Source organism: Paenibacillus sp. FSL H8-0283, from assembly GCF_045040675.1.
Classification (GTDB): domain Bacteria; phylum Bacillota; class Bacilli; order Paenibacillales; family Paenibacillaceae; genus Paenibacillus; species Paenibacillus amylolyticus.
In genome coordinates this window covers 4,898,685-4,956,355 of sequence record NZ_CP150295.1, presented here as the reverse complement: position 1 = coordinate 4,956,355, position 57,671 = coordinate 4,898,685, and the positions used below count along the sequence as shown (strand labels likewise).

At 46.9% G+C, this 57,671-nt stretch carries 53 protein-coding genes and 1 other annotated feature (2 of these 54 cut by a window edge); of the genes, 48 read left to right on the top strand and 5 right to left on the bottom strand.

The features are described from left to right. The 15 genes from spoVAE to leuS all read left to right on the top strand — a co-directional run. A protein-coding gene (spoVAE, locus tag MHI52_RS22025) for a stage V sporulation protein AE (RefSeq protein WP_036615159.1) crosses the window boundary here: on the top strand, positions 1-294 show its 3' portion. Its footprint begins 57 nt before the window's first position; 294 of the gene's 351 nt are visible here — the last part of the coding sequence; the start codon falls outside the window, past its left edge; the stop codon is at positions 292-294. Between the two features lie 208 nt (positions 295-502). After that, positions 503-1,459, top strand: coding sequence for a MoxR family ATPase (locus MHI52_RS22020; RefSeq protein ID WP_036615157.1), 957 nt, complete (start codon positions 503-505; stop codon positions 1,457-1,459). Positions 1,460-1,462: 3 nt separating this feature from the next. Beyond that, positions 1,463-2,710, top strand: coding sequence for a DUF58 domain-containing protein (locus tag MHI52_RS22015; protein WP_405157626.1), 1,248 nt, complete (start codon positions 1,463-1,465; stop codon positions 2,708-2,710). Then, positions 2,707-4,920 carry a DUF4129 domain-containing transglutaminase family protein gene (locus MHI52_RS22010; RefSeq protein ID WP_405157625.1) on the top strand — a complete coding sequence of 738 codons (2,214 nt, stop codon included), beginning with the start codon at positions 2,707-2,709 and terminating at the stop codon, positions 4,918-4,920. Before MHI52_RS22015 ends, MHI52_RS22010 begins: the two co-directional genes overlap by 4 nt. Positions 4,921-5,030: 110 nt before the next feature. Then, positions 5,031-5,558 (top strand): YqeG family HAD IIIA-type phosphatase, encoded by a 528-nt coding sequence (locus tag MHI52_RS22005; protein ID WP_036615148.1) that lies wholly within the window; start codon positions 5,031-5,033, stop codon positions 5,556-5,558. Continuing rightward, positions 5,555-6,682 (top strand): ribosome biogenesis GTPase YqeH, encoded by a 1,128-nt coding sequence (gene yqeH / locus MHI52_RS22000; protein WP_036615146.1) that lies wholly within the window; start codon positions 5,555-5,557, stop codon positions 6,680-6,682. The genes MHI52_RS22005 and yqeH overlap by 4 nt, the downstream gene beginning before the upstream one ends. A gap of 42 nt (positions 6,683-6,724) precedes the next feature. Continuing rightward, positions 6,725-7,594: a shikimate dehydrogenase gene (gene aroE, locus MHI52_RS21995; RefSeq protein WP_282320680.1), complete on the top strand. Its 870-nt coding sequence runs from the start codon at positions 6,725-6,727 to the stop codon at positions 7,592-7,594. A gap of 82 nt (positions 7,595-7,676) precedes the next feature. Beyond that, positions 7,677-7,970, top strand: a complete 294-nt coding sequence (gene yhbY / locus MHI52_RS21990; RefSeq protein ID WP_017687186.1) for a ribosome assembly RNA-binding protein YhbY — start codon at positions 7,677-7,679, stop codon at positions 7,968-7,970. A 15-nt stretch (positions 7,971-7,985) separates the two neighbouring features. Then, on the top strand, positions 7,986-8,576 hold the full coding sequence (locus MHI52_RS21985; protein ID WP_074095918.1) for a nicotinate-nucleotide adenylyltransferase: 591 nt from the start codon (positions 7,986-7,988) through the stop codon (positions 8,574-8,576). Further along, positions 8,560-9,126, top strand: a complete 567-nt coding sequence (gene yqeK, locus MHI52_RS21980; RefSeq protein ID WP_282320681.1) for a bis(5'-nucleosyl)-tetraphosphatase (symmetrical) YqeK — start codon at positions 8,560-8,562, stop codon at positions 9,124-9,126. Before MHI52_RS21985 ends, yqeK begins: the two co-directional genes overlap by 17 nt. Positions 9,127-9,143: 17 nt before the next feature. After that, positions 9,144-9,491 carry a ribosome silencing factor gene (rsfS, locus tag MHI52_RS21975; RefSeq protein WP_036615136.1) on the top strand — a complete coding sequence of 116 codons (348 nt, stop codon included), beginning with the start codon at positions 9,144-9,146 and terminating at the stop codon, positions 9,489-9,491. Continuing rightward, complete coding sequence (locus MHI52_RS21970) at positions 9,488-10,393, top strand: S1 RNA-binding domain-containing protein (RefSeq protein ID WP_036668546.1); 906 nt, start codon at positions 9,488-9,490, stop codon at positions 10,391-10,393. The genes rsfS and MHI52_RS21970 overlap by 4 nt, the downstream gene beginning before the upstream one ends. A gap of 129 nt (positions 10,394-10,522) precedes the next feature. After that, a complete protein-coding gene (locus MHI52_RS21965) occupies positions 10,523-11,293 on the top strand; it encodes a class I SAM-dependent methyltransferase (RefSeq protein ID WP_036615129.1) in 771 nt (256 codons plus the stop codon). Positions 11,294-11,514: 221 nt separating this feature from the next. Beyond that, on the top strand, positions 11,515-12,471 hold the full coding sequence (locus tag MHI52_RS21960; protein WP_282320682.1) for a phosphotransferase family protein: 957 nt from the start codon (positions 11,515-11,517) through the stop codon (positions 12,469-12,471). A gap of 112 nt (positions 12,472-12,583) precedes the next feature. Then, positions 12,584-12,853: a binding site (T-box leader), on the top strand. A 78-nt stretch (positions 12,854-12,931) separates the two neighbouring features. Next, positions 12,932-15,376 carry a leucine--tRNA ligase gene (gene leuS / locus MHI52_RS21955; RefSeq protein WP_282320683.1) on the top strand — a complete coding sequence of 815 codons (2,445 nt, stop codon included), beginning with the start codon at positions 12,932-12,934 and terminating at the stop codon, positions 15,374-15,376. Here the strand turns inward: leuS and comER are convergent. Continuing rightward, positions 15,357-16,202 carry a late competence protein ComER gene (gene comER, locus MHI52_RS21950; RefSeq protein WP_036615122.1) on the bottom strand — a complete coding sequence of 282 codons (846 nt, stop codon included), beginning with the start codon at positions 16,200-16,202 and terminating at the stop codon, positions 15,357-15,359. The two genes, leuS and comER, sit on opposite strands and share 20 nt — an antisense overlap. Before the next feature lie 185 nt (positions 16,203-16,387). Here comER and MHI52_RS21945 point away from each other — a divergent pair, with 185 nt between their 5' ends. The 3 genes from MHI52_RS21945 to MHI52_RS21935 all read left to right on the top strand — a co-directional run bounded on the left by MHI52_RS21945 (position 16,388) and on the right by MHI52_RS21935 (position 20,554). Further along, complete coding sequence (locus MHI52_RS21945) at positions 16,388-17,023, top strand: helix-hairpin-helix domain-containing protein (protein WP_051447378.1); 636 nt, start codon at positions 16,388-16,390, stop codon at positions 17,021-17,023. Between the two features lie 39 nt (positions 17,024-17,062). After that, positions 17,063-17,581: a cytidine/deoxycytidylate deaminase family protein gene (locus MHI52_RS21940; RefSeq protein ID WP_017687196.1), complete on the top strand. Its 519-nt coding sequence runs from the start codon at positions 17,063-17,065 to the stop codon at positions 17,579-17,581. A 102-nt stretch (positions 17,582-17,683) separates the two neighbouring features. After that, positions 17,684-20,554, top strand: coding sequence for a ComEC/Rec2 family competence protein (locus tag MHI52_RS21935; protein WP_405157624.1), 2,871 nt, complete (start codon positions 17,684-17,686; stop codon positions 20,552-20,554). A gap of 15 nt (positions 20,555-20,569) precedes the next feature. On the opposite strand, the gene MHI52_RS21930 is transcribed toward MHI52_RS21935, so the two are convergent. Then, positions 20,570-21,022, bottom strand: a complete 453-nt coding sequence (locus tag MHI52_RS21930; RefSeq protein WP_405157623.1) for a hypothetical protein — start codon at positions 21,020-21,022, stop codon at positions 20,570-20,572. Positions 21,023-21,813: 791 nt separating this feature from the next. Here MHI52_RS21930 and MHI52_RS21925 point away from each other — a divergent pair. From MHI52_RS21925 to MHI52_RS21900, 6 genes are all read left to right on the top strand, one after another. Beyond that, positions 21,814-22,326, top strand: coding sequence for an RNA polymerase sigma factor (locus MHI52_RS21925; protein ID WP_036668553.1), 513 nt, complete (start codon positions 21,814-21,816; stop codon positions 22,324-22,326). Then, a complete protein-coding gene (locus tag MHI52_RS21920) occupies positions 22,323-23,213 on the top strand; it encodes a DUF3298 and DUF4163 domain-containing protein (RefSeq protein ID WP_036668554.1) in 891 nt (296 codons plus the stop codon). The genes MHI52_RS21925 and MHI52_RS21920 overlap by 4 nt, the downstream gene beginning before the upstream one ends. 171 nt (positions 23,214-23,384) lie before the next feature. After that, a complete protein-coding gene (locus MHI52_RS21915) occupies positions 23,385-24,161 on the top strand; it encodes a DUF3298 and DUF4163 domain-containing protein (protein WP_051447377.1) in 777 nt (258 codons plus the stop codon). A 216-nt stretch (positions 24,162-24,377) separates the two neighbouring features. Further along, the gene (locus tag MHI52_RS21910; RefSeq protein WP_307720249.1) at positions 24,378-24,560 is read left to right on the top strand and encodes a hypothetical protein; all 183 of its coding nucleotides are present in this window, start codon (positions 24,378-24,380) and stop codon (positions 24,558-24,560) included. 124 nt (positions 24,561-24,684) lie between these two features. Next, complete coding sequence (locus MHI52_RS21905; protein WP_405157622.1) at positions 24,685-25,545, top strand: RsiV family protein; 861 nt, start codon at positions 24,685-24,687, stop codon at positions 25,543-25,545. Then, positions 25,526-26,221, top strand: a complete 696-nt coding sequence (locus tag MHI52_RS21900) for a polysaccharide deacetylase family protein (RefSeq protein WP_405157621.1) — start codon at positions 25,526-25,528, stop codon at positions 26,219-26,221. Before MHI52_RS21905 ends, MHI52_RS21900 begins: the two co-directional genes overlap by 20 nt. 240 nt (positions 26,222-26,461) lie before the next feature. Here MHI52_RS21900 and MHI52_RS21895 read toward each other — a convergent pair whose 3' ends face one another. Then, positions 26,462-26,764, bottom strand: coding sequence for a hypothetical protein (locus tag MHI52_RS21895; RefSeq protein ID WP_017687204.1), 303 nt, complete (start codon positions 26,762-26,764; stop codon positions 26,462-26,464). 351 nt (positions 26,765-27,115) lie between these two features. Between MHI52_RS21895 and MHI52_RS21890 the strand changes: the two genes are divergently transcribed. The 3 genes from MHI52_RS21890 to holA all read left to right on the top strand — a co-directional run bounded on the left by MHI52_RS21890 (position 27,116) and on the right by holA (position 30,229). Continuing rightward, positions 27,116-27,664 carry an RNA polymerase sigma factor gene (locus tag MHI52_RS21890; protein ID WP_017687205.1) on the top strand — a complete coding sequence of 183 codons (549 nt, stop codon included), beginning with the start codon at positions 27,116-27,118 and terminating at the stop codon, positions 27,662-27,664. After that, on the top strand, positions 27,661-28,956 hold the full coding sequence (locus tag MHI52_RS21885) for a zf-HC2 domain-containing protein (RefSeq protein WP_405157620.1): 1,296 nt from the start codon (positions 27,661-27,663) through the stop codon (positions 28,954-28,956). Before MHI52_RS21890 ends, MHI52_RS21885 begins: the two co-directional genes overlap by 4 nt. Before the next feature lie 256 nt (positions 28,957-29,212). Beyond that, positions 29,213-30,229 (top strand): DNA polymerase III subunit delta, encoded by a 1,017-nt coding sequence (gene holA, locus MHI52_RS21880; RefSeq protein ID WP_036668560.1) that lies wholly within the window; start codon positions 29,213-29,215, stop codon positions 30,227-30,229. Between the two features lie 188 nt (positions 30,230-30,417). On the opposite strand, the gene rpsT is transcribed toward holA, so the two are convergent. Next, positions 30,418-30,690, bottom strand: coding sequence for a 30S ribosomal protein S20 (rpsT, locus tag MHI52_RS21875; RefSeq protein WP_024628504.1), 273 nt, complete (start codon positions 30,688-30,690; stop codon positions 30,418-30,420). Between the two features lie 175 nt (positions 30,691-30,865). Between rpsT and gpr the strand changes: the two genes are divergently transcribed. The 18 genes from gpr (at position 30,866) to MHI52_RS21785 (ending at position 48,836) form a co-directional block, all read left to right on the top strand. After that, the gene (gpr, locus tag MHI52_RS21870; protein ID WP_036615103.1) at positions 30,866-31,867 is read left to right on the top strand and encodes a GPR endopeptidase; all 1,002 of its coding nucleotides are present in this window, start codon (positions 30,866-30,868) and stop codon (positions 31,865-31,867) included. A 145-nt stretch (positions 31,868-32,012) separates the two neighbouring features. Next, the gene (locus tag MHI52_RS21865; protein ID WP_405157619.1) at positions 32,013-33,308 is read left to right on the top strand and encodes a stage II sporulation protein P; all 1,296 of its coding nucleotides are present in this window, start codon (positions 32,013-32,015) and stop codon (positions 33,306-33,308) included. A gap of 54 nt (positions 33,309-33,362) precedes the next feature. Then, the gene (locus tag MHI52_RS21860) at positions 33,363-33,722 is read left to right on the top strand and encodes a hypothetical protein (protein WP_036615099.1); all 360 of its coding nucleotides are present in this window, start codon (positions 33,363-33,365) and stop codon (positions 33,720-33,722) included. Positions 33,723-33,867: 145 nt separating this feature from the next. Beyond that, positions 33,868-35,682 carry a translation elongation factor 4 gene (lepA, locus tag MHI52_RS21855; protein ID WP_036615097.1) on the top strand — a complete coding sequence of 605 codons (1,815 nt, stop codon included), beginning with the start codon at positions 33,868-33,870 and terminating at the stop codon, positions 35,680-35,682. 153 nt (positions 35,683-35,835) lie between these two features. Further along, positions 35,836-37,020, top strand: a complete 1,185-nt coding sequence (hemW, locus tag MHI52_RS21850; protein WP_036668565.1) for a radical SAM family heme chaperone HemW — start codon at positions 35,836-35,838, stop codon at positions 37,018-37,020. A 118-nt stretch (positions 37,021-37,138) separates the two neighbouring features. Then, positions 37,139-37,609 (top strand): N-acetyltransferase, encoded by a 471-nt coding sequence (locus MHI52_RS21845; protein ID WP_017687214.1) that lies wholly within the window; start codon positions 37,139-37,141, stop codon positions 37,607-37,609. A 254-nt stretch (positions 37,610-37,863) separates the two neighbouring features. Next, positions 37,864-38,895: a heat-inducible transcriptional repressor HrcA gene (hrcA, locus tag MHI52_RS21840; protein ID WP_036615092.1), complete on the top strand. Its 1,032-nt coding sequence runs from the start codon at positions 37,864-37,866 to the stop codon at positions 38,893-38,895. Positions 38,896-38,939: 44 nt separating this feature from the next. Then, the gene (gene grpE, locus MHI52_RS21835) at positions 38,940-39,503 is read left to right on the top strand and encodes a nucleotide exchange factor GrpE (RefSeq protein WP_036668567.1); all 564 of its coding nucleotides are present in this window, start codon (positions 38,940-38,942) and stop codon (positions 39,501-39,503) included. A 161-nt stretch (positions 39,504-39,664) separates the two neighbouring features. Continuing rightward, the gene (gene dnaK / locus MHI52_RS21830; RefSeq protein ID WP_047843796.1) at positions 39,665-41,509 is read left to right on the top strand and encodes a molecular chaperone DnaK; all 1,845 of its coding nucleotides are present in this window, start codon (positions 39,665-39,667) and stop codon (positions 41,507-41,509) included. Positions 41,510-41,638: 129 nt separating this feature from the next. Continuing rightward, positions 41,639-42,763 (top strand): molecular chaperone DnaJ, encoded by a 1,125-nt coding sequence (gene dnaJ / locus MHI52_RS21825; RefSeq protein ID WP_036615086.1) that lies wholly within the window; start codon positions 41,639-41,641, stop codon positions 42,761-42,763. A 240-nt stretch (positions 42,764-43,003) separates the two neighbouring features. Continuing rightward, complete coding sequence (locus MHI52_RS21820) at positions 43,004-43,372, top strand: hypothetical protein (RefSeq protein WP_017687219.1); 369 nt, start codon at positions 43,004-43,006, stop codon at positions 43,370-43,372. Between the two features lie 258 nt (positions 43,373-43,630). Next, positions 43,631-43,810, top strand: a complete 180-nt coding sequence (locus MHI52_RS21815) for a YfhD family protein (protein WP_017687220.1) — start codon at positions 43,631-43,633, stop codon at positions 43,808-43,810. Beyond that, on the top strand, positions 43,803-44,195 hold the full coding sequence (locus tag MHI52_RS21810) for a hypothetical protein (protein ID WP_405157618.1): 393 nt from the start codon (positions 43,803-43,805) through the stop codon (positions 44,193-44,195). The genes MHI52_RS21815 and MHI52_RS21810 overlap by 8 nt, the downstream gene beginning before the upstream one ends. 191 nt (positions 44,196-44,386) lie before the next feature. Continuing rightward, positions 44,387-45,352 (top strand): 50S ribosomal protein L11 methyltransferase, encoded by a 966-nt coding sequence (gene prmA / locus MHI52_RS21805; protein ID WP_338706606.1) that lies wholly within the window; start codon positions 44,387-44,389, stop codon positions 45,350-45,352. A gap of 3 nt (positions 45,353-45,355) precedes the next feature. After that, positions 45,356-46,036: a site-2 protease family protein gene (locus MHI52_RS21800; RefSeq protein WP_253439422.1), complete on the top strand. Its 681-nt coding sequence runs from the start codon at positions 45,356-45,358 to the stop codon at positions 46,034-46,036. 138 nt (positions 46,037-46,174) lie between these two features. Beyond that, the gene (locus MHI52_RS21795; protein WP_036615075.1) at positions 46,175-46,939 is read left to right on the top strand and encodes a 16S rRNA (uracil(1498)-N(3))-methyltransferase; all 765 of its coding nucleotides are present in this window, start codon (positions 46,175-46,177) and stop codon (positions 46,937-46,939) included. Positions 46,940-46,941: 2 nt separating this feature from the next. Continuing rightward, entirely contained in the window at positions 46,942-48,288 is a 1,347-nt protein-coding gene (gene mtaB / locus MHI52_RS21790; protein ID WP_405157617.1) for a tRNA (N(6)-L-threonylcarbamoyladenosine(37)-C(2))-methylthiotransferase MtaB, read from the top strand. 113 nt (positions 48,289-48,401) lie between these two features. Next, positions 48,402-48,836, top strand: coding sequence for an NUDIX hydrolase (locus tag MHI52_RS21785; protein ID WP_405157616.1), 435 nt, complete (start codon positions 48,402-48,404; stop codon positions 48,834-48,836). 57 nt (positions 48,837-48,893) lie between these two features. Here MHI52_RS21785 and MHI52_RS21780 read toward each other — a convergent pair whose 3' ends face one another. Next, a complete protein-coding gene (locus MHI52_RS21780; RefSeq protein WP_076250688.1) occupies positions 48,894-49,895 on the bottom strand; it encodes a Na/Pi cotransporter family protein in 1,002 nt (333 codons plus the stop codon). Positions 49,896-50,465: 570 nt separating this feature from the next. Between MHI52_RS21780 and MHI52_RS21775 the strand changes: the two genes are divergently transcribed. The 3 genes from MHI52_RS21775 to addA all read left to right on the top strand — a co-directional run. Further along, positions 50,466-51,842 carry a class I SAM-dependent rRNA methyltransferase gene (locus tag MHI52_RS21775; protein ID WP_405157615.1) on the top strand — a complete coding sequence of 459 codons (1,377 nt, stop codon included), beginning with the start codon at positions 50,466-50,468 and terminating at the stop codon, positions 51,840-51,842. A 199-nt stretch (positions 51,843-52,041) separates the two neighbouring features. Beyond that, positions 52,042-55,545 carry a helicase-exonuclease AddAB subunit AddB gene (gene addB / locus MHI52_RS21770; RefSeq protein ID WP_405157614.1) on the top strand — a complete coding sequence of 1,168 codons (3,504 nt, stop codon included), beginning with the start codon at positions 52,042-52,044 and terminating at the stop codon, positions 55,543-55,545. Next, positions 55,542-57,671, top strand: the beginning of a protein-coding gene (gene addA, locus MHI52_RS21765; RefSeq protein WP_405157613.1) for a helicase-exonuclease AddAB subunit AddA. Its footprint extends 2,298 nt past the window's final position; the window shows 2,130 of its 4,428 coding nt (coding positions 1-2,130); it begins with the start codon at positions 55,542-55,544; its stop codon lies beyond the right edge, outside the window. Before addB ends, addA begins: the two co-directional genes overlap by 4 nt.

Here is a 57,671-nt window from a genome sequence, read left to right as displayed (position 1 = left end):
TTAATGGATGGGGTTAAACTGACCCCAGCTCATACCATGAGTACACTTGTTGTGACAGGTGCGCTTGCGGATGCATTTGGCGTGTATGACCCCTTGGTTAAATTTGCAGGTGCGGGTGCTACCATCCCCATCACAAGTTTCGGTAATTCCTTGGTGCACGGGGCATTGACGGAGTTGGAAAAAGAGGGATGGCTGGGTGTGATTACAGGGATTTTCGATCTGACTGCTGCGGGAATATCGTCAGCGATCATCTTTTCTTTTCTCGCGGCATTGGTCGTTAGACCAAAAGGCTAACATAGAATGAGGAATCTCCTTGAACATATTGCGATTCAGCAGAGGCTCCGGATAACTTTTATCCGGGGCTTTTTTGTCGTATTCATGCGAGAACTGCGGTGAATCTGACGGGCTGGAAACAAATTGTGAGTTCCTTCGAGTGTACTCGTGACTCTGGATCATGTACAATAAAAGGAAATCCGTATGCTTTTTTAGGAGGTTAGACCACATGCCTGTGCGCAAAGAGTCGATCCAAATCATATCCGCAGTTCGTTCAAATCTGGAATCCTGCATTATGGGGAAATCCTTTGAAATTCAACTTTTACTTACAGCTTTGCTTGCAGGCGGGCACGTTCTGATTGAAGACGTACCGGGAACTGGCAAAACGCAGTTAATCAAGGCATTATCGAAATCCATGCGTGGTGAGTACCGGCGTATTCAATGTAATCCTGATATTTTACCTAGTGATATTACGGGCGTATCTGTGTTCCATCCGAAGGATGAGCGTTTTTATTTCCGGCCAGGTCCTGTGATGACCAACATTTTGCTAGCTGATGAGATTAACCGGGCCACAACAAAAACCCAATCGGCTCTGCTCGAAGTGATGGAGGAGCGTAGCGTAACCGTTGATGGTGATACGTACGATCTGCCACATCCATTCATGCTCTGTGCAACTCAGAATCCAATTGATTTTGAAGGTACGTATACTTTGCCGGAAGCACAACTCGACCGGTTTATGTTGAAAATAAGTCTGGGTTATCCCGATAAGGAAATTGAGAAAATTCTATTGAAACAGCATCAGCTCGGTCAGCCTGTTGATCGTCTTGAATCCGTGACTCATATGGACCAGATCTCGGCAATCCAACAGGAGATTAAAGAAGTCTTTATCGGTGATCCGGTCATGGACTATTTGCTGGATGTTGTTCGTCAAACCCGCTCCCACCCATCTGTATTGCTGGGTGCCAGCCCACGGGCAGCCATATCGTTCATGATGGCCGTAAAAGCCTTTGCTTTCTTGCAGGAACGTGATTATGTGCTTCCGGATGATGTGAAAACGATGGCCCCTTATGTGATCTCTCATCGTATTGTGCTTCGTCCCGAATCGAGACTGGACAGTATGAGTTCCGAGGCCGTTTTGAATGCCGTACTCCAGCAAGTACGCGTGCCCGTCTCCATGGGGCAATAGTTCATGAAGCCGCTTTTGAGAACAGTCAATAGAGGGTTACGCCACCCACGCGTATGGAGCATCGCAATGGTGTGGATGTGCTGTCTGGCTTATGTTTTGTTTCAGGGCGGGAAGACATCCCTTATGCTGCTGTCGATGGTGACCCTGCTCTGTGTGTACCTTGCCATTGCTGGATTTAGCGGGGTAAGACGTGCTCAAGGAGTTCGTAGGTTATCTTCTGGTCCAGACCACGAAGAATTGCTGCATGCGGGTGACCAGGTTCAAGTACAGCTGAGTCTGACGATTCCGGGATTCCTCCCGCTTCCCTATGTTGTTGTGCGTGAAATGCTGCATCGGCATAACGGAGAATCGTGGTCGTTCAAGGAAAGTTTGATTCCCAATATGCGAGGTAATGGCCAGCTGTCATTCCAGACACCGCCACTTGAGCGGGGAAAGTATGTCTTTTCAGAAACGGAATGTGCCAGCGAGGACATATTTGGACTGATTGAACATCGAGGAAAGTTTAAGGCCAAAGGTGAGTTTCGCGTACTGCCAAGAACGGTATTTATTCCATATTGGCAACTTTACGACCGCAAATCACGGTTATCCGGCCCTCAGACGGCGTTAACCCGCTCACGGAGAGAGACCACTCAGATCAATGGTGTACGTGACTACGTATACGGAGATCGACTTTCCCGCATTCACTGGAATGCAACGGCAAAGACAGGGAACTGGAAGTCCAAGGAGTTTGAACATGAGTCTGTGCCCAAAACCATTCTGGTTCTGGATGCGCTGGCATCAAGTTATGAACATGGGGATGCATTTGAAATTGCCGTTTCCACGGCTGCCTCTCTGCTGGAGTATGGTGTCAGGGAACGAATGGGGATGGGATTGTTGACATTGTCAGACCAGACATCCTTCATGGCCCCCAGTGAAAGTCTGATGGAACGACAGAAGATGATGCATCATCTGGTGGATATTCAATATAACGGTCAGGATACCCATCTGTTACCCGGCGTGGAAAGAATCGCACGTCAACTGCCTCAGGGAGCTTACTTTGTCGTGATTTCTCCCCAGAAGGATGAAAAAATAATGGAACTGTTGCGCTGGGCCGATACGCGGGGCATGACGCCATGTCATATTCTGATCGATACCAGTGAATCTCGCCGGAGTGCCGAGTGGAATGCCATGTTGCGTGGAAGAGGCACGAGGTCATTCACTGTTTCTCACTTGCAGGAGCTTCCAACGGTGATGGGGGGAGGTTCTGTATGAGTACAAAAGGAAATGAAAGTGTTACAGGCAAACGATCCTGGTATCATGCAGCGTCATTGCTCTGGATTTTCCTGATTGGAATGCAGTGGATTTCATTTACGCAGGAATCGTGGTACACGGAGACAACTTCTCTGGTGTTATGGACACTTGCAGCGGTCAGTGTACTGGAGGTCATTCTGCCCTTCAAAACGATCTATCGGGCGATCATCAAGGCGGTCGTTGTTGGTTACATTTTGCATAAAACGCTAATTGATTATACGGTATACATCCCTTATGGCTCTTTAACGGACCGAGCGGAGCAATTCATATTACACATGACGCCGTACATCTGGTTCTCCCTGTGTGCATGGGTGATGCTTGAAGCTGCGCTTCGACTCGTGACCACCACACGTCGTATTCTTGTTTTTTTGGGTGTTAACATCATTTCGATGGGGATTCTCGATTCTTTCACTCAGATTCCACTCTGGATTGAAATCGCGTGGGTGATGTTTGCGGGGATGGGATGGCTCGTATGTCAGCATTTCCGTAACTATCAGCTACAGTATCCACAAGGTTGGAAACGAATCATCCGGTATCCTTATAAAGTCCTGGCCAATATTGCCATTATCTTTTCTTTGATTATTGTAGCCAGCGTTAATATGCCTGAGATTCCACCCACCTTGACGGACCCATATACGGCATGGCGTAACTATACCGGAACTTCCACAAGTCAGGCTGGTAACGGAAACCTTGATATTCCCGCGGCTACCGAATCGGGATACAGCAGGGAAGACAATCAGCTTGGTGGAGGATTCAACTTCGACTATACCCCTGTCATGTCTGTCACGACCAATGAGCGTAGTTACTGGCGCGGTGAGACACGTGCAGAGTATACAGGCACAGGTTGGGATGACCGTGGACGGGGTACGACAGAGAATGTTCAAGCCGGACAGCCTCTGGAGAACCAGGAATCGGGTAATGTGAATACCAAACAAGTGACTCAGAATGTAACGATGCTGAATGATAATGTCTATCCGATTCTCTTTGGTGCTTATTCGATCTCGGAAGTGAGCTCAATTAATGGTGAGGACAGAACGGAACGGATGTTGTGGAATGCTGAACAGGCTGAACTGCATGTGGTGACAGACCGTCAGCAACCACAGTATCCCAAGACGTATACTATCGTATCGGAAGCACCTGTGATTGTGGAAGATGAGCTTCGTACGAAGTCATTTGAAGATCTGTATAACAGTAATCCGGCAAATGATATGTACTTGCAGTTACCATCCCGTTTCCCTGACCGGGTTTCGAATCTGGCAGCCGAGATAACGGCATCTGCGAATACTCCGTATGAAAAAGTGGCATTACTGCAAAACTATTTACAAACTAATTTTGAATACACAAACAATCCGGATTTATCTCGAAAAGTAAGCAACGACTTTGTGGAAGGTTTCCTGTTCGATATTATGGAAGGCTACTGTGACTACTTCTCCACTGCGCTGGTGATGATGGCGCGCTCGGAGGGCATTCCTGCAAGGTGGGTTAAAGGTTATGCGCCTGGACAATTGTCCCTGAATTCGGACATGCAGGCCCCGCGTCAACCTGGTGCGGAGATTGAGACGACCTACACCGTTACCAATGCAGATGCACACTCCTGGGCAGAGGTTTATTTTGGTGAGTATGGCTGGATTCCTGTTGAAGCAACGCCGGGCTTTGATATGCCGCTGCTGACGGAACAGCCTGATGTACAACCTGTAGATGAGCCTGAAGAAGAGCCAGAAGAGGAGCCGGTACAAGAGGAAGAGCAGACTCCTGCACCTGAGCAGACATCGTCTGCCATCCCGACTTTTGTTATCTGGGCTGCAGGAGCCATTATTGTATTGTGGGTAGCCTATATGTTCTGGCGTAATCGTTTCTCTATGCGATTCTTCCTGCTTCGTTTACGGACAGGTGGACCGCTCACCCCTGAACAGAAGGTAGTGGCAGAGACCGAGCGTTGGATTCAGTATGTGAAACGCAAAGGGTTGACCCGGAGCGGAGACGAGACACTTCGTGAATCGGTAGCCCGCTGGATCCAGGCAAAACCTGCTGCAGAAGCAACATTGTATGAGCTTCTCACGAAGTTTGAACAGACTCGTTACAGTCCGGCGTCCGTAACTGCCGACGACTGGAAGGGCGTCTATCAGACCGCCTTGAAGCTGCGGAAGGAACTGAAAGCGGAACGGGCATAGTTGTTGCCCGTCCCGTTTTTCCTTTTTTCCTATGCCATCAGGCGCTGTATGCATTTTCAGGAAAGACGGATTTGTGATATAGTGTGTCGTATGAAACTGAGGTGACTTCTTTGTTTAAAATGTTAATGCCCAAGCTGCGTGTAGACACGGTTTTTGACATTAATCTGGAAGAGCTGTACGCTCAAGGCTACCGTGGAATTATAACTGATCTGGATAACACACTCGTTGGAGCCAAAGCCCCTGACGCTACGCCCGAACTGATTGAATGGTTTGCACGTGTGAAAGAGGCAGGTTTCAAGCTGATGATTGTGTCCAATAACAATTTGAATCGTGTATCCCTGTTTGCGACCCCGCTGGATATCCAGTTTGTGCATAGTGCACGCAAACCATCGAATGTACCGTTTCGTAGAGCAATGAAAATGATGGAGTTATCTCCTGAAAACACGATTGTAGTAGGCGATCAGATGCTTACGGACGTTTATGGAGGGAACCGAATGGGGTTATATACCGTTCTGGTACTGCCAATCTCCATTGGGGACGAAGGTTTTATGACCCGCTTCAATCGACGCGTGGAACGGATTGCTCTAACGAGTTTACGCAGGAAAGGCTTATGGCTTGAGGAGGAAAAGAAGAAATGACAGAACCGCATAACGGCAATCTTGCCGTAAGGTGCAGCGGATGCGGCGTGCATCTGCAAACAGAAAATTCGGAATTACCAGGGTTTATCCCCGAGAAGGCATTGGATCGTGAACCGGTTATATGCCAGCGCTGTTTCCGCATCAAAAACTACAATGAGTCATCATCCGTTACGGTGGATCAGGACGAATTCCTGGCGCTACTTAGCAAAATCGGGGATAAGGATGCACTTGTCATCCATATCGTTGATTTGTTTGACTTTGATGGCAGTATTATCTCCGGTCTGCAACGTTTTGTAGGCAACAATCCGGTATTGCTTGCTGTGAACAAAACGGACTTGCTTCCGAAAGTAACTAACTGGAACAAGATTCGCAACTGGGTACAAAAGCAAGCCAAAGAACAGGGTTTGCGTACAGTGGACGTAGTCTTGTGCAGTGCAAAGCAAAATCAGGGCTTCGACCGTCTGCTTGAGCTTGTAGGAACATATCGCGAAGATCGTGACGTGTACGTGGTAGGCGGTACCAATGTGGGTAAATCCACACTGATTAACCGTCTAATCCGTGATTACAGCGATCTGGAGCAGGAACTGACCACATCCCGTTATCCGGGAACAACGCTGGATATGGTGAACATTCCGTTGGATGATGGAAAATATATCATTGATACGCCTGGAATCGTGTATCCATGGCGTTTCAGCGAGATTGTTTCACGTAAGGACCTCGCTGCCATCATGCCGGAAAAACCGCTTAAACCCGCTGTGTATCAGTTGAATTCCGGTCAGACGCTGTTCTTTGGCGGCATGGCTCGATTTGACTTTGTGGAAGGTGATCGCCAGTCGTTCACTTGTTTTATCAGCACTGCGCTTGATATTCACCGGACGAAGCTGGAGCGTGCAGATGATCTGTACCGCGACCATCTGGGAGAATTGTTGTCTCCGCCAACCCGTGAGGATGCAGCAGAGATGGCTGAATGGACCAGACATGAATTCCGCATCAAACGCGGCAGTCAATCGGATGTATTCATCTCGGGTCTGGGCTGGATTAAGGTTAATGGCGATATTGGAGCGCTTGTTGCTGTTCATGCTCCAAAAGGCATTCGTGTACAGATCCGCCCATCCTTGATCTAATAATCTCAGAAGCTGTACATCAGATGGATCGGAGGCGGACCTATGTCTGAGCAGAACAAATTCAACTCTTCAATTCCCGTGTTGCTTGGTGTTATGGGTGATCCTATTGCTCACTCCAAGTCTCCGGCAATGCACAATGCGGCTCTGCAGGCTGCAGGAGTGAATGGAATGTATATGCCATTGCATGTTCATCCGGATCAACTGGAAGCGGCCGTTCGCGGAATTGTGGCACTGGGCTATCGTGGTGTTAATGTGACCATCCCGCACAAAGAGCAGGTGATGCAGTATCTGGATGTGATCGATGAAAGTGCTCGCCTGATTGGTGCGGTGAATACCATCGTTAATGAAGGTGGAACACTGACAGGGTACAATACGGATGGTATTGGTTATGTCCGATCGTTGAAGGAAGAGGCTGTGCCTGAGCTTGCGGGCAAACGTATCGCTGTCCTGGGAGCAGGTGGAGCAGCGAGAGGTGTCATATATGCACTTGCACTGGAGAAGCCTGAACGGATCCACATTCTGAACCGTACAGCGGACAGGGCTATTACACTTGCTTCGGATTTACGAGGCCATGGCTTGGGAGAAATCTCGGGCAGTGGCATGGAAGACGCTACAACGGTACTGGCTACGGCTGATATCGTGATTAACACAACGGCTGCCGGAATGCATCCTCATGTTGATGACGTACCAGTTGATCCTGCACTGATCCGTGAAGGCGCAGCGGTGAGTGATCTGATCTACAATCCGCAGGAGACCCGTCTGCTTCGAGAGTCGCGGATACGAGGATGCACGGTGCACGGTGGTCTGGGTATGTTTGTATATCAGGGCGCAGTGGCCTTTGAACATTGGCTCGGCATTCCCGCTCCTGTGGAAACGATGAGACGTGCCGTACTAAACAGTTTTGAAGTGTGAAAATAATAATTGAATGGTCAGGTCCGGACAGTTTTTGCGCTGTCGATCAGGGCCTGCTCAACATAAGGAGTATGGAGTATTCATGTTAAACGGTAAACAAAAGCGCTTTTTGCGGTCACAGGCACATCACCTGACCCCTGTATTTCAGATTGGTAAAGGTGGAACCAACGAGCACCTGTTCCGTCACATCGAAGATGCGATTGAGAAGCGCGAATTGATGAAAGTGCAAGTGTTGAACAACAATGACGAGGACAGAAAAGAGATGGCAGAAGAAGTTGCCCGTGAAACGGGAAGTGAGCTTGTACAACTCATCGGTAACACAATCATCCTGTACAAAGAATCTCGCGATAACAAACAAATCGAACTACCTAGATAAGGGAGCGTGACGCAGGTGAAGATCGGCATCATGGGTGGTACGTTTGATCCGATCCACATGGGACACCTCCTGGCAGCTGAAGCGGCAAGGGATTCACATGCACTGGATGAGATCTGGTTCATGCCTTCCCATGTTCCACCTCACAAACGCGGAGCCGGAGCTTCGGGACAGCAACGTCTCGATATGACGGAAGCGGCTGTGAAGGGTGTGCAGCAATATGAGGTGCTGGGTATCGAGATGGAATTGGGCGGAGTGTCTTATACCATCGATACGATGAAGGAACTGTGGCGTCGCCATCCTGAACATGAATTTTATTTCATTATCGGGGCGGATATGGTGAACTATCTCCCCAAATGGGAGCAGATTGAAGAGCTTGCAGAACGCTTAACCTTTATCGGAGTTGGTCGGCCGGGCTTCCAGTTACATCTGGATGATTTACCAGACGAGTTACAGGATCGGGTCCTGCTGGCCGAGATGCCCTTGGTCGATATTTCATCGACAGCCGTACGCAGACGTCTGGCCAAAGGTCATTCGGTACGCTTCATGATTCCTGATGAAGTGCACCAATACATTGTAAGGAGCGGTTTATATGGCACTAAGCCGTGATGAACTGATTCAAGCCGTATCCGGACAAATGCCGGAAAAACGCTGGAAGCATACACTGGGTGTAATGGAATCGTCAGTGATGTTGGCTGAAAAATACGGTGCTGATCCTGTGAAAGCAGATCTGGCAGCGATATTGCATGATGTGGCGAAGTACTGGCCCGTAGCGGAGATGGAAGCGGTCATCCGTGATAACGGGTTAAACCAGGAACTTCTGCAGCATGACAAGCAACTCTGGCATTCCGAAGTCGGTGCTTTTGTAGCCAAGCGTGATTACGGTGTGGAAGATTCCGAAGTTATTAATGCCATCCGGTGGCATACCTCGGGTCGGGTAGGCATGAGCTTGCTGGACAAAGTGGTATGTCTTGCCGATTACATTGAACCGGGACGAGATTTCCCGGGAGTGGATCACATTCGCGAACAGGCTGAACGTAGTCTGGAGGAAGGTTTAATTGCCGGATTCGATTCGACGATCAGCTTGCTGATCTCGCAACGACGTGTCATTTATCCTTTGACCATGTTGTCGCGGAATGACTTAATTGCACAATTATAGATTATGGAGGTTGGTTCATGACAGTATCATCGAAAGAACTTATGAATATGGCGGTTGCTGCCGCTGACGACAAAAAGGCATCCAATATTGTAGCGTTGGATCTAATTAATGTTTCTCTGGTGGCAGATTATTTTGTTATTTGTCACGGGAATTCCGATACACAGGTACAAGCCATTGCCACTGAAATTCGCAAACAGGCTCATGCAGCTGGAGCGACGATCAAAGGTATCGAAGGTATGGATTCCGCACGTTGGGTATTGATGGACATGGGCGATGTTGTTGTTCATATCTTCCACCGCGACGAGCGTGAATACTACAACATTGAACGACTATGGTCTGATGCCAAAGTGGTGGAAACTGTATGAGTTTGATTGCTGGAACAGTCGTCTCTTTGCCGGTTTCACGTGAAGTGTCTCCGTTTGGCTTCTTTTTGACGACAGGATCGGAAGATGTACTGCTTCACTACACCGAGTTAACACGGGATATTAAAATTGGAGAGACGCTTGAGGTATTTGTATTCTTTGATACAGAAGATCGTCTGGCCGTAACGATGAAAAAGCCTTATCTCATGCTTGGCGAAATGGCACGACTGGTTGTGGCAGATGTTCACCCACGACTAGGCTGTTTCCTGGAAATGGGCCTTGGACGGCAATTGCTGCTTCCTATTCGTGAATTGCCTGAACTGGAAGAACTGCGTCCTCAAGTGGGGGATGAAGTCTTTGTAATCATGGAACATGACAAGCAGGGACGTCTGCGTGCCAAATTGGCCGGGGAACGTGAGCTTTCACCATTGTCTTTCCATGCTCCAACTTCATGGTTAAACGAGTGGGTTGAAGCGACGGTATACAAGCCACTGCAGATGGGTACTTTTGTACTTGTAGAGGGCGGTGTACTGGGCTTTGGCGCGATTGGTATGATTCATTCATCTGAACGCAGTCATATGCTGCGTCTTGGTGAGAAAGTGAAATGTCGGGTGACACTGGTACGTGAAGACGGACGTGTGAATCTGGCCATGACTCAACTCAAACAAGTTGGACGTAACGAAGATGCAGACAAGCTGCTCGCCTTTATGAAAGAGCGTCCTATGGGCGGCATGCCTTACTCGGATGCAACTCCGCCGGATATCATCAAGCAGCGCTTTGGCATCAGTAAATCTGCTTTCAAGCGTGCCTTGGGCAAATTGATGAAGGACGGACTGGTGGTTCAAAAGGAAAGCTGGACGTATCTGTCCGAATCTGCTCCTGCGGATCAAAGTGAAAACAAGTAATCTTCCTGATTAAATAGTTGTAATATGGAACTTGGATAAGGCAGGGATAGGCTGGGTAAACACCGGATGCCCCTGTCTTTTCTTTTGTTAGCAGGATTGGAAAATGAAATTGAAAGTGCGGTGCCTGACATGTCTTACCGGAAATTTGCGTATGTGTATGATGAATTAATGGAAGATATGCCTTATCCGGACTGGATAAGGTTTGCAAGAACAGCATGGGAAAAGCATGGAATGCCCAAAAGTGTCGCTGAACTTGGCTGTGGAACGGGCTCCATTACGATCCCGCTCGTGAACTCCGGTTTCGAAGTTACAGGCATTGATCTCTCATCAGATATGCTGTCGGTTGCACGCAGCAAGATGGAGGCTACGCCTCAGGGTCATCGCTTGTATCGCGAGGGCAGTGTCCGTTGGGTGCAGCAGGATATGCGGGAATGGCGAGTTCCGGAACCTGTGGATTCGGTGATATCTTTCTGTGATTGCGTCAATTATTTGCTTGAACAAGAAGATGTCGTTCGAACATTCCAGCGGACATACGAAATGCTGAAGCCTGGTGGAACGTTCCTGTTTGATGTGCATCATCCCAATACCCTTATTCGTTATGATGAGGAGCAGCCTTTTGTACTGGATGAGCGCTCCGTATCTTATATTTGGACTTGTGATCTGGACCAGGATCGCTGTGAGATTGAGCATCATCTCAGTATTTTTTCGCGTGTGGATGATGGTAGCAAGGATATGTACCAGCGGTTTGAAGAAGTTCATGTCCAGCGTGCATATAACCCGGACTGGATGAAGCTTGAGTTGTCCAAGGCAGGTTTTAGAGACGTGAAGGTATATGCGGATTTTGAATGGAAAGAGGCCGGAGACAGCGCACAGCGCTTGTTCTACGTGGCTGTGAAGTAAGAGCGAATAATGAGAACTGTCCTTATGGTGCATAAGGGCAGTTTTTTGTTTGATTTTTTATGGAGAATGAATAGCAATAGTCTTAAATAGGATAAAGGAATGCAAGAAAAGACATAATCACGTGACAAAAAGTATTGCCAGTTAAAGTAAAGGAGGCGATAATAGTCGGATAGAAAGCGTTTTCTGAGAAGATAAATCAATTGTCAATGTGAGGTGTAAAAATGGAAAGTACATATAAAACAAGACTTTCGTCAGAACAGTTGAATGCCATAATAGAGCAGCATTTCTCTGCAAGTATACAGGACTACAAGGAAATGGTGGATGGCTGGGCCAATCATGCATATCTCATTAAACTGAGTGACGCACAGCGAGTGGTACTCAAAATTGCACCGTCAGCTTCGACAAATCTGATGCGCTGTGAACAGGATCTCATGATTGCCGAAGTTGAGGCACTACGCCTCATTACGGAGCTACAGGATGTTCCCGTACCCCAAGTGTTGGCTTATGATGATTCGTTAACTATGGCTTCAGCGCGTTATTTTATCATGGAGTACATGTCTGGAGCGCCCTATAATCAGGTCAAGGATCAATATTCTGCGGAAGAGCAGGGAGTCATTGAACACCAGCTGGGTCGGTACAATCGTCGAATTAATGAAATCAAGGGTGAGAAGTTTGGATATTTCTCGGAGCAAAAACAGCGATATTCCACATGGAAAGAAGCATTTATGAATCTGATGGATGACATTCTTACCGACGGAGAAGAAGCCGGGATTACATTTTCGATCGATTACCCTGAATTGAGACGCCTGATTGAAGAGAAATCGGATGTGCTGGACGATGTCAAAGAACCTGTGCTTATCAGTTGGGATCTGTGGGATGGCAATGTACTAGTGGACGCGGGTCGAATCACAGCGATTATTGATTTTGAACGTTCACTGTGGGCAGATCCTCTGATGGAGCATTATTTCAGTCATTTTAACTATACGCCTGGTTTTGTGAAAGGGTATGGGCATGAGATTACGACTGAAAGTGAGCTGAAAAGAAGAAGTCTCTATGACTTGTACTTTGATCTGGTGCTGCGCATTGAGTGCGCTTATCGTCAATATGATAATCAGGAACATGTGAATTGGACCATTCATAATCTGGAGGAAGGCATTGAGCGTTTTCGGTTATCCTGAACAGCAACGAGTATTATTGAACGGTACGAACCGTGTGACTTAAAAGGGTGATTATAACGTGTAATATTGACTTTGTGCTTGCTTTTTTATATAATGGTCCCGATATTGTATACATATTTCGATGATAAGGATCAGTAGTAATTCCTGTACATAACAGAGAGCCGGCGGTTGGTGCAAGCCGGTTGACAGTGATTTGCGAACTCGCCTTGGAGAAATGCGGTGATTACACCATTCTGTTTAACCTGCTTGTATAAAGCTTGGGTTCAGGAATGGAAATCCGCATCGGTTAACCGCCGTTACAGGTCCAAAGGGAGTGGATGACGAAGCACGTTCGTCCGCTAACTAGGGTGGTACCACGGGAATTCAACCTCTCGTCCCTAGCGCTGCAAACGCTACGGGATGCTGAGGTTTTTTTGTTGCAATTAAAGCTAAAGTGAATAACCTGAAGGAGGAACAATAGATGAGTGAGAATAACCAGCCGAAACACGGCTATCAGCCACAAGTCATGGAAAAAAGTTGGCAGCAATATTGGGATGCAAATAAAACGTTTAAAACGGGTGAGGACCCTGCTAAACCGAAATTTTATGCACTGGATATGTTCCCTTATCCATCCGGTTCAGGTCTGCACGTAGGTCACCCGGAAGGATATACGGCAACGGATATCGTTTCCCGTTACAAACGTATGCGCGGTTACAACGTATTGCACCCCATGGGTTGGGATGCTTTCGGTCTGCCTGCTGAGCAGCATGCACTGGATACAGGTGAACATCCACGGGATATTACATTCCGTAATATTGACAATTTCCGTCGCCAGATCAAATCGCTTGGTTTCTCCTATGACTGGGATCGTGAGATCAGCACAACGGACCCTGAATACTATAAATGGACGCAATGGATCTTTATTCAGCTGTACAACAAAGGTCTGGCTTATGTGGATGAAGTTGCAGTTAACTGGTGTGAAGCCCTTGGAACGGTACTTGCTAATGAAGAGGTTATTGATGGCAAGAGTGAACGCGGAGGACATCCGGTTGTACGCAAACCGATGCGTCAATGGGTTCTGAGAATTACCGAGTATGCAGAGCGTCTGTTGGAAGACCTGGAAGAGTTGGATTGGTCTGAAAGCATCAAGGATATGCAGCGCAACTGGATCGGTAAATCGACAGGGGCGGAAGTTGTATTTGCCATTGAGGGTCGCGAGGAAGTTATCAAGGTGTTCACTACCCGTGCGGACACATTGTTCGGTGCGAGCTTTGCAGTACTGGCTCCGGAACATGAGTTGGTAGAAGCAATTACAACCGATGACCAACGTGAAGCTATTCAGGCTTATCAGGAGCAGGCTTCTCGTAAGAGTGATCTGGAACGTACAGATTTGGCCAAAGACAAAACAGGTGTATTCACTGGCGCTTATGCAATCAACCCTGTTAATGGTGCAAAACTGCCGATCTGGATTGCTGATTACGTTCTTGCAGGTTACGGTACAGGTGCGGTTATGGCAGTTCCGGGTCATGATGCACGCGACTGGGAATTTGCTAAGCAGTTCGGTCTGGATATCATCGAGGTTATTCAAGGTGGAGACGTTACACAAGAGGCATTTTCAGGTGATGGCGCGCATGTGAATTCCGATTTCTTGAACGGACTGAACAATGAAGAAGCGGTTGCCAAGATGATTGATTGGTTGGAAGAGAACGGTAAAGGACAAGGAAAAGTAACCTATCGTCTGCGCGATTGGCTGTTCAGCCGTCAGCGTTACTGGGGTGAGCCAATCCCGATTCTGCATCTGGAAGACGGAACGATGAAGACCGTACCGGAGGATCAACTTCCACTGCTGCTGCCTGATATCGACCAGATCAAACCTTCGGGTACAGGAGAATCACCACTGGCGAATGTTACGGAGTGGGTGAATACGATAGATCCGGAAACGGGAATGAAGGCACGTCGCGAGACCAATACCATGCCACAATGGGCGGGTAGTTGCTGGTATTACCTGCGCTTTATCGATCCGCACAATGACATGGAACTGATCTCCAAGGAGAAACAGCAGCAGTGGCTGCCAGTTGATCTGTACATTGGCGGAGCAGAGCACGCAGTACTTCACTTGCTGTACGCTCGTTTCTGGCACAAAGTGCTGTATGATCTGGGTGTTGTGGAGACTAAAGAGCCTTTCCACAAACTGGTGAACCAAGGTATGATCCTGGGTACCAATAATGAGAAAATGAGTAAATCACGTGGTAATGTCATTAATCCGGATGAAATCGTCAATGAATTCGGTGCAGATACATTGCGTCTGTACGAGATGTTCATGGGACCATTGGAAGCGACAAAACCGTGGAATGCAAACGGGGTTGAAGGCATGCACCGCTTCCTGTCACGTGTATGGCGTCTCTTCATTAACGAAGACACAGGAGCCATCAATGACAAGATTACGGTGGACGGTGGAACGGATGAGTTCAAACGGACTGCTCACAAAACGATCAAAAAGGTTACGGATGATCTGGAACATCTGCGCTTCAACACATCCATCAGCCAGCTGATGATTTTCATCAACGATGCATACAAAGCAGACACACTGCCTCGTGAAGCGATGGAGAAATTTGTGCAGCTGTTGTCACCACTGGCACCGCATATGGCAGAGGAACTGTGGAGCCGTTTAGGTCACGAAGGTGGGATCTCTTACGTGGCTTGGCCTGAATATGATGAGTCCATGACAGTGGATGCGGAAGTAGAAATCGTTGTTCAGGTAAATGGTAAAATTGTAACTCGTGCTACGATCGCGAAGGATCTGGATGCACAGGGTATGCAGGACTTTACGATGGAGCTGGCACCTGTTAAGCAGGCGCTGGAAGGCAAGACCATTCGCAAGGTCATTGCCGTTCCAGGCAAACTCGTTAATATTGTTGCCGGTTAATCTCACCGGCTCGGAATAGTTCATCCAGCTTTAACAAATCTTCATCATATTTGTCATGTGTCGTGTGGATCAGGCTGTCGAAAACGCCGTCAAGACTAACCTTCAGCAGTGCAAGTGCCTGAGCGGTAATACCGCCAGGTACAGCGACACGAGCCTGAAGCTCTTGCGGGGTGTATCCTCCTTCGGTGAGAAGCTTGCCTGTTCCCAGGAGCATTTCGCCAGCCAGAGCGCAGGCATCTGCCCTTTTAATGCCTGTCAGCTTCACTGCACTTTCGATCCACTGTTCCAAAAAGAACGATATGAATGCAGGTCCGCAGCTGGAGAAGTCGGATGTGATTCGTGTACAGGCTTCATCCACTTGGTACGGCCTGCCTATATGACTGAGCAGACTTTCCAACACAGCGCGGTCTTCACTGGTCATTCGTTCGCCATGTATGCAGAGGGATGCTCCACTCCCGACTTGGTGTGTGACACTGGGAATTACTTTGGAGACTTTGCAAGGAAGTGAAGATTCCAGATGTCGCAGCTGCACGGGACTGGTGATCGAGACAATTATATGATTGGGATTCACGACAGGCAGGATGTCGTCAATAACATGTTTGAATTCAAGCGGCTTCACGCACAGGAAGATGATGTTGCTTCGGATTACCGTTTCCCGATTGCTCTGGGATTCATGCAGACCGGGGTAACGGAGGGATAACTGACGTACTTTGGACGGGGTTCGATTGCTGGCCGCGATCTGCCGGGGCTCAAGTGCACCCGATTGGATCAGGGCATAGATTAGCAGGCTGCCCATGCTGCCGGTTCCGATAAATCCAACCTTCATTGTTTCAGGCCTCCTTTCATGCTTTACGGTACTGGCGCAGTTCATTCCCTCTATTCTATGCGTGAGGACCTGTTTCACATGACATGAAAAATGCACAACTTGTTTCATCAGGAAAGTTCAACGGTTCGGAAGCACCGCCCGTGTTCGAAATGAATGATTTTGAATTCAGGGAGAGGTGTGGAAGAATGAGATGGAACAAAGGGATGACCATTGCTGCTGCGGTGGTTGGAAGTATACTTATATTATGGTCGGGCAAAAGTGAACAACCACCTAGTGGCTGGGAACCCTTGCAGCTCGGCACCGAGAAGCCGACGATAGAGCAGGAACTCCCTGTTGTACAGTCGGCTACTTCGGTTCAGGGCAATACAGGAGCATCTTCGGGAGCGGATGCAAGTGGGATGCAGACTGGGAATGAGACAAAGGCAGAAGAGTCTAAAGGGCTTGCGAGCATTGGGGTTGAAGGTGAATCAGTTGTTCAAACTACAAGTCAGACGAATGATAATCCACCGGACACCTCAAATTCGATTGAACCAGTTACGCAAAGTACGAAATCGAATCCTTCGGTTACCTCCGAGACGGGCTCGAACAGTAATCCACCTGTAGTTCGTGAGGAAGCTAGCGACAATGGCAAGATTGATGTGAATACCGCTCCTGTCTCCAAGCTTATAGAGCTTCCCGGAATCGGAGAGAAGAAAGCTCAAGCTATTGTGGACTATCGGAATGCACACGGTCCTTTTGCGAAAGTTAGTGATCTGACAAAGGTCAAAGGAATTGGGATGAAGATGCTGGAGAAGATGGCGCCGTATGTGCAGATCCGGTAATATTAGAATGAAAAATGTGTTGAGCGGGAGGAATGCAACATGAGTACTGAGGTACGCAAGGACTGGGATACGTATTTTATGGACATCGCGTATATGGTTTCCACCCGTTCCCGCTGTTCGCGTCGTCATGTGGGTGCCGTTCTTGTTCAGGGAAAGAAACTGCTGGGAACAGCCTATAATGGTGCACCCACCGGCGTCCCGGATTGTTCTGAAGCAGGTTGCATGATATCGGAAGAGTATGAGTTGGTCGTGACCGATGGGCAAGAAGAAATGGTGAAAAAGCAAAGATGCATTCGCACAATTCATGCGGAGCAAAATTTGCTTTTATTCACAGATCGAATCGACCGCGAAGGCTCGTCCGTGTATGTGACCGACGAACCGTGCTGGACATGTGCCAATATGCTGGCGAATAGCGGGATTACAGAAATCGTGTTTCATCGTTCTTATCCTAAAGATACCGGCAAGGTTACCAATATGATGGAACAGAAGGGCATAACGTTCCGTAGGCTGGAGAATTACCAGCCCCCGCGGGAAACGATGATGACTGTGAGCAATTAATGTGAATATGGTCGAATATGTGAGGGAGAACCTCCGGAAAGCCTGAATTGGCTTTCCGGGGGTTTTTCTGCGTTCAACGGGTGAAATGAAGGAGGGGGAGAAATGAAAGGCAGACCGTTATTAAGTTTTACGATTTGTTGGTTGTGCGGGAGCGGGATAGCATGTGCGTTAACAGGCTGGGCGTTAATCTGGGGGTTAATTGGAGCTCTGGCATGTTTACCACTTTTACTTCGTTTTATGGATGTGCGTGGATGGTCTGTTTTATTTTTACTTGCTGCCTTTATTGGAGGTGTTGCACATTGGGAGTGGAATGACGCACGCAATCATAGTAGTCTGCCGGAGACCATGCATATCGCTACTCATGAGTTGGACGGATGGTCAGCTGAAATTCAGGGTGAGCTGGTGTCAGATGTACGTATTGATGGAGATCGGGCTGACTTTAAGATACAGATGTCTTCAATATTGCCAACATTGGATTCGTTAGCAGATACAGATCTGGCAACAGTATTATCTGCATTCAACATAGATGAACAATTGATGGTACAAGTCAGACTGTTGGAGGAAGAAGAACAACAGATAGCAGCGGGCTGGAAGAGGGGCGATTTGATTACGCTTAATGGTTCTTTTGTCCTTCCTGGTGAAGCTAGGAACTTTGGCGGATTTGATTATCGCAGTTACTTGCGTACCCTGCATATCCACTGGTTGTTCAAAGTGAAAGGAGCCAGTTCGGTAACAGCAGTTGCTCCTGAGGGACTTGGACAATATAACATACTAAGGTGGACGGATTGGACTAGGCATAAGTTGGGCTCGGCGGTTGAGCAGTTATTTCCAGAGCCTCATGCTGGATATATGAAGGGTCTTATTATCGGGATGGCTACTGATATCGATCCAGGTACCTATGGTCAGTTTTCACAACTCGGTCTAACGCATATCCTGGCAATCTCCGGAACCCATGTCGCTGTATATGTTGCTTCGTTGCTTCTCATTCTATCTTGGCTAAGGCTTACCAGAGAGACGGCACTCACGATTGTTCTGATCCTGGTGCCAGCTTATGTACTGTTATCCGGAGGTTCACCTTCAGTGATTCGGGCAGGAATGATGTCCATGATTGGGTTGTATATGGCACGTCGTGGTCTCGCCAGAGACGGTCTTCAGATGATCAGTGCAGCAGCGTTGCTGATGATGTGGTGGGACCCGTACTTTTTGCTAAGCGTGAGCTTCCAGTTATCCTTTCTAGTGACCGCAGGTTTGATGATCTATATGCCATTGATTAACCGGCTGTTCAGCGGCTGGCCGAAATCTCTGGCTGCAACGGCATCCGTGACCGTGACCGCTCAGTTGATTTCGTTCCCAGTAACCATTCTGTATTTCAATCAGTTCTCATTACTCTCATTTGTGGCCAACTTTCTGCTGGTTTCTTTGATTAGTGCCATTGTATTACCTCTGGGGACGGTCGCCATGTTACTGTCATTCATATGGGTTCCCTTGGCGAAACCTCTCGCATGGATTGCGATGCAACTGAATCAACTGACATTTATAAGCGTGGAGTGGATGAACAGCCTGCCAGGTTTTGTGTTGATCTGGGCAACACCGCCCTTGTTATGGATTGCCGCATATTATGCTGTGTTGTATGCCTTACTCTATCTGTTGCATCGTGGCAATGGTGAGCAGCAAGAAACAGCGTTTGTTGAGGAAGAGACGGCTCCTCTTGTGAGGGGACAACCTTCAGTTTCAATGGCGAATATGGGCATTCGCTCTTCGATGTCTACCGTGTTACAGGATCAAGGTAAGAACCGTGTAGATGGAAAAGAAACTTCATTAACGACATTAGGAGCCAGTATTGCCTGGCCGGAATATACAAGTGCATTTACTACACGAGGTGCAGGTTATTATTCAAATGAACGAATGAGTAAAGCTCAGCAATGGTTGTGCGGGTTGCTCGCAATCAGCTTTATTGCTGGATTATGGTGGGCATATCAGACTCCCAAGCCTGCTGGAACCGGCATCGTGCAGTTTTTGGATATTGGTCAGGGAGACAGTACATTGATTACAACCCCGGAAGGCAAACACATTCTGGTGGATGGCGGGGGAACGGTTAGTTTTGGGAACAACGAACAATCTTGGAAAACAAGACGTGATCCGTATGAGGTGGGAGCCAAGGTCGTTGTTCCTCTATTGAAAAAAAGAGGTATCCATCAACTGGATGCTGTAATTGTCACGCATGCTGACCAGGATCATGCCGGAGGACTACAGGCTGTGCTGGAACAGATTCCAGTTAAACGTTTCATGTTTAATGGAACGACCAGCGGTAAGGATAACTTTGATAAGTTGCTGAATACAGCCATGGAACGGAAAATCCCTCTATACGCCATTCGGCAGGGTATGTCCTATAAGGCTGATAAAGAGACAATTTTACATTTTATAGCTCCGGATCTGGCACATATGGATGTAAATGCATCAGGCAATTTACCAGTGTCTGAACACCAGAATCATGATTCCGTTGTCTTTTTGCTGGAAATGGCCGGGGCTTCCATGTTGTTCACCGGAGATATGGATGCGGCAGCCGAGCAGGACCTGCTCTATATGATTCAGGATGGCTCATTGGCTGCCCAGTTTGAACAGAAAGGTGCAGATATTGGAGTTACAGAGGGAGTTGTACAAAGGATACTTACCCGCCCGCTGCAGGTTGATTCAAAAGATGCTTCAGCATCTGTCTCCATTGATGTTCTAAAGGTCGCTCATCATGGGAGTAAAACGTCGTCAACCGAAGCCTGGCTCCAATACTGGAATGCCAAAACCGCGGTCATATCTGCCGGTGTTAACAATACATATGGGCACCCCAATCCGGGAGTGATGGAACGTCTGGAGGCTAACGGGTCAGATATTTATCGGACAGATCAGATGGGTGAGGTCCAGATGAGAGTGAAAGATGGGAAGATTGATGTTCGTTATAAGTTGGTTGGGATTGAGTGACGGCACGCAATCTATTTATCGGTGTGAAGATAAGTGAAGAAAACTCCGATTTAATACCAACTGAAAGGTTAAAAAGACAATAGAACATACAACAATGTGGATAGTCTGAGCGGAAAAAGTAGTGAAGTTAAGTGTAAATATCGAGTAGATGATCCCACCTGTGAAGCCTAATAGAACATATGCGGCAATAGCAACAAGCAATATCATATACGTATTATCTTTTTTTCTGTATAAAAGTAGTCCATCCACCAATATAGAAAGTGGCGTAAGTAAGAAAAGTAATATAGCGAGGTTAATCAATAATCCAACCGCAAATGTATACCCGAATGAATAATAGTAAGTATTCTCTAATCTTTCATCTATAGGGACATAGTGATATATCCCCATTGCAAGTGAAATGAACACTGCAGTTAATACAGCTGCAACTATTTTTCCGCGCGGCCTATTGATTCTATGGTTTTTTGTCATTCGAAAATTGACCTCCCTAAATAACTATATTCAATAAGAGATAGGCTAAGGCGTTACTATATTTTAACATACAGAGGTTGAGGAAAAGTGGGAATTAGAGAAAGAAAGTACTTAGTTGACCTATAAAAGAAAGAAGTCGTTTCGCTGCGAACGACTTTTTTCTTAATCTCATGGTGGTGACATATATTTTTTGGTAGTGGCAGGGTAGGAAATGAGGAAGGGGATGCCCATTTATTATTGCATTTGGACGGTTCAAGTTACTGAGTATCATTTGATAACTAACAAAATTCAAGAACTTATTGAAGCGGTCATAATTGAACACGTCGCAACTTTTGAAATGGATATTCCTTCTATTGAAATTCGCGGCCAGCGCGAAGCAAATTAATTCAATGCGCGTGGTTCCACCGGCACAGATCAGAAGGAGACGGATTAAAAATATGAAATATCGTTAATATAGAAAGCCTACAACGACAAAGGCGCTACAGACTACCAAATGACTTTCGGTTCCGAGTGATACATTGTTTTTTCGGAAAGAAACCTTCAAAAGTTTCAAATGAATTCGGTCATCGGTAGTAGACTGGTATTTGGCAAGCAAAGGAAGGGAAGATTATTTTTAAAAGGACGAGGTGCATTTAATAGAGGCGCCGAGGTTTACGTTGACCTGCTTGTGAGGGCCTTGAACGGTTTGCAGAAGTAAAAAAAATTTTCGGATGCGAAAACTTTTTGGGAACCCGTAAACGTCTTACTTCTTGTTACGACAAAAGATTTATATAGAAAAGGAATAATCGACCATGTTCAATAGAAAAACTGAAAAAATTCTTACACACTGTATTACCGAGCATAAAGAGAACGTATACCGACTTGCTTATAGCTATGTCAAAAATAAGGATGATGCCCTGGATATCGTACAAGACTCCATATACAAAGCGATGACGAATCTCGAACGTTTGAAAAACCCAGACGCGGTTAAAAGCTGGTTTTACCGGATTGTGGTGAATACCGCCCTGGATTTTCTGCGCAGAAACAAAAAGGTTCACTCGATGGATCATGAAATGATCGAAACCTACAGCCTCGGGGCAGAAGATACGTATACGGACATTGATTTGAAGCTAACGCTCGAATCCTTGCCGGATAAGTACAAGAGCGTCATTATACTGAGATATTTTGAAGACATGAAGATCGAAGAAGTTGCTGCTGTACTGGATGAGAATGTGAATACGATTAAAACAAGGCTGTATCAGGCGCATCAGCTATTGCGAATCACAATGAATGATGAAACAACCAAAGGAGAACGAGTAAGATGAACAATAACATGGAACAGCTGCGAAAAGAATATCAAGAAATACCCATTCCAGATGAATTGGATAGCATTGTAAACCAATCGATTCATAAATTCTCTAAGGAGGGAAGGAGGGGCCGCGGCTCAAAGTACAGATGGTTAGCCGTTTCCAGTGCGGCTGCGTTCATGTTCCTTGTTGCGATCAATGTGAGCCCTCCCGTAGCGAAAGCCTTGTCATCCATACCGGGTGTGGACCGGGTTATCCAGGTGCTCACGTTCAAGGAATACGTGGTTGACGAGTCTAATTACAATGCGAATATCAAAGTGCCTTCCATTACCGATATGGAGAATGAGCAGTTGCAAAGCGGGTTGAACGAGAAATATATGAAGGAGAACAAAGCGCTTTACGAAAAGTTCCAGGCGGAAATCAGCGAATTGAAGAAGCAAGGCGGAGGCCATCTGGGACTTGATGTCGGATATGAAGTAAAGACGGACAACGACGAGATTTTATCTATACAAAGATACGTGGTCGAGACCGCCGGTTCATCCTCGGAGGAGCTTCAGTTTGATACGATCGATAAGAAAAACCAAATCCTCATAACTCTGCCGATGCTGTTCAAGGACGATCGTTATGTACGGCTCATCAGCGACAACGTTAAAGAGCAGATGCAGGGGCAAATGAAAGCGGACCCTAATAAGATTTACTGGGCTCCGGGAGCTACCGACGTGCCGGTCACCAGTGAGTTCCAGAGCATCGCGAAGGATCAAGGCTTCTATATCAACAACGACGGCAAGCTGGTGATTGCTTTCAACGAATATGACGTTGCGCCAGGCTATATGGGTTCTGTGGAATTCGTCATTCCCACGGATGTGTTGAAAGACGTTCTGATTAATAACAAATACATTAAGTAATGGAAGAGACCGGTGATGGGGTACCCCGCGCCGGTTTTTTTTTGTTAGTACTTTGGTCGAAGAGACATTGTTCTGTTTTTGATTTTCCAAAACTTTCTGAACCATCTCATGCGTCTAGCCAATGAGTGTGCGTGATTAGACACTCATACAAAGAGATGGAGGATGAAAGCTATGAAAAAGAAAACGATAAAATACATGAAGATGGGGGCCATGGGCTGTGTAGCCATGCTCGGCGTCGGCGCAGCGAGCTTATCTGCATATGCGCTGGCCTCGGCACCTGTTTCAGCGAACGTAACTGTCAGCTCTAAGGTACAAGCAACCGTCCCTTCGGCTACAGGTGTAAAAATCGTGGAGAAGGTACTGAGCACAACAAGCAAGAACCTTATTGTGAACATCAAGGTACCGCAGCTGGACGGCATGCTGGACACCAGATACCAGAATGAACTGAATGGCATCCTTTTATCCCGTGCGCAAAAGGATCTTGCTCAGTGGGAGAAGGATGCCGCAAAAACGGCCAAAAAGGCAAAAGTAAATCACCAGAAGTTCCACCCCTATGAATTTTACGTCAGCTATAAGCTAAAGTCGGACGGAACTGGAAACCCGGCAGGAGTAGTTTCGCTTGAAGTAATCACGGAAGGTTACAGGGGCGGAACAAGCATGCCCCGGATCGATACCTACAACTTGAAAAATGCCTCTGCGGCTCAGCGCGTGACACTGGAGGATCTCCTCGGTTCTAACTATAAAGAAAAGCTTGATGCAGATATTCTTGCGCAAATGAGAAAGGATCCCGATCAATACTTCCTGGAAGAATTCAAAGGGACGTTCACGGAACAGTCGTTTTATATTGAAAAAGGCGAACTGGTTATCGTCTTCCCAAAATACAGTATCGCGCCGGGATATGTGGGTTCACCGGAGTTCCGTTTCAATTTGAAGAATGCCAGCCTCTGAGGCAAAGCCGAATGACGATTATTCTGAATGTGGCATCCCGAAGACTCTCTTCTTACGGGATGCTTTTTTTTAGTTCTAAAGGTAGAAGTTCCATGAAAATGTTTTGTTCTCTTCATTGATTACATTAATTGGAGAAAACTTTTTTCACAAGCTCGGCGTCCTGCCTATGAGCGACAAATCAAAAAGGATAGGGACGAAAGCAAAATGCACGACAACATGAATCATTTCGGAAGTTTAATCCGGAACTTTGCACCGGTACGAGGCGATGGTAAACGTTATATACCAGGATTTGATGGCTTAAGGGCATTATCCGTCATGGCTGTCATGGCCTACCATCTTAATATCAAATGGGCTCAGGGGGATTTGCGTGGCTCCTCATTATCGATCTGTCGAGAGTGATGGCACTCAGTGGTGCTTTTCTGTCATCGATGTTTTATGTGAATAACTGGTGGTTGATTTTTCATCAGGTATCGTACAATGACTTGCAGTTTTATGACTAGAATAAAGATAAGGATGATTTGAAATGAACAAAAGGAAGAAAACACGGTGGCCCGTTTGGCTGGTTGGATTTATTGTATTAGCTGGCGGGATTCTAGGAATCAATCTAATGGTGCAAAATGTTCTAGCTGGGAACCACAGCGTTACAGAGAACGTTGAAGTGTCGCCCAGTGCATACCCAGGCCTAAATATCGAAACAAGGACGAAGAATACGAAGCATTATATACTGTCGATTAGCAACGTTCTCTCAAACAGCAAGGAGATTAATACTCCTATTCAGACGTGGGTCAATGATCAGGAAAAGAAATTCTTAGCCCAGGTTGGGACCGGTGCAAAAACGCTTCAAGGCGATCATCGTGCTGAATTGAATATTACAGTAGATACGAATAAAATTAATGACCATTTATATAGTTTAGTGTTCACTTCCTATCAAATCACCACAGGCGGTGCTAATGGACAATCGATAATAAAATCTTTTAATATCGACACAGCTGAAAATAAAATATTGAATTTATCTGATATCATGACTTATGACAAAGCAGCTGTTAACCATATTATGTCCATCGTGAAGGAAGAATTGAAGAAACAGAAAAACGTTCACTCTTATGTATTCGAAGCAGAACTTCAAAAATCTATAAAAAATCCATCTGGATGGAAATGGTCCATAGGTAACGGGGTCTTTACTTTATACTTTAATAAATACGAGATCGCTGCTGGTGCAGCCGGAACGGTCCAAGTGAACATTCCACTGAAATCCTTGCATTCCTACTTGAAGAAGGACCTTACTAAAAAATGGAATATTACTTATGGAAATAACGATGAACCAAAAGGGAAGAGGCCAACTCAGGAAATCCTTGCATTCCTACTTGAAGAAGGACCTTACTAAAAAATGGAATATTACTTATGGAAATAACGATGAACCAAAAGGGAAGAGGCCAACTCAGCCTCCGCTTGATCCTAAAGGGAAATATGTGGCTCTTACCTTTGATGATGGGCCTCACCCAAAGGTGACACCTAGAGTTCTAAAGACTTTGAAGGAGTACAACGCGAAGGCTACTTTCTTCATGCTGGGCGTACAAGTAGAGTATTATCCTGATATGGCTAAAAAGGTTGCTAAGGCCGGCCACGAGATCGGCAATCACTCCAAGAGTCATCCAAATCTTGCGAATATGAGCCTGAGTGAGGTGCGCAAACAAATCATAGAATCATCGGACCGAATCGAGGATGCGACTGGGGAAAAACCAACCCTATTCCGTCCGCCTTATGGTGCTATGAATGAATCAGTCAAAAAAGTCACCAAAGAACAGAAAACACCCATTATTTTATGGTCTGTGGATTCGCTGGATTGGAAAAGCCGGAACGCTCAAGCCGTAAATAAAGAGGTTGCTAAAAACATCAGATCAGGTTCGATTGTACTTATGCATGATATTCACGCTTCTACAGCTGATGCGCTGCCCCACATGCTTAAATCACTAAAAAAGCAAGGCTACCAATTCGTAACGGTGTCTCAGTTGTTGTCCTTGAATAAATCCACAGGAAATGGCCCTTATTATAATCAATAAGTTCATCACACAAAAGAGGTACAAACCTTCGTTTTTCTAAGGTTTGTACCTTTTCTATAAGAATGGATTTGTACTATCCTATATAAACCGACCTTCATTTATTTGGATTTAAAAATCATTCCTTGCTGTTTCATTTGATTGCAAGTCACAGTACAAAAAAAGCCCGCTTTCCGTTACACTCCAGGAGGGAGAATATCGGAAAACGGGCCATTTTTTCAAATTGTAGAAGAAATATAAGAACTACTCTACGCCATCCTTAAAGTGTTTGCTCCAGTGTTTGTCGCCCTTGTGCAACAGATCTTCTACCGTTTTCTCAAGAGTCATCAATAGCTGTGCTCTGACATCCAGTACGGTTTCTCTGTACAAGCGTTCTTCCGATCCAACGATTTTATCGCCGTATAATGCCTGTGCAGCTACATACTTCCGATGTTCCTCGACCAGAGTATCAATGGACTCCAATGCATGTTCAACAAAGTGGGAAATACTTTGATATTCTTTGGGCATTTGTTCTTTTAAAGCTTGAATTTTCGCAAGAGCTGGCATGCTCATCACCTCGTGTTTATGAATGTAAATTTACAATACACTATTTTCATGAAAATTGCATTAAAATCAGCTTAAATTTGGACAAATTTCGACTTTTTTTATTTTAGGAACCAAAAAAGTGCTTATCTATAATGTATGCCATTGCATTTGAATTGAGTCGTGTAAGTAATGGGATCCCTTTTGGATACGTTTGGTGACTCGTTATGCAATTTCTGTTATTCTAAGAGAAGATTTCAGCGGCCCTAATACATACGCCGTTATTTTGTTATGGCAAATTAAAAAAATACTTAACTTTGCAACAATTTTATTGATGATCACGTCTGTAAGGTTGCAGGGAGAGGGGGATCCTTTGTGGTAGAGCCGGAACTCATCAGAGCCGCTCAATCGGGCGATCGCGACGCTCTAATTACCCTATTGCGGGAGATTGAACAACATGTCTATCGGACCGCATATTACATTCTAAATAATGAACAGGACGCTTTGGATGCTGCGCAGGAAGCGTTGATCCGAATTTACACCAAAATCAATTCATACGAAGAAAAGGCCCAATTCAAAACATGGGTACAACGCATCGTCACGAACATCTGTATTGATAAATTCAGAAGAACCAAGCCGTCTGTCTCCATTGACGAACATGACATGGTTTTTCAGGATAATCAGGATGTGGAGTACGAGGTCATGTCTACATATGTGGCCCAGGACATTCAGGATGCGATCAACAAGCTTCCCGAGCATCATCGTACCGTTATTGTTCTAAGATATTTGCAGGACTTATCCTACAATGAAATTGCGGATTGTCTCGATCTTCCGTTGAATACGGTGAAATCTTATTTATTTAGAGCCAGGCAGCAATTACAGAATCTACTACAGGAATATCAGAAAGGTGGTGTGACAGGATGAAATGCGAAGAGGTGGTGGAATGGATGCACCGCTATCTGGATCATGATCTGGGCGAGGCGGAAACCGCGCAGATGCTACAGCATGTGGCAAAGTGTCCGGAGTGCGCCGAGAATTTTAGTTTACTCAGAGCTCTTTCCAGAGAACTGGAAGAATTGCCGCAAGTAAGCCCGAAATTTAGTCTGGTTGATGCGATTATGCCACAGCTTGATGCCATTGACGAAGCGCGGAAGGAACAAAGTAGCACCATACAGGAAATGAATCCTGTCCCCGCTGCATTTGAGAATTTACAACGTTCAAGTGAGCGGAAAACGAAGCAAAAATGGCTTAACTCGATGGCAGGACGTATGTCCATGGGTGCAGCGGCTGCGGCAGTTATATTGGGATTCGCCATCTGGGGAAATCCGCCTGAACAGATTGAGAATGCCGATTCCATGCTGATGAGCTCTGGAGCTTCTCAAGAGAGCGGCAATTTGGATGAGAACTCATTAAGCAAGAATATTGAAAATTATGATCCTGCCACTTCGTCCCAACCAAGCAGCAACGATGTGTTTGTGGGTCAATCGAATGATTCACCAACTAAACCAGATAACCAAGACGTAGAAACAATGCCTGAAGAGAACGGTGGAGATGAGGTACAGGAGCCTGAAGTTCAGTCAGATCCGACACCTAAACAACCGGCTACTGAATCAACGCCTGCTCCGAATAAAGGACCGCAGGATAATTCGTCCAGAACTCCTTCGACCGATAATCAGAAGAATCCGGCTCAGAACCAAGATTCTGAGCAGAGAATTCAGGAATCAGGAGATTCTCCTAAATCTTCTGCAGATGGGGAAGAGAATGGAGTAACAGAAACAGAAACAGAAACAGAAAATGGAGATGCCCAATCCTTCACTTCTCAGGATACAACACCTAATATGACTGAAGATGTTCCGGTTGAAGGTAACACTGTACCTGATTCCAGTGCAGGTGCAGACGCTTCTGGAGGGAACAAAGGATTCGCAGCAGGACCGGATCAGGGAATGACTACAACAGCAGCACCAAAAGAATGGAAGTCACCTGACGGTTCCTATGTAGTTATGCTTATTGGTGATCAAATCAGCATATACTCCAAACCTGTGAGCGAACCGGATGTTCTAAATTTGGTTGAACAACGCAGCATAGAGGGGACACTGAAGTCAGCGAGTTGGTCAAAGGATGGTACCCTTTTTAATTACGAAACGGACAAGGACGGAACAACGGCGAAGAACTCGTTTAATGTACCTGTTGTTTCAGGTGGAGCTCCTGCGAAATAATTAAAAATGGGGAGTGCGCTCCTCTAAACGAAAGAACATTTTCAGTATGACAAGCATATAGTGGAAGTAACAAAACGTCCTATCTCAGTTCAAACAACTGACGTCGTATGACCGCGCACCGGCTTTTTCTAGAACTGCTGGTGTCTGCGTTTATATAGATGTAGGACAGGGGACCTTCATCCGCAACTGGATGTAAGGTCCCTTTGTTGTCTTGCGCTTTTTCTGGTAGGATAAGAGGGATAAGGAGGCGCCGTGAATGGATGTAAAAAGTGCAACAAAGGCAATACGTAATGGAGAAACGGCACCGATCTATGTGCTGTACGGAACGGAGAAGTACCAGATACAGCAATTTACGGATATGTTAAAAGAACAGGTTATTGAAGAAGAACATCGTGATTTTGCGATTATTCCATATGATTTGTCTGAAACGGCTGTGGAGGTCGTTATTGAAGAAGCAGAGACCGTACCTTTTCTGGTTCCACGCAAATTAATTATTGTAAGGGATGCGAGCCTGTTCACCGCAGGTAAAGAATCCAAGATTGAACATCAGGTTGATCGTCTGCTTACATATATGGAAAATCCGGCAGATTACAGTACGATTGTTTTCCTGGCCCAAGGGGATAAGCTGGATGAGCGTAAGAAACTGGTGAAAGCTGTCAAGAAACAGGCAGTAGTTCTTGCTTTTGCTCCACTCAGTGGAGAAGAGCTGTTGAATTGGATAGTGAAACTTGCGAAGCAGCGGGATGTTTCCTTGGAGACGGGAGCGGCGGAAACGTTGATCAGCTATGCAGGAACAGGTCTTCAGACCCTGTCTGCTGAAGTAGACAAGTTATGTTTGTTTGCGGGTAATGGGGGGACAATCAAACGTGCTGATATTGAGTCACTGGTTGCCCGTAGTACAGAGCAGAATGTATTTTCACTAGTGGAGGAACTCGCTAATTTGCGACTGGAGAAAGCGTTGGCTCTTTTCTATGAGTTGCTGAAGCAGCGGGAAGAACCGATTAAAATTGCGGCTTTAATCGCACGCCAGTTTCGGATCATGATCCAGGTGAAAGAGTTGGGACAACAAAGTTACTCCCAGCAGCAGATTGCCAGTCAGCTTGGTTTGCATCCGTATGCTGTTAAGATTGCGGGTGAACAAGCTCGGAAATTTCAGCCGGAACGTCTGAGAATGATTTTGAGTCACCTCAGCGAACTGGATTATCAGATGAAAACAGGAGCGGTGGATAAAGTGCTTGGTCTGGAGCTGTTCTTATTGAGACTTGGTGCATGAATGGATAAGTAAACGTAATAGATTACTAGTGTGAGAAACAAACAAAGCGACCTTTGCTCCATGATCGTTAAATCATCGGAATAAAGGTCGCTTTATCTTTGTCTTATACTTATCGAATCAGATACTAAAAAATCCTGAAAGCCTATGCTGTTCAGGATTTTTCCATTGGATCGTATAAGTAACGCTTCTTACGCTTGTGCGGAAAGAGCGTTCAGTTTTTTCGCCAAGCGAGACTTTTTGCGTGCTGCAGCATTTTTATGAACCAGACCTTTAGTTACAGCCTTGTCCAGCTTTTTGGAAGCAGCTTGAATCGCAGCTTTTGCAGTATCAACTTCGTTACTTACCAGAGCAGCATCAGCAGCTTTAACAGCTGTACGGAGTGCAGACTTCTGAGAAGCGTTGAGTGCGCGGCGCTTGTCGCTCGTTTTTACGCGTTTAACAGCGGATTTGATGTTTGGCATTACATTCACCTCCTGTAAGGCATTTGCATGAATACAAACGTTTCACAACTTAAAATATTCTATCACGCTAGCATGTAAAATGCAACAGATATTCCTACGATGTTCGACATGCTGTATAAAGAAACCCTTTTTCCCACACAATATGCTCAAATGCGGTAAGGGAGGCAGGGACAGAATGACACTGGATTTGCAAAACTATACAGTTCGTACCGATTTGGCGATCGACTCCAAGGAAATGGCGCAAGGTGGACAGAAACAGACGATTCCCGGACTACAGGAAGATGTAGAGAAAAAAGAGGGCATTACGATTACACGTATTGATGTCCTGACTGAAGAAGCAGCCACGGCTATTGGTCGGGTGAAAGGTCACTATGTCACTTTGGAAGTACCTTCACTACGGAATGGTGATACCGAGTTACAGGAGCGAGTTGCTGCCGAGTTCACCCGTGAAATGGAAGATTTTATGGTTAAGGCCGGAATTAACAAAACATCCAAGGTCTTGATTGTTGGCTTGGGCAACTTAAATGTCACCCCGGATTCACTTGGTCCACTTGTTGTGGAAAATCTGATGGTGACGCGTCAGTATTTCGAATTGGTGCCAGATCAGGTTGCGCCAGGGTATCGGGAAGTCAGCGCGATTGCTCCCGGCGTGTTAGGTACAACGGGCATTGAATCCAGTGACATCGTACAGGGGATTGTAGACCGGACCAAGCCGGATGCCATTATTGCGATTGATGCGCTGGCCTCCCGTTCCTTGGAACGTGTCAATACAACGATTCAGGTAGCGGACATTGGTATTCATCCTGGTTCCGGTATTGGAAACAAACGTCGTGGCTTGACCCGTGAGATATTAGGTGTGCCTTGCATCGCCATCGGAGTACCAACCGTATGTTATGCGTCCACCATCGTGAACAATGTGATTGAGATGATGCGCTCCCACTTCCGCCAGGAAACGGATCAGACCAAACAGATCATGGGTATGCTGGACGACATCGGTGAGCAAGATCGCTTGAGTCTGGTGAAAGAGGTACTGGAGCCACTAGGTCATGACCTCATTGTTACCCCAAAGGAAATCGATGAGTTTATTGAGGGAATTGCCAATGTTATCGCTACAGGACTTAACGCCGCACTCCATGATGCCGTGAATCCAGATAACGTAGCGGCCTATACACATTAAAACTTAAAACTGCTGAGAAGAAGGTCCGAATCTATCGGACTTTCTTTTTTTGTTTTTGGAATCTTTCATTTTCCTGTTCTATCAAATTGGGCGGGCTCATAGAGTTGAAGTATAAGAGTTGTCCAGCAGGGAAGGAGACAGCAGAATGAACAAGATATTGGCCTGGAATATTGGAAAGTGGAAAAAAAGATGTCTGCACGTGCTGGCCATGGGCCGTACGTTGTTGTTGCTTATGATCATATCTGCCTTGTTTTTTGTCGTACTGGGTCTGGGGGGGATGGCAGAGAAACGTTTGAATAATTCACCCGTTTCTTCCATGAAAGGATTTGCGAGTGCCGTATCAAGCCGCTTTTTCGTCGATATGCTCGGTATGGAGATGCCCCATCTCACCCAGAAGGAACAGACGTCTGCTATATCCGGTGAAAATCTCACCTCATTTGTTTTCCAATTACTAACGAATGTAAATCCTCAAGATCCGAAGAGCCTGATTGCGAGAGAAATGCCGGGCATGGGTTCCAACCAACCTGTTCTACTCCGTCCTGGATCTGGTAACGAAAAAGCCGAGGCTCCCGAAGATTATCAGCCCGGTCCCGGTCTTACGGATACGGCTTCCGCAGGTGGAGGAAAACCCGGTAGTGAGCTGCATGTTCCACCAAGTCAGGACAATACGGATCCACCTGAGTCGAGTGAGCCTGGAGATGGAGAAGGTAAAGAAGATCCCCCAGCGAAGAATGGCGAGAAAGACAATTCAGGCTCACCGACAACAGGCAAAAAGTCAATTCTTATCTATCATTCCCATCCACGGGAAGGCTACAACCCACTGCTAGGTACGAAAAGTGATAATCCATCAACAGGCAAATCAACAGGCAATGTATTTCAAGTGGGAACCTACCTCTCAGACAGTCTGGAGAAGCTGGGAATTGGCGTAGAACACGCCAAGGATGATTACCCCACTAAAGTAAAGGACTACAACTGGAACTATTCTTATAAATACTCCCGTCAAACGGTAAAAGCGGCACTCGCTCAAAATGATGATCTGACATATCTCATAGACATTCATCGCGATTCACAGCGTCATGGCAAAACAACAACAACTATTAATGACTTGGGCTACGCCAAAGTGTACTTCATTATTGGACATGAAAATCCAAATTGGCGGCAGAATGAAGCCTTTGCAGCGAAAATTCATAAGAAACTGGAAGCCAAATATCCTGGGGTATCCCGTGGTGTGTGGGGCAAAGATGGCGGAGGAGCCAACAATGGAGAGTATAACCAAACCCTTTCACCCAACAGCATTTTGATTGAGATTGGCGGCATCGACAACACAGGAGCTGAGCTCCAACGGACATCGAAGATTCTAGCAGACATGATTGCCCAAGTGTATTGGGAAGATCAGAAGGTGGACAAAGCCAGTGCAGAAACGTCATCACAGGGTGGATAGGGACTATATATGTATGAAGAAAAAAATAGTAGAGAGTGACAGGAGGCAAAGCATATGTCCAGATTCGGTAAAAGACTGTTATCCATCGCTGTATTAATGTTGCTGGGTGTTCTGTTTGGAATGCAGCTGGCTGGCAGCAACTTTCATATGGGCAATCCATCAGGAGGCACGTCAACCGTTGTGACAACTGAGCCAACTTCATCGGTTACCGAATCTGTCCCGACTGCACCTGTCCAAAAGGAAATCAAAGAACCACCATTTGTACCTGTTCAGTCACCAAGCCAAGTGCTAGGGGCAGATCAAGATAAGGCTCCGGTTGATGTGTTGGCAGACAAAACGGCTGGATTATTGCAAAATCTCTCACACAGTGGAATCAAGTGGGTAGTCTCTCTTTTTAGCGGCGTTGCTGAATAAAATACTATAATTTTAAGGTACAATATAACCTCTGGGAGTGCATGATGACACTTTATTATAAAGTTGAGACATCACGGGATTGATGCACTGTGCTTCAACTGTTATAATGAAGTGATTGACACTAGGCTGTTTCTGGGGGTAAGGAATGACTGACATTCGGGCAAGACAACGTAAAATTCGTAACTTTTCTATTATTGCACATATAGATCACGGCAAATCAACACTTGCGGACCGGATCTTGGAGCACACAGGTGCGCTCACTTCACGTGAAATGCAGGAACAAGTTCTGGATAAAATGGACCTTGAACGTGAACGTGGAATAACGATCAAGCTACAAGCAGTAGCCTTGACTTACAAAGCGGATGATGGTGAAGAGTATTTATTGAATCTGATTGATACACCGGGACACGTAGACTTCACGTATGAAGTATCACGTAGTCTTGCTGCATGTGAAGGTGCTCTGCTGGTTGTGGATGCGGCTCAGGGAATTGAAGCCCAAACACTTGCCAACGTGTATCTGGCATTGGATAACAATCTTGAAATTTTACCGGTTATCAACAAAATTGACCTTCCGAGCGCTGATCCTGAACGGGTGAAGCAGGAAGTGGAAGATGTTATTGGTTTGGACACAAGTAATGCGGTTTTGGCTTCGGCCAAATCAGGAATCGGAATCAAAGAAATTTTGGAGCAAGTGGTGAAAAGTGTTCCGGCACCAACTGGTGATCCTGACCAGCCTTTGAAAGCGCTGATTTTTGACTCGCACTACGACCCGTACAAAGGTGTAATCGTATATGTGCGTGTTGTTGACGGCAAAATCAAATCCGGTTCCAAAATCAAAATGATGGCGACAGGTAAATCATTTGAAGTCATTGAAGTTGGAGCGTTCAAACCTCGAATGACCATCGTGGACGAGCTGAACGTCGGGGATGTTGGATTTATCGTTGCAGGTATCCGGCATGTTGGCGATACACAAGTCGGGGATACGGTAACGGATGCCAAAAATCCAACACCGGAACCTTTGCCGGGTTATCGTAAAATTAACCCAATGGTGTATTGTGGTCTCTATCCGATCGAAACATCGGACTATGTTGATCTGCGTGAAGCGTTGGAGAAATTGCAGTTGAACGATGCGTCTCTGAGCTTTGAACCGGAAACATCCAGTGCACTCGGTTTTGGATTCCGTTGCGGGTTCCTTGGACTGCTTCACATGGACGTTATCCAGGAGCGGATCGAGCGGGAGTTTAACATTCCGTTGATCACAACGGCACCAAGTGTAATCTATCACGTTACCTTAACGAATGGTGAAGTGATGAAAATCGACAACCCATCCAACTATCCTGAGGTGGGACGGATTGATTACGTCGAGGAACCATACGTCAAGGCAGATATTATCGTACCGAATGATTATGTAGGTACCATTATGGAGCTGTGTCAGACTAAACGCGGTGAATATGTAAATATGGAATATCTGGACACAACCCGGGTTACCATTACCTATGAGATTCCGTTGTCCGAGATTGTATATGACTTCTTCGACCAGTTGAAATCCGGTACCAAAGGATATGCATCCCTGGATTATGAGCTGTCCGGTTACCGTCAGTCCAATCTGGCAAAAATGGATATTGTACTCAATGGCGAACAGGTGGATGCTCTGTCCTTCATCGTTCACCGTGATCGTGCCTATAATCGCGGACGCATTGTCTGTGAGAAACTGCGCGAGCTGATTCCACGGCAAATGTTCGAGGTGCCAATTCAGGCATCTGTAGGTACCAAGGTTGTTGCTCGTGAAACGGTAAAAGCAATGCGTAAAAACGTACTTGCCAAGTGTTATGGTGGTGACATCTCGCGGAAACGGAAACTGCTTGAGAAGCAGAAGGAAGGTAAGAAGCGGATGAAGCAGGTTGGTAACGTTGAGGTGCCACAAGAGGCATTCATGGCGGTACTGAAAATTGATGACTAATAATTCAATTTCGGGTACATCACATAATGTGTGTATCGAAATTGAATTGTAGGACGTTTGCTTGCAAACATGGGTACAACACAGAATATTAAATAACTAAGCTGAAAGGGAAGCCGGATGGCTTTCCTTTTTTCAAATAGAGGGGGACTTGCCATGACATTGGCAGCACACAGCCGGAAGACAGGTGCGCCCCAAGCGGTGTATCTTCACATTCCCTTTTGCACGAATAAATGTTTTTATTGCGACTTTAACTCTTACGTTCTGAAAGATCAGCCCGTGATGCAATATCTCGAAGCGCTGGAACGAGAGATGGAACATACAGTTAAGGCCAATCCACCGGGTGAGATTAAGACCATATTTGTAGGTGGGGGTACGCCAACGGCTCTGAAACCGGATGAGATGGCAGTATTTCTTCGTTCCGTGAAGACGTATTTCCCAAACTGGGCGGACGATATTGAATTTTCAATGGAAGCCAACCCGGGAACAACAGATGCGGAGAAACTCGCTGCAATGAAAGAGGGCGGCGTTAACCGTGTCAGCTTTGGCGTACAGGCTTTTCAGAATGATCTGCTGACAGGCATTGGCCGTATTCATAATACGGATGATGTATATCGCAGTTTGGAGAATGCTCGAAAAGCAGGCTTGAATAACCTGTCCATTGACCTGATGTTTGGGTTGCCAAACCAGACCGTAGAAATGTTGAATGAGAGTATCGACAAAGCGCTGGAACTGGATCTGCCGCATTACTCCATCTACAGCCTGAAAGTGGAAGAGAATACACTTTTCCATACCCTGTATCAGAAGAACCAGTTACCACTTCCTCATGAAGATGATGAGCTGGAGATGTATCTTCTATTGATGAGACGTATGAAAGAAGCAGGTTATGGACAATACGAGATCAGTAACTTTGCCAAGCCGGGCTTCGAGAGTCGTCACAATATTACCTACTGGCGTAATGAGGACTACTACGGTCTGGGTGCAGGGGCACACGGATATGTGGGCCGCGAACGGCATATGAATATTAAAGGTATAAATCCTTATGTTGAAGCTTCACGAGCAGGGCTGCCTCGTCTGGATCATTTTGAGATTGCTCGCCCCGAAGCCATGGAAGATTATCTGATGGTTGGACTGCGAATGTTGGAGGGAGCTTCGGCCTCACGCTTTAGCGAACAGTTCGGAGAGTCCATGGAAGAAGTGTTTGCGAAGCCTTTGGGCAAAATGTTGAACGCAGGGTTGCTTGAGCGGACGGCAGACGGCTTCCGACTGAGCGAGCAGGGTATCCTGTTCGGAAATGACGTTTTTGCGGAGTTTATCGGGTCCATATCGCTGAATTCATAGCTTGAAATTCTATACGCTCTGTTGTATATTTATTCATATTGATTTTACAGAGCGTGTTAATTTAACAACTACGAAGTCAGCTTTCCTCTGGAAAGCTTGGTAATAGGAGGAGAGCAGGATGTCGGTAATATGCAGAAAAGCCGTGCCGGAAGATGTTGAACCACTGTATGAAATGATTAAGGGCTATGCAGAGCGTGGGATCATGCTTCCGCGATCACGGGAAATACTGCACCGACAGCTGGAGCACTTTGTTGTAGCCGAAGTTGATGGTGAAGTGGTGGGTTGCGGATCGCTTTGTCGTCTGGGGAATGATTTGGTGGAAGTCAGATCACTCGGTATCTCGGAAGGGCACAAAGGGCTCGGTATTGGCTCCCGATTGCTGGACCGACTTGTAGAAGAAGCGGAGAAACAACAGATTCCTAAGGTTATGGCGTTGACATATGAAGTATCCTTCTTCCTCAAAAACGGCTTTGCCGTAGTGGAAAAAGAGATTTTCCCTGAGAAAGTATGGACCGACTGTGTTCATTGCAGCAAGCAGGATTGTTGCGATGAGATCGCGGTATTAAAAGAGCTTAACGTTTCAGCATAACAACTGAATGGACTGCATGAATCGAGCCGAGTCAGCCTCTGCCCTACATGCAGTCCTTTTTTACTTCAAAGTATGTTCAATAAAGTTGTTAGGACTCGTCGACATTGGTCTATACTATAAATAGATGAGCCCACTCATCAAACTCACTTGACAATGTTCACGTCAGTTTGGTATTTTTGTATTACCGCTTAGCACTCATCTAACCGGAGTGCTAACGACATGGGACAGTACAGTCAGAAGGAGGGATACTCACCATGTTAACAGAGCGTCAACGAATGATTCTGAACGCTATAGTGGATGACTATATCCGTTCAGCTGAGCCCGTAGGGTCCCGGAGCATTTCCAAAAGGGGAGATGTTGGATACAGTCCGGCGACGATCCGTAATGAAATGGCGGACCTTGAAGATATGGGTTTCCTGGAACAGCCGCATACATCGGCAGGACGCATTCCTTCTCATAAAGGCTATCGATATTATGTCGATCATTTGGTCCCTTGGAATCAGGTGGAGCCTCAGGAGTTGGATGATCTCAAGTCGTTCTTCGCTGAAAAATTGAACGTCATGGAACAAGTTATTCAGCATGCATCCAATATTTTGTCACATATGACGAATTATACTTCGATCCTGCTTGGACCGGAAGTATTCCATACGTCCTTACGTCACTTCCAATTGCTTCCGTTGAACGAGAGTGAAGCTGTGGCAATCATCGTGACCAATACAGGTCAAGTGGAGAACAAGACGGTGCAGATTCCACCAGAAATCTCGGTAGCCGAGATGGAAAATGTGGTTCGCTTGTTAAATACCAAGCTTGTGGGCGTACCAATCTACAAATTGAAATCCCGTCTTTATACCGAACTTGGGCAAGAGATGGAACGGCATATTACACGTTACGAGGAAGTTATGCAGGTGCTGAACAGTGCCTTTGACAACGAACATGATAATCGTCTGTTCCTCAGTGGTGCCACCAATATGTTGACTCAACCGGAGTTTAAAGATATCGAAAAGGTAAAAGATATTCTTGACCTGCTGGAAGAGACACCAACACTCATGAAATTGATGATGCCCGTGCCGGGTGGATCTGGTATTCAAGTGCGAATCGGCACTGAGAATGATCATGAAGCCTTTGCCAACTGCAGCCTGATTACAGCCTCCTATTCATTGGACGGTGAGGCTTTGGGTTCGATCGGTATTCTAGGACCCACGCGGATGGATTATGCACGTGTCATTCATATTTTAAATACACTATCCCGTGACTTGACGGCGATGCTAACACATCGTTTCAAATAAGATTCGGGAATGAACCATTTCATTCGTATAAGGAGGTGAACATCTTGAAAGAGGAGCAATCATTTACAGAAGAACAAGAGGTAACAGCAACTGAGCAGGAGCCTATTAATGAAGCTGGCGCTGCAGAAGCACAAGCTGAAGAGATGGCTGGTCAGGAGCAGGATGAGCTTGCACGTCTGAAGGCAGAAGCTGAGGAGCAACAACAGCGTTATGTCCGTGCACAGGCTGATTTTGATAACTTCCGTCGTCGTACGCAGAAGGAAAAAGAAGAATTGGCTAAATACGCTTCGATGAAGCTGGTCACCGAACTGGTACCGGTTATTGATAACTTCGAGCGCGCCATGGCTACTGTACCGGAAGGAGCAGAGGTCGAATCTTTCTCCAAGGGCATCCAAATGATTTTCCGTCAATTGGAAACCGTGATGAATAATGAAGGTCTGACGGCTATGGAATCGGTAGGACAACCGTTCAATCCTGAATTCCACCAAGCAATTATGCAAGTGGAGAGCGACGAGTACGAAGAAGGTATCGTTGTTGAGGAAGTCCAAAAAGGCTACATGCTGAAAGATAAAGTGCTTCGTCCAGCTATGGTTAAAGTCAGCTCATAAATTCCTTATAGGAAGGAATGAGTCGGCTCCATGGTTGAACAATGTGGGCGAAGTTTAATATAAAGGTTTGTACACATAGAGCACGATTAGCAACATGAACATCTAAATAAGGGTCAGATCAGACCCATTCATTTTAAATTGTTGAGGGAGGAAATTTTCGGATGAGCAAAGTAATTGGTATTGACTTAGGAACAACAAACTCATGCGTAGCAGTAATGGAAGGCGGCGAGGCTGTCGTAATTCCAAATCCGGAGGGCGCACGTACAACTCCATCCGTAGTTGGTTTCAAAAAGGATGGAGAGCGCGTTGTTGGTGAAACAGCAAAACGTCAAGCCATCACCAATCCGGATCGTACTATCATGTCGATCAAACGTCACATGGGTACTTCCCACAAGGAAACGATCGATAGCAAAGACTACTCTGCACAAGAGATCTCTGCAATCATCCTGCAAAAATTGAAATCCGATGCTGAAGCTTATCTGGGTCAAACGGTAACTCAAGCAGTTATCACTGTACCAGCTTACTTCAATGACAGTCAGCGCCAAGCGACTAAAGATGCGGGTAAAATTGCAGGTTTGGAAGTTCTGCGTATCGTCAACGAGCCAACAGCAGCAGCTTTGGCATACGGTATGGAGAAATCCGAAGACCAAACGATCCTCGTATATGACCTGGGTGGCGGTACGTTCGACGTATCCATTCTTGAACTGGGTGATGGCTTCTTCGAAGTTAAAGCAACTAGCGGGGACAACAAACTAGGCGGGGATGACTTTGACCAAGTGATCATTGATTACCTCGTAAGTGAATTCAAAAAAGATCAAGGCATTGACTTGAGTAAAGATAAAGCAGCGGTTCAACGTTTGAAAGATGCAGCGGAAAAAGCGAAAAAAGAACTTTCCGGCGTATTGACTACAACGATCTCCTTGCCGTTCATCACAGTTGCTGATGGCGTTCCTCAGCATTTGGAGTTGAACCTGAGCCGTGCGAAATTTGAAGAAATCTCTGAAGGTCTGGTTGAGCGTACACTTGAACCAACTCGTCGTGCATTGAGTGATGCGGGTATGACGCCTAACGATATCGACAAGATCGTATTGGTTGGTGGTTCGACACGTATTCCAGCAGTACAAGAAGCAATCAAAAAACTGACGGGTAAAGAGCCACACAAAGGCGTTAACCCGGATGAAGTTGTAGCTTTGGGTGCTGCTGTACAAGCGGGCGTACTGACAGGTGACGTTAAAGACGTTGTATTGCTCGACGTAACGCCATTGTCCCTGGGTATCGAAACAGCGGGTGGCGTATTCACTAAAATGATCGAGCGTAACACTACGATCCCTACAAGCAAATCTCAAGTGTTCTCCACGTATGCAGACAATCAACCAAGCGTTGAGATTCATGTTCTGCAAGGTGAGCGTGAGATGGCAGCGGGTAACAAATCGCTTGGACGTTTCATGTTGGGTGATATTCCACCAGCTCCACGTGGCGTTCCACAGATCGAAGTTAGCTTCGATATTGATGCCAACGGTATCGTTAACGTATCTGCAACAGATAAAGGTACGAACAAAACTCAAAAAATCACAATCACTTCTTCCAGCGGTTTGAGCGATGCTGAAGTTGAGCAAATGATGAAAGATGCTGAGTTGCACGCTGAAGAAGATAAAAAACGCAGAGAACTCGTTGAAGCGAAAAACAGTGCAGATCAATTGATCTACTCTGTTGACAAAACGATCAAAGATCTTGGCGAAAAAGCAGATGCTGGCGAAGTTGAAAAAGCGAATGCTGCCAAAGAAAAACTGCAAGGCGTTCTGGCTTCCGACAACCTGGAAGATATCAAAGCTGCTACAGAAGAACTGACAGAGATCGTTCAACAACTGTCCGTGAAACTGTATGAGCAAGCTCAGGCGCAAGAGCAAGAAGCACAAGGTGCTGAAGAGCAACAAGGTTCTGCTAAACGTGACAACGTCGTAGACGCTGATTACGAAGTTGTGGATGAAGATAAAAAACAAAACTAATTCGTAGTTCTACGCGAATTAAACATCGGTGACGTTCGAATTAGAGGGAAAGTCATAGCCGGGGCTCCCGCGCTTTGGCTTTCCTTTTGTCACGATGTGCGATATGGTGAATGATATGGGGGTGGAAGAGTGGCTGAAAAGCGTGATTATTATGAGGTGCTTGGCGTTAGTAAAACGGCTAACGACGATGAGATTAAAAAGGCTTATCGTAAGCTTGCCCGTCAGTATCACCCTGACGTAAACAAGGCTGCTGATGCGGAAGCTAAATTTAAAGAAGTTAAAGAAGCTTACGACGTAGTGAGTGACGGTCAGAAGCGTGCACAATATGATCAATATGGTCATGTCGATCCGAATCAAGGTGGATTCGGTGGTGGCGGTGATTTTGGCGGCGGCGGATTTGGCGACATCTTCGACATGTTCTTTGGCGGCGGTGGCGGTGGACGACGTGATCCAAATGCTCCGCAACGGGGGAATGATCTGCAGTACACGATGACAATTGAGTTCAAGGAAGCTGTATTCGGTAAAGAAACCGATATTACGATTCCGCGTACCGAAGGCTGTGATACCTGTCATGGCTCAGGTGCCAAACCTGGAACGAAACCGGAAACCTGCTCGGTCTGCCAAGGTAGCGGTCAGCAGGAAGTCGTGCAAAATACACCGTTTGGTCGTATGGTTAATCGTCGTGCATGTTCGAACTGTAGCGGTTCGGGCCAAATTATCAAAGAAAAATGTACAACGTGCAGTGGTAGCGGTAAAGTCCGCAAGCAACGCAAAATCCATGTTCGCATTCCAGCGGGTGTAGATGATGGCGCGCAACTGCGTATGACAGGTGAGGGTGAAGGCGGCCTGCGTGGCGGACCAGCGGGAGATCTGTATATTGTCATTCGCGTGAAATCACATGATTTCTTCGAGCGTGAAGGCGACGATATTTATTGCGAAATCCCACTTACCTTTGCTCAGGCAGCTCTGGGAGATGAAGTTGAGATCCCAACGTTGACCGAGAAAGTGAAGTTGAAAGTACCAGCTGGTACACAAACGGGAACGTATTTCCGCCTCAAAGGCAAAGGTGTACCACGCCTGCGCGGTATGGGGCAGGGGGATCAGCATGTGAAAGTGGTTGTGGTTACACCTAGTAAGCTGAATGACGAGCAGAAGGATCTGCTTCGCCAAATTGCTTCGCTGGATGGAGAGCAAACACATGAGCATGAACAATCTTTCTTTGATAGAGTGAAACGCGCCTTCCGCGGCGACTGAGAATAAAATAAAGTAAGTTCAAAAGGACACCACAGCGGTTTTTACCGCGGGGTGTCCTTTTTTGTACGCCTTTTTTAGTGGTTCAGTGGTTTTTGTGAAATCCATGGATTTATGCTACAAAGAACGACAGCAATTTGTGGGAGCATTTCGGTATATTCTGAGCGAACTTGCGGAAAGATAGCATGGCGAGAATGATATGCATAGCTGATATGCGAGAAATTAGGGAAGCAGGTGAAGCGGATGACCGAGAAAAATATTTTGGCGTACTTTCACAGCCCGGAGCAGGCTCAAGGGGCGGCCAAAAAACTGGAGGCATTGCGAGTGGAGGACCTGTCAATTAATCGATTCAGCCGATATGCGGGTGTAGGACCAAGCGGGGCTTCCTACAAGCCGGGCGTTTCCGGCAGTTTTTCATCATGGGTGCCCGATTCGATGCAAACAAATGCCAGTGCTGGAATTATGGCTGCGGCGGACCCTTCTGCAAGCGGCATGAGTGATGGTGGACAGGGTGGACCTACAGGAAGAGATGTATTGCTAACTGTCATCGTAGATGAATCGGTACATCACCGCGCTATGTCTATTATCGAACAAGCCGGTGGAATGATCTAGTTTCAAGAAATCCATATAAGATGGACAGATAATTACACTTTAACGGAGAGTGTAGAACCAATCTGAAGAAGCGAAGCGTGCGCCTAAAAGCTTTCGCAAGAAAGCTACTTCGGAAGCATACGCTATCCCCGGATTTCTCCCTTTAAGGAGGGAGTTGAAGGAATCTGGGGATAACAGCGATCGGAGGATGGGGCTACAATCGGAGTCTTACAGTGTAACAAATATTAGTTCATTTTAATTTGAAGGAGGAGCATTACAATGGCAGAACATGAACGTCCAGGGAAGATCTTAACAAAAACGGAAAAGATGAAACGTATGCAATCCGCAAAAAATGAGGACGTGGAATTCAGCGCTGAAGCTGCGGATCATGAAGATATCGAAGCACTACGCCGCAGTGAAGCGGCTGATCGACGTCAGGGACGGGAGCTTCATGACTGAAGATCGCTCGGCAGTGACCCTCGAAGCTGTTTTTACAAGCTGGACTGAGGCTGAGTCTGCACGCAGAGCCCTGGAATTGTTGCACCCGAACCAATTGAGTATTGAGAGCCTTGGCAATGAAGCGTCTGCATTGGACTCAAACGATGTTACGGGCTCCGATAATTCTCCTACGGCCGTCGTTGGAGGATTTAGTGGCGAATTGAATGTACTTGCCCTGATTAGCGATGAAACGGAAATGTTGTCCAATGGTCAGGTGTATGATACACCCAAAGAGCACTCGGCCAACAGGCTAAAACAAGAAATTTTGCTGACCGTGTCCGTATCCAACGATTCGCTCCCGCAAGCCGCAGAGATGATCACGCAGAATGGTGGACGTTTTTGCTAACTGAGATTCGAATTATGCAAAATGCTGAAGTAAATGAAACAGATATGATATGAATAAATGACAGGATATTCGAGCAGTCAGGCTGCGGATATCCTGTTTTGTTTTTCTTTTACTGGTGCGGCTTTGTGCTCCGGCTAGCTTGTGTAGTACAATAGTTGGGATGTTTGAAAAATGAGGAGGAAAAACCAAGTATGTTATGGCATGAACTAACAATACATACCACAGAAGAAGCTGTGGAGATGATTTCGAATTTCTTACATGAAGCGGGTGCTGGAGGGGTTTCGATTGAAGAGTCCGGTACTTTAAATAAAAAACGGGACACGACATATGGTGAGTTATACGACGTTCCTTTGAATGATATTCCGGAAGGCTTTGCGGTCATCAAAGGGTACTTCTCCGAAGGTACGGACATGGTTGCATTACAGTCTGAAGTTAATCCGAGAGTTGAGGAACTCTCCGAATTCGGAATTGATACAGGTGAGGTTCGTTATGAGACGCGTACAGTGGATGAAGATGACTGGGCAACAGCCTGGAAACAATATTTCAAGCCGGTACGTGTATCGGAACGTTTGACGATCAAGCCAACGTGGGAAGAGTATACGCCTGAAAGTCCAGATGAGAAAATTATTGAGCTTGATCCAGGCATGGCTTTTGGTACAGGAACCCACCCAACGACCTCCCTCTGCTTGCGCACACTGGAAACGGTTATTCAGGGCGGCGAGGAAGTTATTGACGTAGGTACAGGTTCTGGTATTTTGGCTATTGGAGCGATAAAACTTGGGGCAAAACATGTACTGGCGCTTGATCTTGATCCGGTTGCGGTAATCAGTGCCAGGGAGAATGTGGAACTGAATGGGCTGGAACAACAAATTACGGTTAAAGAGAGTGATCTGTTGTCCGTCCTTGGGAGTCAGGACCCTGCACTTGGTGTACAACTACCGGTTAAGGTTGTCGTGGCGAACATTCTGGCTGAGATTATTTTGTTGTTCGTAGACGATGTCTATAATGCGCTTGAGTCTGGTGGCACCTATATTGTATCCGGCATTTGGAAGAACAAAGAGCAGGTTGTGCATGATGCACTTGTAGCCTCCGGATTTGAAGTGAGTGCGATCCACCGTGATGAGGATTGGCTGGCATTTGTAGCCAGAAGGGGGTAACCCATGGACTTCCTGGAGCGGTTCTTTCGCCTTCCGATTGATCAATTACCATTCTTCCTGCTGACCATCCTGATCGCATTTACAGTTCACGAATTCTCACATGCGTATTTTGCCAACAAATTTGGTGATCCAACGGCTAAGCTGCTTGGAAGAGTTACGCTGAATCCGGTCGTGCACTTTGATCTGCTGGGTGTGTTACTGCTTGTTATTGCAGGCTTCGGTTGGGCGCGCCCAGTTCCTGTAAACCGTGCGAATTTTGACAAACCAAGATTGATGGGGACTATCGTATCTGTCGTAGGTCCTCTGAGTAATCTGCTGCTCGCCATTATTGGTGCCATTGTCTACGGTTGTCTGTTTGGATCAGGCGTACTGGGCAACATTGAGAATGAGCGAGTGGTTACAGCCCTGATGACGTTTTTACCTATGTTCAGCATAACGAACTTTTTCCTGTTTATGTTTAATCTGATTCCTCTTCCGCCATTGGATGGTTATCGTATTCTTGAAGATGTATTGCCAAGGCCCCTCAGTCGCAAGCTGCAGGGTGTGGAACAATGGTCCATCTTTATTTTCCTGCTGATTCTGGTTATCCCGCCATTGCAGGCTGTAACGATTCAACCGTTATATGTATTTGCAAATAACATGTATATGGATCTGGTAGGTCTGATTATTGAATTATATCGCTAAAAGCGTATCGTGTTTTGGACGGATATACTGGTCAGAAACACGTAAAAGTTGTATGATCATCTGTGGCGATTGGATTCACGCCTACCATCAGGCGGGGTGAATTCCAGTCATAACAGGACAGAATGGGTGGATTGACTAATGCAGCGATATTTTGTATCTGCAGAACAGTTTAATGAACACGCTGTGATCATCACAGGTGATGATGCACGCCATATTGGCAAGGTCATGCGTGGTAAACCTGGAGATAAACTGATTGTCAGTGACGGAAACTCCAGAGAAGCACTCGTGGAAATTGAGAGTATTGAAGTTGGCCAAGTGACAGCCAATATTGTGGAACCTCTCGAGATGGACCATGAAGCACGGATTCGTGTAACCGTGGCACAGAGTTTGCCCAAGGGTGACAAGATGGAAACAGTCATCCAGAGATGTACTGAGATTGGGGCGGTATCATTTGTACCCTTCCTATCAGAACGTACGATTGTGCAATATGATGCCAAGAAAGAAGGCAAACGGTTGGAGCGGTGGCGGAAAATTGCCAAGGAAGCTGCCGAACAGAGTCACCGGAATCGCATTCCATCCGTTGAGCAGCCGCTTTCCTGGAAAGGGCTGTTATCTTCTTTTGAGGGCTACAGCCTGGTATGTTATTGTTATGAGAAAGAAAACGGTAAACAGCTGAGAGATGCACTGAAACCGTTTATTGAGCAACTTGCACCTGATGCAAGTGCAGAAGTATTGATCGTGGTTGGACCGGAAGGTGGATTTTCTGAGAAGGAGACGGCAGAGGCTGATCAGGCAGGTGCTGTATCTGTTGGACTGGGCAAACGCATTTTGCGTGCTGAGACAGCTGGAATGGCAGCACTAACTTGCGTGCTATATGAATCCGGAGAAATGGGAGGAATGTAATTATGCCATCCGTGGCGTTTTACACCTTAGGCTGCAAAGTTAATTTCTATGATACAGAGGCGATTTGGCAATTGTTCAAAAACGAAGGTTACGATCAAGTGGACTTTGATGAACAGACAGCGGATGTATACTTGATTAATACTTGTACAGTAACCAATACCGGCGACAAAAAGAGCCGTCAAATTATTCGTCGTGCCATTCGGCGCAACCCGGAGGCGATTGTGGCCGTTACAGGCTGCTATGCGCAGACTTCTCCGGCAGAGATTCTGGACATCCCAGGGGTGGATCTGGTTATCGGTACACAGGACCGTGACAAGATTCTGCCATATGTTAATGAAATTCAGGAGTCCCGTCAACCGGTTAACGCGGTACGTAATATTATGAAAACCCGTGTATTTGAAGAAATGGACGTACCGGATTTTGCTGACCGTACCCGCGCGTTCCTGAAGATTCAGGATGGTTGCAATAACTTTTGCACGTTCTGCATCATTCCGTGGTCTCGTGGTCTCTCACGCAGTCGTGAGGCGAACAGCATTATTCAACAGGCGCATCAACTCGTACACGCCGGATACAAAGAGATTGTTCTCACGGGTATTCATACAGGTGGATATGGGGATGACATGGAGAACTATGATCTGACCGATCTGCTGTGGGATTTGGATAAGGTAGAGGGGCTGGAGCGTATTCGAATCAGCTCGATTGAAGCCAGCCAGATCGACGACCGTATGCTCGACGTGATCAAACGTTCCGATAAACTCGTTCGTCACTTTCATATTCCGCTGCAAGCGGGTGATGATGCGGTGTTGAAACGCATGCGCCGCAAATATACGACAGAAGAGTTTTACAACAAAATGCTTCGCATTCGGGAAGCAATGCCGGATGTAGCGATTACAACAGACATCATTGTTGGATTTCCAGGTGAGACGGATGAGATGTATCGTAATGGCTATAAGTTGATGCGGAAGATCGGTTTTTCCGAAATGCATGTATTCCCTTATTCCAAGCGTACGGGTACACCAGCAGCACGAATGGAAGATCAGGTGGACGAAGAAGTCAAAAATGCACGTGTGCATGAACTGATTGACTTGTCTGAGCAGATGCAGCTGGAGTACGCTGAGCAGTTTGTCGGACAGGTACTGGATGTTATTCCCGAAGGTGAAGCCAAAGGCCGCGAGGGAAGTGGCAAGCTGCACGGTTATAGCGACAACTACATTCAACTGGTCTTTGATGGAACGATGGATATGGTCGGTAAAGTGTGCCGAGTCAAAGTGGTTGAAGCCGGCGTCAACGAGAGTCAGGCTACGCTGGTACGTGTTTTGGAAGAGAATCTTAAGTCCGCCGCGATGTAATCGAGGCGTCAGAAACAAGGATTTCATTTCCTTGGGGAGCTTACCCGGGGAGATGAGGTCCTTCTTTTGCAAAAAATAAGATAAAGATATCGAAGTTGATGGGGGAGAGCACGATGAACAAAAAAGAAATTTCAGCAGGCGGAGTTGTTTATAGAACAGGGGAAGGTGGAAGTCTTCAAATTCAGCTTATCGTAGATCGTTATGGTAAAACAACTCTCGCCAAGGGCAAAATGGAAGATGGAGAAACAATCGAACAGACGGCACTGCGCGAAATTTTGGAAGAGACAGGTATGGTGGGTCGCATTGTAGAGCCGGTCGATATCATTGCTTACACGTACCAACATGCAGATTTTGGCCCGGTGGACAAGGAAGTTCATTATTATCTCGTTGAAGCCGAGAGTGGTGATCTACAGCCTCAGATTGAAGAAATCAAGGGTGTGGATTGGTATGCTCCGGAAGAAGCATGGTCCTTACAGCAGCAGAGCGGATATGATAATAACGATGATATCTTGCGTGTAGCCCTGAACAAGTTAGGCATTAACGTATAATGCACTATTGTTCGAGTCAGTTAGCCGCGCGCTCTGTGGGTCTGGATAGGCAGATCATCAAGCCACGGGTGACTTCGCCGCGGGGGCGTGGACCGGTGGTTTTTTGTGCCAGATTGGCAAGTAACAGAATGGCAAAGCGAGCAGTGAACTGGTGATGTTAAAAAGGGTCTGGGCATGCGCAATCTGTGCCCCGTTGTCCGCTGACAGCCAGGCCGAAGCTGCATGCAGCTGGCCGATCAGCGGCATAAATAGCAGCGCTCCCGCAATGTTTAATACAACATGGGAGGCTGCGACAAATTTGCCTGCGGATGCTCCGCCCGCGGCAGCAATCACAGCGGTGATGCAGGTCCCCACATTGGACCCGATCACAATGGCGATGCCGATCTCCACAGGCAATACCCCTGTGGCTGCCAGCGTAATCGCCATGCTAATGACAGCTGCGCTGCTGTGAATGAGCGCTGTCAGACAGGCACCTGCCAGGAAGCCCCACCACAAGCTGTCGGCCGAGCGGTCGAGAAACCATTGAAATACGCCCATGCTCCGCAAGGGTAAGGCAATGGATTGCATCACCTGAATGCCTGTCATAACAAGTGCAAATCCCGCAGCTGCGAGGAAACTGTACTGGATGTTAAACAGAGTCTGACGCGTGCGTTCAGGAGCGGCCAGATTGCGTTCACCAAGAACAACAAACATGGCCCAGCCCGTTAGCGACAGGACGAGTAGCGGTAGGGAAGCACGTCCGATCTGCAGTCCCACCAGCTCCGTCGTCAGGCATGTCCCGATGTTGGTGCCGAGGATGATGCCAAGTGTTCGTCCATAGGTAATTAATCTGGCATTAGCCAGTCCAATGGTGAGTACGGTGACCGCAGTACTGCTCTGTAACAGGGCCGTTGCACCTGCACTGAAGGCCATGCCTTTCCATGGAGCAGAGGTGGCACGATTGAGCCAATCTGCCAACATGGGCCCTGCCATGCGCTGCAAGGCCGTTTCCATCAGCTTCATGCCACCAAAAAAGATAATAAGCCCATAGAGTAAGGGCAATATAACATCTCTAAACATAGAAACATCATTCCTTCCGTCCGGTTCCTTAACTCATCCTATGAGTAAGAAGAGACAACCATGACAAGCCTAAAGGAATTCAGAGGGAAGCGACCTAAATTACCCCACCCCAATTCGGAAGATACGGTGATTCGTAACCGGAACGTCACTTAACTGCTGCACCCCAATTCGAAAGATACGGTGATTCGTGCAAGTGTAGTGGAGGGGACGAAATCGAATCTGAAGAAGCGAAGCGTGCGCCTTTGTCTCCGGATTTTCCCTTTAAAAAGGGAATCAAAAAAATCTGGAGACAACAGCGATCAGAAGATCGATTCGTAACCGGAACGTCACTTAACTGCTGCACCCCAATTCGAAAGATACGGTGATTCGTGCAAACGTAGTGGAGGGGACGAAATCGAATCTGAAGAAGCGAAGCGTGCGCCTTTGTCTCCGGATTTTCCCTTTAAAAAAGGGAATCAAAAAAATCTGGAGACAACAGCGATCGGAAGATCGATTCGTAACCGAAACGCCACCTACGCGCCGCACCAAACCTATCTTTTGAACTATTAAATTAAAGGAAGTGGATCTACCTTGCCATCAGTTACACTCGAACGCAGTCGCAAAAAGCGGCTTGAACATGCACATCCATGGATATTTAACAATGAAATTGCCTCTGTTGACGGAAACCCGGAACCGGGAGATCTGGTCAATGTATTGAATCATCAAGGTCGCTATCTGGCGACAGGTTATTACAATCCTGCATCTCAGATCACTGTAAGGGTTGTAGCGTATCAACCTCTGGAGTCCGAACAGATGGACACCGCGTTTTTTGCAGCGCGTTTCCGCGATTGCTTGCGTCACCGGGAACGTTTTATCCAGGATGGAGAGGCATATCGTCTCGTTTACGGCGAAGCTGATTTTCTGCCAGGATTAATCGTTGATCGATTCGGCAGCATCCTCGTTGTACAGTTGCTTACACTTGGCATGGATCGTTGCCGTGAAGCCATCGTACAGGCACTCATTGAAGTAATGCAGCCGGAAGGCATATATGAGCGCAGTGATGTCTCGATTCGTGAACTGGAAGGTTTGGAACAGACCAAAGGTCCGCTGTATGGAGAGTGCCCACGGCATGTCACTGTTACAGAGAATGGGCTACTCATTAAAGTGGATATCGTGGAAGGGCAGAAGACAGGTTACTTCTTCGACCAACGCGAGAATCGTGCAGCCATCGAACCGCTTATGAAGGGTTGGGGCTACAAGAGTGGAATCATACTTCAAACGACCGAGCAGGATGGCATAGAGCAGCTTTTGCCTGTGAATAAAAGCGGTAAAGTAGTTACATTCCCATATTGGGATGGTGCCACTGTACTTGAGTGTTTCTCACACACGGGAAGCTTTACGTTGAATGCTTGCAAGTATGGAGCCAAAAAAGTGACTTGTCTTGATATTTCGGAGCATGCCATTGAGAGTGCACGAACAAATGTGGAGCTGAACGGTTTCACTGACCGGGTCGAGTTCGTAGTTGCTGATGCATTCCAGTACTTGCGTGAACAAGTGAAAGGGCTGGATGAACGTACCTCACGTGCACGTGCAGGCGAACAGAAAGTGGATACATCCAAAGCGCTTGCAGCTGGCGGTAAAACATTTGATGTGGTCATCCTTGATCCTCCTGCATTTGCCAAAACGAAATCAGCAGTTAAAGGTGCATGTCGCGGTTATAAAGATATCAATCTGCAAGGAATGAAACTGGTCAATGAGGGTGGATATTTGGTAACAGCCAGCTGTTCGTATCATATGCGTCCAGACTTATTCCTAGATACGATTGCTGATGCAGCAGAAGATGCAGGCAAAGTGCTTCGTTTGATCGACTGGAAGGCAGCCGGTAAGGACCACCCGCAAATTTTGGGCGTGGATGAAGGACATTACCTGAAATTTGCTATTTTCGAAGTGCGCAGTAAAAAGAATTAATTGTCTGATTTCCGTTCCAATCAAGTATAGATCAAGTCAAAAGTCCACAGTGTGATAGCTGCGGGCTTTTTGCTGTTTTGCTGTGTTAACGGAGATGATCTCCGGTTTTACCGAATAGTGGCAAACGTATGTTCCGAACCAAGTCAGATATGTTATACTGGGAATTAAAATCTTGTACGTGTGGTTTGGAGGATTAGACATGTCCGTTCGTTTTGTTATTGGCCGGGCAGGCAGCGGCAAAAGCTCGCTGATTACCCGGGAAATTACATCCCTGCTTCAACAAGAACCGCAAGGCACACCTTTGATTTTGCTCGTTCCCGAACAGAGTTCTTTTCGAACAGAGCAGGCATTGGTGTCTTCTGGAGCAATTAAAGGTACCATGCGTGCTGAAGTGCTCGGCTTTCGCCGTTTAGCCTATCGTGTAATGCAGGAAGCAGGTGGTTCTGCTCGTATTCCAATCGGAGCCGAAGGCAAAAAGATGCTGCTCTATAAAGTAATCCAGCGCCGTAAGGAAGAATTAAAGCTGTTTGGTGCATCCGGCAGCCAGCTGGGTTTTATAGGTGAATTAAATGATTTATATAGTGAATTTAAACGTTATGAAGTTGATCCATCATTGCTGGAAGAAGGGATGTCTGGAAGTAATACCTCATCCACTTCGCCGATTCTGGAGGACAAGTTGCATGACTTGAATCTGATATATCGTGACTATGAACAGGAACTGACCAATTTATATATTGATGATGAAGACACGTTGACCGAGCTGACAGATCGTTTGTCGGAAAGTGCATTGCTGCAGGATGCCCAGATCTGGATTGATGGTTTTCAGGGATTCACACCACAGGAGATGAGTGTGATCGGTAGGCTGATGTTGCAGTCCTCTTCCGTGACGATTGCCCTGACATTGGATCGTCCTTATGATCACGGCGCACTGCCTGGAGAACTGGAACTGTTTTATCCCACGGCAAGTGCCTATGCGCGCCTGAAAGGAATGGCTGACGAACTGGGTGTAACGAGCGATATAACCGTGCTAGATTCGGAGATTCCACCGAGATACAAGGATCGCCCGGGACTTGCTCATCTGGAGGCTGGTTTCGACCGGCGAATTCGTTGGAAAAGTGAAGGCCTTGATTCCGGAATCCGACTGGTTGCAGCGGAGAACCGACGAGCTGAGATGGAGGGAGCACTGCGTGAGATGCGGCGCCTGGCACAAAACGAAGGTGCGCGTTATCGGGATATGGCGGTACTTGTTCGTCAGTTGGATACCTACGCTGATATAGCTGAACCTCTATTCAGGGATTATGACGTACCCGTCTTTCTGGACCGCAGAAGAAATGAACTTCATCATCCATTATCCGAGTTTATCCGTTCTGCACTCGACATTGTTCGTCGACATTGGCGTTACGAGGATGTATTTCGCTGTGTCAAAACGGATCTGCTGCTTCCGCGTGATGGTTCCATCACTCGTGAAGATATGGACCAGCTTGAGAATTATGTACTGGCTTGTGGTATTCACGGGTATCGCTGGACTGACGGCAAACCGTGGAAGTATGTACCTAGCTTATCACTGGAAGATAACGGTCAGGATGGCCGTAGTCGAGGACGGGACCAGATGCTTTCTTTAATGGAGAGCTGTCGAACGGTCATTACAGATTCCTTGGGTGCTTTTGAGAAACGAATGAAAAAGGCAAAGACAGCCAAAGCCCAGTGCGAGGCACTATACAGACTGCTGGAAGATGCTGAGATCGCATGGAAGCTGGAGAACATGTCTGCTGAAGCTAAGGCACAAGGTGACCCCGAACGGTCGAGAGAACATCGGCAGATGTGGGGAGCTGTGCTAGATTTATTGGATCAGATGGTCGATATGATGGGGAATGAACGGCTGGATATCACGCTGTTTGCCGGGATGATTGAGACCGGATTGACGGAACTGAAGCTGGGTCTGGTACCACCAGCACTTGATCAGGTTTTGATGGGTTCTATGGACCGTACACGCCTTCAGGACATCAAATACGTATTTATCCTTGGCGCCGTTGATGGTGAATTACCCGCCGTACCTCAGGATGATGGCGTATTAACGGAACTGGAGAGAGCGTTACTGACGGAAAGAGGCATGGCGCTTGGACCAGGTGCAACAAGGCAGATGCTGGATGAACGTTTTCTGATCTATACGGCAATTACAGCGGCAAGTAGCCAGTTGTGGCTGAGTTACCCGGTTGCTGATGATGAGGGGAAAGCACTGCTTCCTTCCGAGATTGTCCGCCATGTACGGAAGATGTTTGGTCTACAAGAACAGCCATTGCTCGCTCAACCACCGGTTGCGAACTCGGAAGAAGCGCATTGGTCCTATGTCACCCATCCGGGTCAGAGTCTGTCAACGCTCATTGGACAATTGCGCAAATGGCGCCGCGGAGAAGACATCCCTGAAATGTGGTGGGTGGTCTACAATTGGCATGTATCTCGAGAGACAAGCAGACCTCAGCTGGAACGGTTGATGGGATCAATCTTTTATCGTAATCGGGCATTACCACTACGTACAGTTACCAGTCGCAGACTGTATGGTACAGAGGTGAGGACGAGTGTCTCGCGAATGGAGCGGTTCGTCGCTTGTCCGTTCTCCCATTTTGCTTCGCATGGGCTGCGCCTCAAAGAACGGCAATTGTATCGCCTTCAGGCTCCTGATATCGGACAGCTGTTTCATGCTGCGCTAAGCCAGCTGGCTATGCGGTTGCGCGAAGAAAATCGTAGTTGGGGCAGTTTGACTCCAGACCAATGCCGTCAGGAAGCCGAACAAACGGTGGAGCAGATTGCACCACAGCTGCAAGGGGAGATTTTGCTAAGCACCAAGCGATACGGTTATATTTTCCGCAAATTGAAGGACATTGTTAGCCGGGCATCCGTTATTCTTGGTGAACAGTCCAGACGTGGAAGTTTTGAACCGATTGGATTGGAGCTTGATTTTGGACCAGATAAAACACTGCCGCCATTACGTTTTGAACTGGAAAACGGCTGTGTGATGGAGATCGTGGGTCGAATTGACCGTGTAGATGTCGCAGAAGGAGAGAATGGTCTGCTCCTGCGTGTCATTGACTATAAATCAAGCCAGACGGACCTCAAGTTACATGAAGTGTACTATGGTCTGTCATTGCAAATGCTCACCTATCTGGAGGTGCTGCTTAGTGCTGCCGAAGAATGGCTTGGGGAAACGGCGATGCCGGGAGGAACGTTGTATTTCCATGTGCATAACCCGCTGTTGCAATCCGCAAACGGCATGACATCAGAGCAGGCAGGACAAGAACTGCTGAAACGGTTCAAAATGAAAGGTTTGCTGCTGGCGGATCGGGACGCAATCGCTCAAATGGACAACACCCTGGATAAGGGGTATTCAGCAATTATTCCAGTTGCCCTTAAGGCGGACGGAAGCTTTTATAGCAGCGCCGCTGTAGCTACGCCAGAGCAATGGGATACGCTGCTTGCTTCAGTTCGCAGTAATATCCGCGAGATTGGTACCCGGATTACGGATGGGGATGTGGCCATTGAGCCTTATCGTATTCAGCAGGAAGTGGCGTGTACGTTCTGTCCATATAAGCCTGTTTGTCAGTTTGATGAGAATATAGAAGGAAATGAGTATAACCTGTTGTCCAAACCGGGCAAACAGCAAATCTGGGATATGTTATCTCACACCAAGGGAGGGGAAACATCATGACGAATATGCCAAAACCGGAAGGAAGCTTCTGGAGTGATGACCAGTGGAGTGCCATCTCGGAAAGCGGAGAAGACATTCTGGTTGCCGCAGCGGCGGGATCAGGCAAGACAGCCGTACTGGTTGAACGAATTATTCGCAAGATCGCAGATCCCTCCCAAGGATTCAGTGTGGATCGTTTACTTGTAGCTACGTTTACCAAAGCGGCCGCCGCCGAGATGAAACAACGGATTCGGGAAGCGTTGGAACGTGCGCTGGAAGAACAGCCTGGAGAAGAGCATCTGCGTAAGCAGCTGTCGCTGCTTGGACGGGCATCTATTACAACGCTGCATTCATTCTGTATGGAAGTCATTCGCCGTTATTATCAGCAAATTCCGTTGAACCCGGCTTTCCGTATCCTGAATGAAAATGAAGCGGAAATCATGCGGCAGGAACTGCTTGAAGAACTATTTGAGGAAAAGTATGGCGAAGAAGATGAAGGGAGTACATTCCGCGAATTAGTGGACTGGTTCAGTGGAGAACGAAACGATGATGCGATGCATCGACTGGTGCAACGTTTGTATGATTTCTCCCGCAGTCATTCCTGGCCGGATCATTGGCTCTCAGAGATGGCGTCTGCTTTTCAGGTGGAAAGTGTAGAGGCACTTGGACATTCAGCATGGGTTCAGAGTATTTTGCGTGATGCGGCTCTTGCTTTAAGTGGTGCAGCAGGATTGCTCCGTCAAGGCATTCATATTTCCATGCAGCCTGAAGGTCCGGCACCTTATGCAGATACGTTAAAAGAAGACCTGGTGATGGTAGAAGAACTGTTGTCTGCAGCCCAGATTATGCCATGGGAAAGGTTGCCTGAAGTGTTTCAACCCGCTACATTTGGCAAACTGAAACCCTGCAAAAAAGATCAGACGGACCCTGCTTTACAAGATCAGGTGAAGGAACTCCGTGAGGCTGCGAAAAAGGCAGTTACCGACCTGAAAGGTTCATTGTTCGGAAGAAGTGCGTTTTCGTTCTGGCAGGAGCTGGAGCAAGCGGCACCACTCATGCAGGAGTTGTCTAGGTTGGTTAGTACATTTGGAGAACGTTATCGACAGGCTAAACAGGAACGTGGGCAAGTTGACTTCAGTGATCTGGAGCATTACTGTCTTCACATTTTGCGACATGAGGATTCAACGCCTGAACTGTCAATGCCTTCCGATGCGGCTATGGAGTACCGTTCGCGATTCGATGAAGTGTTGCTTGATGAATATCAGGATACCAATACGGTTCAGGAAGATATCGTGAAGCTCATCTCCAGAGAAAACCCGGGTAACCGATTCATGGTCGGTGATGTCAAACAGAGTATCTACCGTTTCCGGTTGGCTGAGCCGGGTCTATTTATGAACAAGTATCGTCAGTATGGAGCGAGCATGCGTGAGGATGGAAGTGTTGTAGATCGCCTGAGTCGTGCAGGCCAACGTATTGATCTTGCGCGTAATTTCCGCAGTCGTGCGGAAGTCGTGCATTCGGTCAATATGATATTCCGGCAACTCATGAACGAAGGTGTGGCAGAGATTGCTTACGATGAACGAGCTCAACTGGCATATGGGGCTACCTTCCCGTCAGAGACGCTTGGAGATGAGGCGTATACACCTGAACTCATGCTGATCGATCGTCAGGGTGGTGGTCCTGATCTGACAGAGAGCACGGATGAGAATGGGGATGTATCGGTCTCCGCAGAACTGGAGAGTGCCGAACTCGAAACAGCACAGTTGGAAGCAAGGGCGATCGCAAGGCGTATTCGTGAGATGGTTGGGGATACGGACAAACCTGCCCTCCATGTATATGACAAAGCCCTGCAAACGATGCGCCCGGCACGTTACGGTGACATGGTCATCTTGCTGCGTTCGACCTTGATGTGGGCTCCGCTCATGATTGAGGAGTTCAGACAGCAGGGAATTCCTGCTGGAGGAGAACAGAGCAAGGGTTATTTTCAGGCTACAGAAGTGGAAATCATGATGTCTCTGCTTCAGCTTGTTGATAATCCAAGGCAGGATATTCCGCTCGCTTCCGTGCTTCGTTCCCCGATTGTTGGACTGGATGAAGAGGAACTGGCACAGATTCGGCTTGGTGACAAAAGACAATCATTCTATGAT

Excerpts from the sequence above, each read along its gene's own strand:
- MHI52_RS22020 (WP_036615157.1), top strand. The coding sequence starts at position 503 with ATGCCTGTGCGCAAAGAGTCGATCCAAATCATATCCGCAGTTCGTTCA.
- rsfS (WP_036615136.1), top strand. The coding sequence starts at position 9,144 with ATGACAGTATCATCGAAAGAACTTATGAATATGGCGGTTGCTGCCGCT.
- MHI52_RS21895 (WP_017687204.1), bottom strand. The coding sequence starts at position 26,764 with ATGCCAGCTCTTGCGAAAATTCAAGCTTTAAAAGAACAAATGCCCAAA.
- MHI52_RS21945 (WP_051447378.1), top strand. The coding sequence starts at position 16,388 with ATGAGATGGAACAAAGGGATGACCATTGCTGCTGCGGTGGTTGGAAGT.
- MHI52_RS21845 (WP_017687214.1), top strand. The coding sequence starts at position 37,139 with ATGTCGGTAATATGCAGAAAAGCCGTGCCGGAAGATGTTGAACCACTG.
- holA (WP_036668560.1), top strand. The coding sequence starts at position 29,213 with ATGGATGTAAAAAGTGCAACAAAGGCAATACGTAATGGAGAAACGGCA.
- MHI52_RS21925 (WP_036668553.1), top strand. The coding sequence starts at position 21,814 with ATGTTCAATAGAAAAACTGAAAAAATTCTTACACACTGTATTACCGAG.
- hrcA (WP_036615092.1), top strand. The coding sequence starts at position 37,864 with ATGTTAACAGAGCGTCAACGAATGATTCTGAACGCTATAGTGGATGAC.
- dnaK (WP_047843796.1), top strand. The coding sequence starts at position 39,665 with ATGAGCAAAGTAATTGGTATTGACTTAGGAACAACAAACTCATGCGTA.
- MHI52_RS21905 (WP_405157622.1), top strand. The coding sequence starts at position 24,685 with ATGAACAAAAGGAAGAAAACACGGTGGCCCGTTTGGCTGGTTGGATTT.
- MHI52_RS21965 (WP_036615129.1), top strand. The coding sequence starts at position 10,523 with ATGTCTTACCGGAAATTTGCGTATGTGTATGATGAATTAATGGAAGAT.
- MHI52_RS21885 (WP_405157620.1), top strand. The coding sequence starts at position 27,661 with ATGAAATGCGAAGAGGTGGTGGAATGGATGCACCGCTATCTGGATCAT.
- MHI52_RS21815 (WP_017687220.1), top strand. The coding sequence starts at position 43,631 with ATGGCAGAACATGAACGTCCAGGGAAGATCTTAACAAAAACGGAAAAG.
- MHI52_RS21930 (WP_405157623.1), bottom strand. The coding sequence starts at position 21,022 with ATGACAAAAAACCATAGAATCAATAGGCCGCGCGGAAAAATAGTTGCA.
- addB (WP_405157614.1), top strand. The coding sequence starts at position 52,042 with ATGTCCGTTCGTTTTGTTATTGGCCGGGCAGGCAGCGGCAAAAGCTCG.
- lepA (WP_036615097.1), top strand. The coding sequence starts at position 33,868 with ATGACTGACATTCGGGCAAGACAACGTAAAATTCGTAACTTTTCTATT.
- MHI52_RS21970 (WP_036668546.1), top strand. The coding sequence starts at position 9,488 with ATGAGTTTGATTGCTGGAACAGTCGTCTCTTTGCCGGTTTCACGTGAA.
- rpsT (WP_024628504.1), bottom strand. The coding sequence starts at position 30,690 with ATGCCAAACATCAAATCCGCTGTTAAACGCGTAAAAACGAGCGACAAG.
- hemW (WP_036668565.1), top strand. The coding sequence starts at position 35,836 with ATGACATTGGCAGCACACAGCCGGAAGACAGGTGCGCCCCAAGCGGTG.
- MHI52_RS21800 (WP_253439422.1), top strand. The coding sequence starts at position 45,356 with ATGGACTTCCTGGAGCGGTTCTTTCGCCTTCCGATTGATCAATTACCA.
- yhbY (WP_017687186.1), top strand. The coding sequence starts at position 7,677 with ATGTTAAACGGTAAACAAAAGCGCTTTTTGCGGTCACAGGCACATCAC.
- yqeH (WP_036615146.1), top strand. The coding sequence starts at position 5,555 with ATGACAGAACCGCATAACGGCAATCTTGCCGTAAGGTGCAGCGGATGC.
- MHI52_RS21910 (WP_307720249.1), top strand. The coding sequence starts at position 24,378 with ATGAATCATTTCGGAAGTTTAATCCGGAACTTTGCACCGGTACGAGGC.
- aroE (WP_282320680.1), top strand. The coding sequence starts at position 6,725 with ATGTCTGAGCAGAACAAATTCAACTCTTCAATTCCCGTGTTGCTTGGT.
- MHI52_RS21795 (WP_036615075.1), top strand. The coding sequence starts at position 46,175 with ATGCAGCGATATTTTGTATCTGCAGAACAGTTTAATGAACACGCTGTG.
- MHI52_RS22015 (WP_405157626.1), top strand. The coding sequence starts at position 1,463 with ATGAAGCCGCTTTTGAGAACAGTCAATAGAGGGTTACGCCACCCACGC.
- MHI52_RS21960 (WP_282320682.1), top strand. The coding sequence starts at position 11,515 with ATGGAAAGTACATATAAAACAAGACTTTCGTCAGAACAGTTGAATGCC.
- yqeK (WP_282320681.1), top strand. The coding sequence starts at position 8,560 with ATGGCACTAAGCCGTGATGAACTGATTCAAGCCGTATCCGGACAAATG.
- MHI52_RS22010 (WP_405157625.1), top strand. The coding sequence starts at position 2,707 with ATGAGTACAAAAGGAAATGAAAGTGTTACAGGCAAACGATCCTGGTAT.
- leuS (WP_282320683.1), top strand. The coding sequence starts at position 12,932 with ATGAGTGAGAATAACCAGCCGAAACACGGCTATCAGCCACAAGTCATG.
- comER (WP_036615122.1), bottom strand. The coding sequence starts at position 16,202 with ATGAAGGTTGGATTTATCGGAACCGGCAGCATGGGCAGCCTGCTAATC.
- MHI52_RS21940 (WP_017687196.1), top strand. The coding sequence starts at position 17,063 with ATGAGTACTGAGGTACGCAAGGACTGGGATACGTATTTTATGGACATC.
- MHI52_RS21860 (WP_036615099.1), top strand. The coding sequence starts at position 33,363 with ATGTCCAGATTCGGTAAAAGACTGTTATCCATCGCTGTATTAATGTTG.
- prmA (WP_338706606.1), top strand. The coding sequence starts at position 44,387 with ATGTTATGGCATGAACTAACAATACATACCACAGAAGAAGCTGTGGAG.
- MHI52_RS21920 (WP_036668554.1), top strand. The coding sequence starts at position 22,323 with ATGAACAATAACATGGAACAGCTGCGAAAAGAATATCAAGAAATACCC.
- gpr (WP_036615103.1), top strand. The coding sequence starts at position 30,866 with ATGACACTGGATTTGCAAAACTATACAGTTCGTACCGATTTGGCGATC.
- MHI52_RS21820 (WP_017687219.1), top strand. The coding sequence starts at position 43,004 with ATGACCGAGAAAAATATTTTGGCGTACTTTCACAGCCCGGAGCAGGCT.
- MHI52_RS21915 (WP_051447377.1), top strand. The coding sequence starts at position 23,385 with ATGAAAAAGAAAACGATAAAATACATGAAGATGGGGGCCATGGGCTGT.
- mtaB (WP_405157617.1), top strand. The coding sequence starts at position 46,942 with ATGCCATCCGTGGCGTTTTACACCTTAGGCTGCAAAGTTAATTTCTAT.
- MHI52_RS21935 (WP_405157624.1), top strand. The coding sequence starts at position 17,684 with ATGAAAGGCAGACCGTTATTAAGTTTTACGATTTGTTGGTTGTGCGGG.
- MHI52_RS21780 (WP_076250688.1), bottom strand. The coding sequence starts at position 49,895 with ATGTTTAGAGATGTTATATTGCCCTTACTCTATGGGCTTATTATCTTT.
- MHI52_RS21865 (WP_405157619.1), top strand. The coding sequence starts at position 32,013 with ATGAACAAGATATTGGCCTGGAATATTGGAAAGTGGAAAAAAAGATGT.
- MHI52_RS21785 (WP_405157616.1), top strand. The coding sequence starts at position 48,402 with ATGAACAAAAAAGAAATTTCAGCAGGCGGAGTTGTTTATAGAACAGGG.
- MHI52_RS21810 (WP_405157618.1), top strand. The coding sequence starts at position 43,803 with ATGACTGAAGATCGCTCGGCAGTGACCCTCGAAGCTGTTTTTACAAGC.